Source organism: Methylomonas methanica, assembly GCF_001644035.1.
Lineage (GTDB): Bacteria > Pseudomonadota > Gammaproteobacteria > Methylococcales > Methylomonadaceae > Methylomonas > Methylomonas methanica_A.
Genome location: NZ_LUUG01000053.1, coordinates 57,672 through 103,095 on the forward strand (window position 1 = coordinate 57,672; position 45,424 = coordinate 103,095).

The 45,424-nt window shown below is 51.0% G+C and carries 35 protein-coding genes (1 of these 35 running past the window's edge); 26 read left to right on the forward strand and 9 right to left on the reverse strand.

The features are described 5' to 3' along the window. Positions 1-777, reverse strand: partial view of a TonB-dependent receptor gene (locus A1332_RS06775; RefSeq protein ID WP_064007826.1) — the 5' portion only. The gene continues 1,551 nt to the left of window position 1, outside the view; the window shows 777 of its 2,328 coding nt (coding positions 1-777); the start codon lies at positions 775-777; the stop codon falls past the left edge of the window. A gap of 409 nt (positions 778-1,186) precedes the next feature. On the opposite strand from A1332_RS06775, the gene rnd reads away from it, so the two are divergent. Continuing rightward, positions 1,187-2,335: a ribonuclease D gene (gene rnd / locus A1332_RS06780; protein WP_064007827.1), complete on the forward strand. Its 1,149-nt coding sequence runs from the start codon at positions 1,187-1,189 to the stop codon at positions 2,333-2,335. A 193-nt stretch (positions 2,336-2,528) separates the two neighbouring features. Here rnd and A1332_RS06785 read toward each other — a convergent pair whose 3' ends face one another. From A1332_RS06785 to A1332_RS06795, 3 genes are all read right to left on the reverse strand, one after another. Continuing rightward, the gene (locus A1332_RS06785) at positions 2,529-6,626 is read right to left on the reverse strand and encodes an EAL domain-containing protein (RefSeq protein WP_064007793.1); all 4,098 of its coding nucleotides are present in this window, start codon (positions 6,624-6,626) and stop codon (positions 2,529-2,531) included. A gap of 24 nt (positions 6,627-6,650) precedes the next feature. Continuing rightward, entirely contained in the window at positions 6,651-7,307 is a 657-nt protein-coding gene (locus A1332_RS06790) for a TMEM165/GDT1 family protein (protein WP_064007794.1), read from the reverse strand. 81 nt (positions 7,308-7,388) lie between these two features. Next, positions 7,389-8,318, reverse strand: coding sequence for a ZIP family metal transporter (locus A1332_RS06795; RefSeq protein ID WP_064007795.1), 930 nt, complete (start codon positions 8,316-8,318; stop codon positions 7,389-7,391). A gap of 277 nt (positions 8,319-8,595) precedes the next feature. Here A1332_RS06795 and A1332_RS06800 point away from each other — a divergent pair, with 277 nt between their 5' ends. From A1332_RS06800 to A1332_RS06815, 4 genes are all read left to right on the forward strand, one after another. Continuing rightward, positions 8,596-9,150, forward strand: coding sequence for a DUF2780 domain-containing protein (locus A1332_RS06800; protein ID WP_064007796.1), 555 nt, complete (start codon positions 8,596-8,598; stop codon positions 9,148-9,150). A gap of 47 nt (positions 9,151-9,197) precedes the next feature. Then, positions 9,198-9,587 carry a hypothetical protein gene (locus A1332_RS06805; protein ID WP_064007797.1) on the forward strand — a complete coding sequence of 130 codons (390 nt, stop codon included), beginning with the start codon at positions 9,198-9,200 and terminating at the stop codon, positions 9,585-9,587. A gap of 78 nt (positions 9,588-9,665) precedes the next feature. Then, positions 9,666-10,760: a quinolinate synthase NadA gene (gene nadA / locus A1332_RS06810; protein WP_064007798.1), complete on the forward strand. Its 1,095-nt coding sequence runs from the start codon at positions 9,666-9,668 to the stop codon at positions 10,758-10,760. Between the two features lie 79 nt (positions 10,761-10,839). Continuing rightward, positions 10,840-11,691, forward strand: coding sequence for a transglycosylase SLT domain-containing protein (locus A1332_RS06815; RefSeq protein WP_197491411.1), 852 nt, complete (start codon positions 10,840-10,842; stop codon positions 11,689-11,691). A gap of 102 nt (positions 11,692-11,793) precedes the next feature. Here the strand turns inward: A1332_RS06815 and A1332_RS06820 are convergent, their stop codons facing one another. Next, positions 11,794-13,107 carry a YbaY family lipoprotein gene (locus A1332_RS06820; RefSeq protein WP_064007799.1) on the reverse strand — a complete coding sequence of 438 codons (1,314 nt, stop codon included), beginning with the start codon at positions 13,105-13,107 and terminating at the stop codon, positions 11,794-11,796. Between the two features lie 442 nt (positions 13,108-13,549). Here A1332_RS06820 and A1332_RS06825 point away from each other — a divergent pair, with 442 nt between their 5' ends. From A1332_RS06825 to A1332_RS06840, 4 genes are all read left to right on the forward strand, one after another. After that, positions 13,550-15,250: an autotransporter assembly complex protein TamA gene (locus tag A1332_RS06825; protein ID WP_231890231.1), complete on the forward strand. Its 1,701-nt coding sequence runs from the start codon at positions 13,550-13,552 to the stop codon at positions 15,248-15,250. Beyond that, complete coding sequence (locus tag A1332_RS06830) at positions 15,247-19,224, forward strand: translocation/assembly module TamB domain-containing protein (RefSeq protein ID WP_064007801.1); 3,978 nt, start codon at positions 15,247-15,249, stop codon at positions 19,222-19,224. Before A1332_RS06825 ends, A1332_RS06830 begins: the two co-directional genes overlap by 4 nt. 385 nt (positions 19,225-19,609) lie before the next feature. Continuing rightward, on the forward strand, positions 19,610-21,148 hold the full coding sequence (locus tag A1332_RS06835) for an EAL domain-containing protein (RefSeq protein WP_197491412.1): 1,539 nt from the start codon (positions 19,610-19,612) through the stop codon (positions 21,146-21,148). Then, entirely contained in the window at positions 21,141-21,581 is a 441-nt protein-coding gene (locus A1332_RS06840; RefSeq protein WP_064007803.1) for a BLUF domain-containing protein, read from the forward strand. Before A1332_RS06835 ends, A1332_RS06840 begins: the two co-directional genes overlap by 8 nt. A 270-nt stretch (positions 21,582-21,851) precedes the next feature. Here the strand turns inward: A1332_RS06840 and A1332_RS06845 are convergent, their stop codons facing one another. Next, a complete protein-coding gene (locus A1332_RS06845) occupies positions 21,852-23,285 on the reverse strand; it encodes a B12-binding domain-containing radical SAM protein (protein WP_064007804.1) in 1,434 nt (477 codons plus the stop codon). A gap of 584 nt (positions 23,286-23,869) precedes the next feature. On the opposite strand from A1332_RS06845, the gene A1332_RS06850 reads away from it, so the two are divergent. Further along, positions 23,870-25,174: an InlB B-repeat-containing protein gene (locus A1332_RS06850; RefSeq protein WP_064007805.1), complete on the forward strand. Its 1,305-nt coding sequence runs from the start codon at positions 23,870-23,872 to the stop codon at positions 25,172-25,174. A gap of 527 nt (positions 25,175-25,701) precedes the next feature. Here A1332_RS06850 and ylqF read toward each other — a convergent pair. Further along, entirely contained in the window at positions 25,702-26,619 is a 918-nt protein-coding gene (gene ylqF, locus A1332_RS06860; protein WP_064007807.1) for a ribosome biogenesis GTPase YlqF, read from the reverse strand. A gap of 285 nt (positions 26,620-26,904) precedes the next feature. Here ylqF and gap point away from each other — a divergent pair, with 285 nt between their 5' ends. Together gap and pyk are read left to right on the forward strand one after the other, a co-directional pair. Then, positions 26,905-27,918 carry a type I glyceraldehyde-3-phosphate dehydrogenase gene (gene gap, locus A1332_RS06865; RefSeq protein WP_020482577.1) on the forward strand — a complete coding sequence of 338 codons (1,014 nt, stop codon included), beginning with the start codon at positions 26,905-26,907 and terminating at the stop codon, positions 27,916-27,918. Between the two features lie 9 nt (positions 27,919-27,927). After that, complete coding sequence (gene pyk, locus A1332_RS06870) at positions 27,928-29,361, forward strand: pyruvate kinase (RefSeq protein WP_064007808.1); 1,434 nt, start codon at positions 27,928-27,930, stop codon at positions 29,359-29,361. 70 nt (positions 29,362-29,431) lie between these two features. Here pyk and uvrD read toward each other — a convergent pair whose 3' ends face one another. Beyond that, complete coding sequence (gene uvrD / locus A1332_RS06875) at positions 29,432-31,597, reverse strand: DNA helicase II (RefSeq protein WP_064007809.1); 2,166 nt, start codon at positions 31,595-31,597, stop codon at positions 29,432-29,434. A 101-nt stretch (positions 31,598-31,698) separates the two neighbouring features. On the opposite strand from uvrD, the gene A1332_RS06880 reads away from it, so the two are divergent. Continuing rightward, positions 31,699-31,935: a YgaP family membrane protein gene (locus A1332_RS06880; RefSeq protein WP_064007810.1), complete on the forward strand. Its 237-nt coding sequence runs from the start codon at positions 31,699-31,701 to the stop codon at positions 31,933-31,935. A gap of 60 nt (positions 31,936-31,995) precedes the next feature. On the opposite strand, the gene A1332_RS06885 is transcribed toward A1332_RS06880, so the two are convergent. Then, positions 31,996-32,436, reverse strand: coding sequence for an FxsA family protein (locus tag A1332_RS06885; protein ID WP_064007811.1), 441 nt, complete (start codon positions 32,434-32,436; stop codon positions 31,996-31,998). Between the two features lie 72 nt (positions 32,437-32,508). Between A1332_RS06885 and cutA the strand changes: the two genes are divergently transcribed. From cutA to fcl, 13 genes are all read left to right on the forward strand, one after another. Continuing rightward, positions 32,509-32,826, forward strand: a complete 318-nt coding sequence (gene cutA / locus A1332_RS06890; RefSeq protein WP_064007812.1) for a divalent-cation tolerance protein CutA — start codon at positions 32,509-32,511, stop codon at positions 32,824-32,826. Then, complete coding sequence (locus A1332_RS06895; protein ID WP_064007813.1) at positions 32,808-35,024, forward strand: protein-disulfide reductase DsbD; 2,217 nt, start codon at positions 32,808-32,810, stop codon at positions 35,022-35,024. Before cutA ends, A1332_RS06895 begins: the two co-directional genes overlap by 19 nt. Further along, the gene (locus tag A1332_RS06900; RefSeq protein WP_064007814.1) at positions 35,021-35,548 is read left to right on the forward strand and encodes a TlpA family protein disulfide reductase; all 528 of its coding nucleotides are present in this window, start codon (positions 35,021-35,023) and stop codon (positions 35,546-35,548) included. The genes A1332_RS06895 and A1332_RS06900 overlap by 4 nt, the downstream gene beginning before the upstream one ends. A 112-nt stretch (positions 35,549-35,660) precedes the next feature. Next, the gene (aroQ, locus tag A1332_RS06905; RefSeq protein ID WP_064007815.1) at positions 35,661-36,122 is read left to right on the forward strand and encodes a type II 3-dehydroquinate dehydratase; all 462 of its coding nucleotides are present in this window, start codon (positions 35,661-35,663) and stop codon (positions 36,120-36,122) included. Beyond that, positions 36,112-36,546 carry an acetyl-CoA carboxylase biotin carboxyl carrier protein gene (accB, locus tag A1332_RS06910; protein ID WP_020482568.1) on the forward strand — a complete coding sequence of 145 codons (435 nt, stop codon included), beginning with the start codon at positions 36,112-36,114 and terminating at the stop codon, positions 36,544-36,546. The genes aroQ and accB overlap by 11 nt, the downstream gene beginning before the upstream one ends. Before the next feature lie 20 nt (positions 36,547-36,566). Continuing rightward, positions 36,567-37,910, forward strand: a complete 1,344-nt coding sequence (gene accC / locus A1332_RS06915; RefSeq protein WP_020482567.1) for an acetyl-CoA carboxylase biotin carboxylase subunit — start codon at positions 36,567-36,569, stop codon at positions 37,908-37,910. A gap of 65 nt (positions 37,911-37,975) precedes the next feature. Continuing rightward, positions 37,976-38,860, forward strand: coding sequence for a 50S ribosomal protein L11 methyltransferase (prmA, locus tag A1332_RS06920; RefSeq protein WP_064007816.1), 885 nt, complete (start codon positions 37,976-37,978; stop codon positions 38,858-38,860). Positions 38,861-38,864: 4 nt separating this feature from the next. After that, a complete protein-coding gene (locus tag A1332_RS06925) occupies positions 38,865-39,509 on the forward strand; it encodes a zinc-ribbon and DUF3426 domain-containing protein (RefSeq protein WP_064007817.1) in 645 nt (214 codons plus the stop codon). Positions 39,510-39,515: 6 nt separating this feature from the next. Continuing rightward, positions 39,516-40,712, forward strand: coding sequence for a class I SAM-dependent rRNA methyltransferase (locus A1332_RS06930; RefSeq protein WP_064007818.1), 1,197 nt, complete (start codon positions 39,516-39,518; stop codon positions 40,710-40,712). Positions 40,713-40,891: 179 nt separating this feature from the next. After that, entirely contained in the window at positions 40,892-41,419 is a 528-nt protein-coding gene (locus A1332_RS06940) for a hypothetical protein (RefSeq protein ID WP_064007820.1), read from the forward strand. 185 nt (positions 41,420-41,604) lie between these two features. Further along, a complete protein-coding gene (gene xrtD / locus A1332_RS06945) occupies positions 41,605-43,206 on the forward strand; it encodes a VPLPA-CTERM-specific exosortase XrtD (protein ID WP_064007821.1) in 1,602 nt (533 codons plus the stop codon). Positions 43,207-43,288: 82 nt separating this feature from the next. Continuing rightward, positions 43,289-44,410 carry a GDP-mannose 4,6-dehydratase gene (gmd, locus tag A1332_RS06950; RefSeq protein WP_064007822.1) on the forward strand — a complete coding sequence of 374 codons (1,122 nt, stop codon included), beginning with the start codon at positions 43,289-43,291 and terminating at the stop codon, positions 44,408-44,410. 4 nt (positions 44,411-44,414) lie between these two features. Next, the gene (gene fcl, locus A1332_RS06955) at positions 44,415-45,389 is read left to right on the forward strand and encodes a GDP-L-fucose synthase (protein ID WP_064007823.1); all 975 of its coding nucleotides are present in this window, start codon (positions 44,415-44,417) and stop codon (positions 45,387-45,389) included. Positions 45,390-45,424 lie beyond the last annotated feature (35 nt).

Below are 45,424 nucleotides of genomic sequence, written 5' to 3' on the forward strand. Positions count from 1 at the left end.
CAGCATTTCCTGGGGCAGGGCGCCATTGCCGCGCAAAGTGTTGTCGCTGCCGGCGATGCTTAAATCCAGGCCGGATTTAACGCCGCGCCAGCTCAAGGTGCCGAAGCCTTGCTTGGCTTCGCTAGGCGAATGTGCTCGCCAGCCTTTTTCGTTAAAATACTTGGCGTCCAGGAAATAGCCCCAGGTCCCGTTGTTCCAGCCGCTGGTGAGTTCTTCGGAATGGCGGTCCCAAGAGCCGCCTTGGGCTTCGAAACTATGGCCGGGCGCCGAGAAGCCGGTCTTGGTATTGATGTTGATCGAGCCGCCCAAGGCGTTCAAACCAAATGCCGGGTTCGATGCCGGCTGTAAACTCATATTGTCGATGGCGCCGCTGGGGATTAAATCCCAATTGATCATGTCGCCGAAAGGCTCATTGAAACGAATACCGTTAACATACGTAGCCAGGCCTTGCGGTAAACCCATTAACGGTGAAGCACTGAAACCGCGGTATTGCAGATCCGGTTGCAAGGGGTTGTTTTGCGCATCGTTGATATTAACGCTGCCTAGGTAGCGGTTCATGTAGTCCGCCAAAGACAGGGCTTGGGCTTCTTGCAATTTTTCGGCTGACACGGTTTGTACATTCGCCGGAATTTTATTGATATCGACGCCGCCGAATTGTAAAGGCGTTACCGCCACGACCTCCACTTCCTCCAGATTAGTCGCGACTTCCGCGGCTATGGCTTCGGCTAAGGGCAGCATGCTGAACAATGGCAGCACACCTAGCGCAACTTTTTTCATAACTTTACCTGAGTAATACAAAACAAAAGCGGCATGGTAAACAAGCTGGGCCGGGGGTTCCATTCCTGGAAATAAAAAGGAAAAATTCCTGTTTCGCATCGGGTCGGCAAATTTTGGAATATTTCCAATTACAAGCTGCTTCAGTGGCATGCCTCGGACATCCTCAAAACCGTCATTTCGGCATATCGTCTGTGGGGCACAAGGGGAATGCTGAAATCCAGCGTGCATGGGTAGCTCGATGCTTACTATCCATGGCACTGGATGCCCGCTTCCCGGCGGTTATGATGGAATATTTGATTTAGCTGAAGCAGCTCACTAGTCGGGAATATTTAAGTCAATAACGGCCCGACGGGGTAAAATGCGCAGTCACGCCGTTTTTCGGCAAGCCCTGTTAATTGCCATAGCGACTATGACTATTCAATATATCAACCGCCCGGATCAACTCGATAGCCTTTGCCAACTGATTAGCCAGGAGCCATGGATAGCCCTGGATACCGAATTCCTTCGCGAAAAAACCTATTACCCCAAGTTTTGTTTACTGCAAATAGCCGCGCCGGGCTGGGTGGCTTGTGTCGATCCCTTGGCAATTGCCGATTTAACCCCGTTGTTAGACGCGATTTACAATCCTGATATTGTCAAAGTATTGCATTCCTGCCGGCAGGATCTGGAAATTTTTTACCAGATTACCGGCAAAATTCCTGGCCCGATTTTCGATACCCAAATTGCCGCGCCGCTGCTGGGTTTTCAGGAAAATCCCGGCTACGCGATGCTGGTATCCAGCTTTCTGAACGTCAATCTCAGCAAGGCGCATACCCGCACCGACTGGTCGGAACGGCCCTTGAGCGAGGATCAAATTCAGTATGCCGCCGACGATGTAATTTACCTGTGCAAGATTTACAAAATCATGTGCGAGCAACTTGAAAAATTGGGGCGCTCGAACTGGCTGGAGAGCGATTTTGCCTTGTTGAACGATCCGGAGTTGTATCAACTGTCGCCGGAAAATGCCTGGTTGAAGATTCGCGGCAAAAACAAGCTGACCGGCAAGCAATTGTCCATCATGCAAAGTCTGACCGAATGGCGCGAACGTACTGCGCAGCAAGAAAACAAACCGCGCAGTTGGCTGTTGCAGGACGATTTGTTGCTGGAGCTGGGCAAATTGCAACCCGTGACCTTGGCCGATCTAGCCAAGATTCGCAACATCAACGACCGTACCGTCAATCGTTATGGCAAAACGATTTGCGAATTGATCGATAGCGCCAAACAACGTCCGCCCAAACCCCTGGCTGAAAAAGATCAAGCCGGCAAGAAAACCCAGCAGCATGAAGCGATACTGGATGTACTCAGCGCGGTGGTCAGAATTCGTGCCGAGGAAAATTCCCTGAATCCCATCATCTTGGCTACCCGCAAGGATTTGGAACTATTACTGTCCGGCGATGAGGACTGCCTGTTATTACATGGCTGGCGTTACAACATGGCCGGACGGGAGTTGCAGGGCTTATTGCGCGGCGATTTTACCTTGAGCTTGAAGCCGGATGGCGTGGTGATTAGTCCGGTTTAGGATGCAGCGAATCGGACGGTAAAATCGCACTGATACTGCTGATGTATCAACCCGTCAATAGGATCTCTGTGGCGCATATGCCGGAGACTCGATTGACAACCGTTGTGGCTACCAGGCTCCCGCCTGAGTGGGAGCGAGTGCGATAACAAAGTGTCAGGTCAATACTGCATTGACGGCGAGCGATGAGAGTCCGCTATCTTGATTTACCAAATTGCTGTTCAAACAATGCCGCCGGCAGCGGTTTGGCAAACAAATAGCCCTGGCCGTAATCGCAACCGATTGCACTCAGTAAATCGCGTTGCTGCTCGGTTTCCACGCCTTCCGCGATGACTTTTAAACCCAATTTATGCGCCATCACGATGATGGCTTCGCAGAGGACATAGTCGTTCGAGTTCGCTGATAAATTGCGGACGAACGACTGGTCAATCTTCAGATAATCGATGTCGAATTTTTTCAGATAGGACAGTGCCGAATAGCCGGTGCCGAAGTCGTCTATTGCTACTTGCATACCCGCGTCGCGGAACGCCATCAAATGATTGTGTACAGAAAGATTGGCGTCCAGCAGCAAGCCTTCAGTAATTTCTACCACAATACTTTGGCCCGACAATCCCAGTCGATGCAAATAATTGAACCAGTCTTCAGGGGCATGCTCGGCGCTTTGAAATTGCACCGGAGATTTGTTGACGCTGATTTGAAATTCGGGATGGATAGTGGCTCGCCAGTTTTGTACTTGTCGCGCCGCGGTTTCGAATACCCAATCGCCGATTTCTCTGATTAGTCCGGTTTCTTCCGCCAGCGGTATAAATTCCGCCGGGTTAATCAAGCCACGTTTTGGGTGATGCCAGCGCAGCAAGGCTTCCGCTTTACGCACTTCGCCGCTCAGCAAGTCGATGATAGGTTGATAGCACAGCAAAAATTGCGCGTTAGCCAGCGCGGTACGTAAGTCGCCTAGCATCGCGGCGCGGGCTTCCAGCGCGTCCTGTAAGGCTTGGGTAAAGAAGCGGTAGTTGTTTCGGCCTTGGTTTTTGGCGGCGTACATGGCCTGATCGGCATTTTTTTGTAATTGGCTTAAATCGGTGCTGTCGTTTGGATAAAACGTGATGCCGATACTCGCGGAGACATAAGCCAGTTCGCCATCCAAGCTGAACGGCGCACTGAGTTTTTTCAGCAGGTTTTTGGCAATCGATTCGGACACTTCGATGCAGTCCAGTTCGCTCAAGATAATCGTGAATTCAGCGCCACCCAAGCGGGCCACGGTATCTGATTCGCGCACACAGCTCTGTAAACGCCGCGCGGTCTCCTTGAGCAAGTTGTCGCCCATGTCGTGGCCTAGCGTATCGTTGATTTCCTTGAAGCGGTCCAGATCGACAAACAACAACGCAAACAATTGTCCCATGCGGTGGGCTTTTTTGATTTCCAGTTCCAGCCGGTCGCGGAACATGCGCCGATTAGGCAGGCCGGTGAGCGGATCGAAGTTGGCTTGCCGCCAGATTTGTTCCTCGGATTGCTTGCGTTGAGTAATGTCGGAAAACAGTGCAACCCTGCGTTGCGGCTTGCCTTCCGCATTATAGATGGTGTTGATTGCCAGTTCTTCGACGAACAGGCGGCCGTCCTTACAGCGATTTTTTATTTCTCCACGCCAAGCGCCGGTAGTATCCAACGCGGCCCATAGTTCTCGGTAAAACGTCGCATCATGTTCGCCGGAACTGAGGATATGCGGGTTTTTACCGATAACCTCTTCCTCCGTATAGCCGGTCATCGTGGTAAACGCGGGGTTGACGCTGAGGATGGTGTTATCGCTGTCCACCACTATCATCGCTTCGCTGCTGTTATGGTAAACCAGAGCCGCCAATCTCAGGTTTTCCTCGGTTTTGCGCAGCTCGCTGATGTCGCGGGCAAAACCCACTGTACCCAGCAACTGGCCTTGCTCATCCATTACCGGCGCTTTATAGGTCTCGAACCATTTGCGTACGCCGCGATCAATAATTTCTTCTTCGACTATCAACTTATCCCTTAAAGCCAGCACGCGGCGGTCATCGGCGAGATAACTTTCGGCCAGTGCCGGTGGGGCGATGTCGAAATCGTTTTTGCCGACCAGGGCTTCCGGATTTTCGGCGGCAAATACGTTGGCGAACTCCTGGTTGACCGCCAGCAATCTACTTTCGGTATCTTTCAGCCAAATCGCATGCGGAATGTTATCCAGCAATGCGCGCTGATAATATTCTTTCTGTTGTAATGCTTGCTCCGCACGATATTGATTACTGACATCGCGAAAACTCCATACACGGCCAACAATGTTGTCGGCGATACTTTGCGGCTTGGAATAGCGTTCAAAAATCCGGCCGTCGCTGAATTCGATCAGGTCGTAACTTTCTGTATCCGGGTGGTTGTAGAGCGTCTGGACTTTATCGAAAAACTCATCCGGATTTTTCAGCTGTTTAACGGCTAAATGAAAAAGTGTTGTGTCATCTTTATCTGCTCCAACCGCTGTGTCGGGTAATTTCCAAAGCTCAAAAAAGCGCCGATTGTAAGTAACGATTTGGCGTTGGAGGCTGACGACCAGAATGCCGTCAGCCGTGGCTTCCAAGGTAGCCCTTAGCAAAGAAATCGATTGGGCCAATGCGTCTTCTCGGGCTTTATTCTCGCTAATGTCTTCGTAGATGCCCAAAACCCCGATAATTTCATGATCGGAATTTCGTAAGGGTATTTTCGATGTACGTAGCCAAATGGTATTGCCGTCAGGGGTGGTTTGCGGCTCTTCATAAGCCAGTTTGCCCGTACCCGATATGATTACCTGGCGATCATCCGCTTGATAAATTGGCGCTTGTTGAGCCCAATTGAGCTGATGGTCGTTCTTCCCGATTAAATCCTTTGAGCTATGTTGTCCGGCGTCGCCGGCAAACAGCGCGTTGCAGCCCAAATAGCGAGAATCCAGGTCTTTCCAGAACACTCGGATCGGCAAGGTTTCCAGGACGGTCTGCAACAATAAATTGGATTCAGTCAGCGCTTTTTCAGATTTTAGTTGCTCGGTAATATCGAACAAAATGGCCAGATTATCTCCGACATACGATTCGCCTAAGGATACCGAGCCCGCGAGCACAGTACGCCGCTCGCCGTGTTTACAATTAATTTCCGCTTGGATGGTTTCGAAACTTTGTGTGCGACGGGATTTATCAGTCAACGCCAGCCAGGTTTCCATAATTGTCCGGCGGTAGATAGGGTCCGGATATGCTTTAGGCCACCATTCGTCAAGCGTTTTAATATCGTCCAGCGTGTAACCGAAAGCTTTGTTAAAAGCCGGATTTAGCAATGTGAAATTGCCTTTGGCGTCGTAAATGGCTTGGGGTACTGGGGAGTAATCGATTATCGCCTTCAAACGCCGTTCGCTATCTGCCAGTCCTGCGGTAATCAGTTGCTGTTTGTGTAGGGTTAGCGCCAAAGTCGTGCCGGTCCAGGACAGTACCAATATATAAAACCACAGGTTCAGCAACTCGCTTTTCTCAAAGTCGTCGCCGAAAAAGCCCAGATGATGTGCGGCTCCGAATAGCGCTTGGATGGTAATCAAGCTGGCAATCAGTGTCACGCCATGACGATTGAAACGGAGGGCGGCCCAAATGGCAAACAGAAACATCCAGTAACCGCGGGCGATTTTTCCAAAGACAGGCTGGAAAGCATCGAGAAATACTACTTGACCGGCGAACAAGGTCAGAATGATCAGCAGCAATGCTTCCAGGCCGCGTTTTTCAGCAAACCATTGCTTTGGCCATTTCCGCCAAACCAATAATATGGGTGTGGCCGTGACAATGCCGAAAGCATCCGCCATCCACCAATGTAAAAGCGATCGCGGCACCGCCGCTAATGGTATGAAACCGGCCAGATGTAAAGCCAAAGGGCCAATACCCGCACTGATTAACGAGCAAGCGGCGCCGGTCAGGGTTAACCAGATAAAGTGGCCTGGTTCGGTTAAATCTAAAGAAAAACGCCGGTGGCGTTTTAGTAGGTAGGCGGCTGTTACCGATTCCAGCGTGTTGCCACTTGCAATTGCAAAAGACAGTGGGAACGAGTCGTCTACCATCAAGCCGGCGGCAAAAGCGCCCAGAAATATGCCTGGCCAATAGCGAAGGCCTTTCAGCAATAAAGCGGCCAATCCCAATCCGCTGGAAAACCACACCAAGGTGACATTGCCGGTTTCCGAGAAATAGGTGAGTACAATTTTAGCCAATAGGCAATAAAGCCCAGCCAAGCCGAGTATCGCCGGAAAGTCTAGCCAGCGGTAATTAGGAAATGCCATGAATCGCTTCACGTCTGGATTTGGCTAAAGTTGAGGCAGTAAACCGGCGGCAAGCAAGCTTTCGTAGGCTTTAAAAGCCGCTATTGCCGATAAAATCAGGAAAAACACTCCGCTGGCTTTATGCAGCAAGGATAAGGGTATTTTTTGCAACACGGTGCGCCCGGCCAAAACACCTAATGCGGAGGTAAACGCCAACGCCAGCGTCGAGCCCAGCCAAACCGCAAGCGGTTGCGCGGTACTGCTGAACGCCACGACGGCCAGTTGAGTTTTATCACCAAACTCGGCGAAGGTAATTAGCACAAAGGTCGTAAAGAAAATACCGTGGCCGCTTTTTTCCGCAACGTCCTCGTCATCATCTTCGTCCTCGTGGTTGAGTAAGGCATGCAAGCCGAATACGGCGAATAGCAATGCCACTGTGGCCGCGACTATATACTCAGGAAGCCATTTAGCGATCGCTGCCCCAAAAACCACGGCCAAGGTATTCAGTAGAATAAATGCGGCGATTGCGCCCCAAAGTACGGGAGCCGCGCGGTGCCTTGATGCCAGCGTCATGCATACCAACTGGCTTTTGTCGCCGATTTCAGCGGCCGCGATCAGCGCAAAGCTGGTGCCGCCGGTCGCCAGCAGTTCCGTAAAGTTTAATGAGCTTATTTGAGTGATTAGTGGCGCGAGGTATTCCATTCTGCATCGAAGTGTTTGATCAGAAGATAAAAGCCCAAAAGGCTTTTGCCTTTTGGGTGGCCTGCTTTGTGTGAGCGGTGTTTATGTCAGTATTTTGTCCAGGATCATCATGATGATGAAACCGGCCATCAAGGAAAACGTCGCGACGCGCGAGCGGCCCTTGGAGTGAGTTTCCGGGATGATTTCTTCGCTGATGACGAACAACATCGCCCCGGCGGCAAAACCCATCGCAATCGGCAATATCGACGAAAATACCGTGACCATGGTAATGCCTAACAGGCCGCCGACCGGTTCCACCAATCCCGTCAACGTGGCGATGGCAACGGCTTTCCATTTGTTATAACCCAAGCCAACCAAGGGCAAGGCCACCGCCAGACCTTCCGGTAAGTTTTGCAAGGCAATCGCAATCGACAATACCAAGCCGTTCTTCATGTCCCCGGAGCCAAAGCTGACGCCCACCGACATGCCTTCCGGGAAGTTGTGGATGGTGATTGCGATAATGAATAAAGAGATTTTTTGCAGCGAATCCAAGGAATGATCGCTGACCGAATCAAAATGTAGATGCGGCAAATGACTGTCGGCAAAATGTAGGAACAGCGCACCGATCAGCATGCCGGCCGACACGATCCATAAGCCTTTACCGGGCCAGATTTGCTCGCCGTAATCCAGACCTGGCACCAACAAAGAAAACGCGGTGGCCGCCAGCATCACGCCGGCCGCGGCACCCAGTAAGCCATTGAACAGCCGGTCGGAAATGTTTTTAAAGAACAGGGCCGGCAAGGCGCCGATGCCGGTAGCCAATCCCGCCAGAACGCTGGCCAGAAAGCCGATCACTACCACTTTGTCGAAAATGACGTATAGGCTGCCGAATACCAAGATTTGCGAGAGCAAAAATAAGCCGATAAACACGCCCCAACGCTGCATCAGCGGCAAGGTCATTACATGCAGGTATTGGGGATGGGCTTGCAAGCGAAGATAGTAGTCTTCGAGCGTTTTTTGAATATTCAGCATATTTTTACCTTTATTGTTCTTGTGGCTAAAGCTGGGATTATACTGAATTCATCCGAATTACCGATTTTTACCCACAATGTTTGCGGGGAGTTTCTCTGTCAACGTTAGTGCACACTCAGTCTTGGGATGGAAAACGCGCTGCCGTTCATATCCGGCGCATTGACCAGATAAAAGGGCGCAGGTTGTGTCCTAGGCCGGTTTCGATTTACAGTGCCGGTTTTGGCGGCCATGATGTGGCTTGAACCGGTGTTTCGGTGTTTTTCAGGAGTTCGACAGAATGAAGGTTTTGCAAGGTTTTACAGCAGTTAGCGTTCTCGCGGTCATCAATGCGTGCGCACCCGTTCAACAGCAGGTTTCGGATCAGACTTTCGCCTTGGGCGGGCCGCAAACCGGCTATGGAGCGGGTGCTGCGGGTTCTATCGCCGGTGCGGTGGGGCAGGCTAACCAGTTAGGGTTAATCGATATATTGGTCGGGCAATTGGGAATCAGTCCGCAGCAGGCGCTGGGCGGTGTAGGTTCAATTTTTTCCGTAGCGCAGCAGCGCATGAATCCTGGCGACTTCTCGCAATTGAGCAATGCCGTGCCGGGGATGGACCGTTATTTGTCCTCGGTGCCGCAACAGGTTTCCGCATCAGGCTCGCAATCTTTGCTGGGCGCTGCGGGTGGATTAATGGGCGGGCAATTCGGCAGTCTGGCGAATTTAGCCGGATCGTTTCAATCCTTGGGGATGAATCCGTCCATGGTCAGCCAGTTTGTGCCGGTGGTTTTGCAGTATGTGCAAAACCAAAGCGGTGCCGGCGCCATGAGTTTGCTTCAGCACGCTTTATATTGATTCGCTTGGACTTCAATCTAATTTTTACAACGACAGACTAAAAAATCATGGAAATATTATTGATCGGCGCAGTGCTGATGATCTTCGCCATTTTGCTTTCCGCATGGCTGATGACTTTTGCCAAATGGTTTCCGATAAAAGGTATAGACGGCGAATTTTTGAAAGACTACAAAACCCTGATCAGGGCCCACGTGGACTTCGCCTTGATGGCGCTATTTTGCCTGGGCTTTTACGGCACCAAAGTGCCGCTGCCGGTGACGGCTTGTTGGTTGGTCGTGATCGGCGGTCTGACCAATCCCGGCGTGTTTGTGGTCGCGGCATTCGATCCGGATTTTTGGTCCAAGCCGATCTGGCGGGTTTACTCGGCTTTGAGTTTTGTGGTGACCACGCTGGGCTTTGGCTGGATCGGCATTACCTTGCTGCAATATGCTTGGTAAATCGGCTGGCGATGGAACCGACTGTTAAAAAACCTGCCCAACGCTTTACAATTCTTTGTTTTATTTTCAGGTTAAAAAATGACTGCTGCCTTACCCATACATGATTACGCCTTGCTTGATGACGCGGAATGCGATGCCCGCATCGTTGCTGCCAAAGCCAAACTCGGCAAACGTTGTATCGTGCTTGGTCATCATTACCAACGCGATGAGGTGTTCAAACACGCCGATATTTATGGCGATTCTTTAAAGTTATCTCGGGAAGCAGCACAATCCGAAGCCGAATACATCGTGTTTTGCGGCGTGCATTTCATGGCGGAAGTGGCGGACATTTTGTCGCGGCCCGAGCAGATAGCCATATTGCCCGATTTGGCGGCCGGTTGTTCGATGGCCGACATGGCCAATAAAGTCAAAGTCCAACAATGCTGGGATGAACTGGCACAAATCATCGACGTGGAAAACGCCGTGACGCCGGTGACTTACATTAACTCCGCCGCAGATTTAAAAGCCTTTTGCGGCCAACACGACGGCATCGTTTGTACTTCGTCCAATGCCGAAAAAATCCTGAACTGGAGTTTTGCCAAACGCGAGAAAGTATTGTTTTTCCCGGACCAGCATTTAGGGCGCAATACCGGCTATCGGATGGGGATACCGTTAGAGCAAATGGTAACCTGGGATTTCAACAAACCGCAGGGTGGCTTGAGCGAACAGCAAATTCGGGATGCCAAGATCATCCTCTGGAAAGGCTATTGTTCCGTGCATCAAGCCTTTCAACCGGAGCAGATCGATGCCTTCAAGGAAAAACATCCGGAAACCATCGTTATATCCCACCCGGAAGCCTGCTTTGAAGTGTGCGAAAAATCCGACTATATCGGTTCCACCGAGATGATTTTAAAAATCGTCCGCGAAGCCGAAGCCAATACCCGCTGGCTGGTGGCGACTGAATTGAATCTGGTAAACCGCCTGAATCAAGAGTGCAAAGCCCAAGGCAAAAGCGTGCACTTTATGGCGCCGACCTTGAGCATGTGCTCGACGATGTTCCGCACCGATCCACAGCATTTATGCTGGGTGCTGGAAAACCTGGCGGCGGGCCATGTGGTCAACCAAGTCTCCGTGCCGGCCGAGCAAGCAGCCTTGGCGAAAAAGACTTTGGATAATATGTTGTTGGCGTCTTAGTCTCGAAGACCCAAGATTTTGTCTTAAGGCTAAATTTGTTGAACACGGCTATCGCTGCCATCGCCTGTCGCATCGAATTTTGAAACCGTTTCCCCGCCTGCTTTTGCTTGCGACCGCATTTTTCGGCGTGTCGGTCCATGCCGCTCAATTTTTGGAGGCGCCACGGGTTCAGGCGGCGCTGGAGCAGGGGCTTGCGGCAGAGAGGGGCAAAGGCGTTGGCCGCAATCCGTGGCTGGCGATCCGTCTCTACTGTGATGCCGCAACCATGGGTAGTCCGGAAGGCTTCATGCGGATTGGCCGGGTATTGGCGATCTCGCCGGGCCTTCCGCGCAAGCCTGAGTTAGCCAATGCTTACCTGGCAATGGCTGCCAGTTTGGGCAGCGAGGATGCTCTGCGGTATTACGATGCCCGTCATGGTAATGCAGAACTTCAGGGAGATTGTGACGCACTGACCGGAACCGGCTATACCGAATCGGGTGAGGCGGCTTTCAATATGGCCGCCTATCTGAGCAAGCAGCCAATCGAGCAGCAGCGGATAGCGCGGCTAATCCACAAGTTGGCGCCGAAATACCAGGTTGATGCCAGCTTCGTGCTGGCCATCGCGTTGGCCGAGTCAAACCTGAATCCGGTCGCCGTCTCGCCAAAAAATGCGCAGGGGGTGATGCAGTTGATCCCCGCTACGCAGGAACGCTTTGGGGTGCGGCAACCCTTCGATCCGGAGCGGAACATTATGGGGGCAATGGCCTACATCCGCTGGCTGGAACGGCGGTTTGCCGGCGACTGGCGACTAGTGGCCGCAGCCTATAATGCCGGTGAAGGCGCGGTTGATCGTCACGCCGGTATCCCGCCTTATGCCGAAACTCAGCAATACGTCCGCCGCGTCATGCGTTTTGCCGGCATGGCGGCAAAGGAAACGATGCGTTTCAACTAGGGCTTACCGTTTCTGCGGGGTAAACCGGTCAAGCGTCGCGGGTGGGGGCTATGTTTAGGGCGTTATCAAGGCATATAAACCTGATTCAAGTAAGATACGCAATCAGCGCAAATACAGCGACTCAAAACGCGCTATCACCTTATTGCCTGTAAGCAGCAGTAAATGTTCACCTTCGATACGGTAATGGGTAGTGGCATTGAGTGCCTCAAGTACTTTGGTTTCTAGTTCCATTGCAGGCGACGAGCAGGCCATCATGGTGCGGGCCATCTGCGAAAAGCGCAATTCCTGGCTTGAGTGTTTAAATGAGCCGGTAAATTGATTGCAGCCACTGAATCCGCTCACCCGCGAACCTTCGTTGGCCATGATCATATGAATTTGGTTTGTCGCTGACGGCGATATGGGTATCTGTTGGTCGCCAATATTCAGCAGTTTCCAATAGGTGTTTTTTAGTTCGGCAATTGCCAACCCAGCGTTGGAGGCTGCTGGTTTACAGGCTTTTTCGGGTTGCGACGCGTTGAATTTTTCGATCACCATCTGCTCGATGACCGGCCCTTCCATGCCCGGACGTTGCTCAAGTCGTCCTTTAAACGTCACCCACAGCGGCGAACCGGGCGCAACAGCCGATTTGCTGTAGTTGCGCTCTGCGGTCAGATAGTCGCCCGTCATCACAACCGGCCAGCTTAGGCCGCTGGCGCATTCTGTGAACGTCGCAGCATCAGCCATGTATTGGAACTCACCGTACCATTGCACCGAATCGTTTAGCGGATCGACTTGAATGTTGCGGCGAAGATCGAGATCGGCGGGCGATTTTATGGGCTGGCCTGCGGTATCAAGCTGACGCAATGTGTCGTTATCAAGGATGGCAAACAGTGAGGTTTCAGTGCCATTGTTCAGGCGCAATAAATTATCTGTAATTTTCCAGCCGCCGGCTTCGGCAAACAAGCCGTTGGGTTTCTCTTGGTAAACCCGGCGCAAACGGTACAGGCCATCACCACGCAAAGTCAGGGTTTGCATAATGCCAGGGCAATCGGCACACGGCAGCGCTCCTGCAAAGCTGGCTGGTAGACTAAGGGGTGTCGGTAAGGCGTTTGCTGTAACGGCATCAAGCAGTAGGTCGACCCGATTGAGCCGGTCGTCGGTCAACACCGGATAAAGGCGCGTGGTGGTAAAACGCAGGGCGCCACCGACAGTAATGCTCGCCCTCAGGTTATAACGGTGGTTGGCATGGATAGCCGTCTTGGGAACTGGCAGCGTAAACGCTATGGGAACCTGGCGGTCGCCAAACCGCTCGCTAAATTCGGCCAACACCGGGCTTGGTGCGTCGGCTAGTGTCACGTCTTCAAGCTGCACCGACAACACCGCATCCGGCGGCATGGCGATGCGTTGGCGATACGCAGCCGTGCCACTGACAGTCATAAACTCTTCAAGAGCTTTGTCAGTCCTTGCGCATCCGAAATTAAAAACCGTGACCAACCATGCCGTGCATATGAATATTTTGTGAAAAAGCGAGTTCATTGGTCTGCTCTGTAATGGGTTGTCGAAATTATGCACAGAAAGCCCTAACGCCGGCTATAAGAGTGGGTGCTGTGACTGGATTGGTAACAGACGCCCGGTAGACCCTGGTGAACGTCAGCGAGGTCGCCTAAGCTGATGCAGTAAGGTAAGCTGACGGCTTAAATTCATGGCGATCAAGGCACTATGGCGGCCAATTCAGCAAAAGTTTAGACCATAACAAACCTTGATGGGCTGATCCGGTCAAGCTCAACTAAGGCCGGATCTTTCTCGGCTACCGGTCCAATCGGCATAAAGCACACTAATGCAGTATTTAATGTTTTTGCTTAGGTTAACCTTGAGAACAATGCTGGCGCTGCCGTTCTTAGGCTTATGTGCCCCGGCGGGGTTTGCCACGGTTCTTATTACCGGGCTTGAAGGCAAAACCGCATCCAACACCCGGCTGATGCTGTCTTTGGAAAAAGAAAAATGTGACACGCCCGAGTGGAAAATACGCAGCCTTTACGCCAAAGCAGAGCAGGAAATTGACCAAGCACTGCGCGCGCTGGGTTATTACCATGCCAGCGTTAAAAAGTCGCTGGTCTTTAAAAACGACTGCTGGACTGCCGATTTTGATATTGCCGCAGGTCCGCAAGTGTTTGTCGACCAAGTCAGCGTCACCATTAATGGGTCAGCAAAAACCAACCTAGAGTTTCAAAAGTTACGGGACAACTTGTTAAAAATTGCCGGTAGTCCACTGGATCACAGCCAATACGAAAAGATGAAAACCCGTATTGAAGCATTAGCCATGGAAACCGGCTATTTGCGGGGCAGCTTTACCGAAAAAAAATTGTTGATAGACAAGCAGCGCAATAAAGCCCAAATCAAGTTGGTGTTTGATAGCGGGCCGCGCAAGGTGTTTGATGAAATCGTTGTGCATCAGGATGCCTTAAATCCTGCGTTCGTCGCCAAATATATCTCGATCAACAGCGGCGATTTTTATAACGGCACCCAGTTGGCCAAGACTCATGCCAATCTTTTAAAAAGCGGTTATTTCGCCACAGTTGATATTGTTCCCGATACCTTGAGCGCTGAGCAAGGTGTGCCCGTCACGATTAAACTGCAAGCCAAAAAACAGCATCATTACAGTTTTGGTGTTGGTTTTGATACCGATATCGGCCCGCTGCTAAGCGCGGCTTACACTAACCGCCGCCTGAATCAACAGGGACATTATTTAAGCTCGGAACTCAATCTATCGCCGGTATTGTCGACGGCTGACGTGACCTACAACGTCCCGTTGGCTAACCCACTCAACGATGCGTTCAGCTTGGGGGGTGGCTTCAAACGCGAAAAAACCGACACCTTCGACACGGTCTCGTCAATCTTGTCAGCCCGTTTAAAACAGACCTTAGCCAACAATTGGAAGCAGACGCTGTATACCGATCTTGACTACGAAGACTTTACCATCGGCCCAACTCGCACCAAGACACTGTTACTGGTACCGGGCGGCAACTGGCTTAAATCGGTCTCCAATAACCCTTTACGGCCCAGTAAAGGCTACCGGGCAAACATTGCGCTCAGCGGCAGCTATGAAAATCCTTTATCCGATGTCAGTTTTCTGCAAACCGACCTGTCTCTGGTCTGGATGCAGCCGTTTTTTTGGGATAGTAAATTCATACTGCACACAGAAATGGCTGCCACGCTGGTAGATCAGTTTGACAAATTACCGCCGTCTTACCGATTTTACGCCGGCGGCATTAACAGTATCCGGGGCTATGGCTACAAAGAACTGGGCCCGAAAGACCACTTGGGTAATGTCATAGGCGGCAAGTTTTTGAGCGTAGTAAGCATCGAATACGAAAAAACGGTTTTCGATGATTGGGGCATTGCGGCCTTTGTAGACAGCGGTAACGCCTTTAATCCGGATAGCATGTTATTTAAAACCGGCGCGGGCTTGGGAGTGCGCTGGTATTCGCCTTTGGGACCGGTTCGCGTCGACTTCGCGGTGCCGTTGAATGAATCCGACTCGTCGTTTCAAATCCATTTTGCCGCAGGCGCGCGCATATGAATAAACGCAGAGCGCTATTGATACTGCTGTTGCTTATCCCGGCTGGCATATTGGGTTTAATCAGTAATCAAGCCGCCAGCCAATGGCTATTGAAGCAGATTTTGTCGGTTTCCTCCGTTCAGGTTGCCGATGCAAACATTGAAGGCCGCTTGCTCGACCACTTTTCGTTAACGGATGTGCAGTACAAAAGCGCCACTGAAACTATCAGCATCGATAAGCTGGCGGTTAGCTGGCGACCCGAACAGTTACTTAGGGGAAGCTTACACCTGGTTGACATAACAATCGACGGTTTGCATGTAAGCCTTACCGATACCCCAACCACCCAAAAAACCGACACGTTGGAGCTAACTCTACCGCTGCAAATCACGATAGAAAACGCCTCACTAAATCGTGTGACCTATCAATCAGGCGCTTTTGTCCAAAGTCTTGAAAAACTACGGTTCGCCATCGACACAGACGGCGATCATCTCAAAATCGGCTCGCTGACCATAGACGACCCGGTCGTCAACGCCATCGCGCAAGGGCAAATAGCCTTAAACAAGGATTTTGATTTTAATGCTACAGTCGCCTGGCAACTCAATTCCGAACAAAATGGTGAATTGCGAGGCGCCACGGCACTTAGCGGTAATCTGAAGGCCTTGTCATTCAGTCATCAAGTGTCTTCGCCTTTTCAATTGAATTTACAAGGCAAGCTGGATGATTTGGAAAATGCGCCGCACATTGCGGCGCATGCCGACTGGCATAATCTGGTCTGGCCTATCAATGGCAGCACCGCGCAGATAAAAAGCAACCAAGGCAGCGTCGAGGTTAGCGGTCTGTTTAGCGATTATCACATCAGCTTGAATGGGCAGTTATCCCAGCAATATCTGTCGGACGCGACTCTTAGCTTTACTGGCAAGGGTAGCCAAACGGCCATGACTATCGAAAAACTGGCGTTGGCATCAACCACCGGATCGTTTTTACTCAGCGGTAATGTGGATTGGCATGACGACCCGAGTTTTGCCATAGCCGCCACCGCACACGACTTTAACCCTGCCATTTTGCTGCCTGAAATGTCCGGCAATCTCACGTTTAACAGCCAGATCAAAGGCAAGCTTGGCGACAGCTTGCAGTTGGACGTCGAACTTGCCAATTTGACGGGCCAATTGCGCGGTACCCCGGTTACGGCACATGGCAAACTGTTTGTAGATAACGATCAATTTCAGGTGGATAACCTGGAAGTCCGTTCTGGGGTGAATAGCCTCTCTGCCAACGGCAACATCGGTCAATCCCAATCCACACTTAAACTGCAAATCGATTCGCCCGCGCTACAGACCCTACACCCGGCGCTTGCGGGCAGCGTGAAAGGCGCAGCGGTCATACAAGGAACCCGGCAAAATCCAAACATAAACTTGCAGCTACAGGCTAAACGCCTGCGTTTTGCCGAGCACCGTGCCGAGCAGCTAGCGATCGACCTTGATTATGCTCCCGATGCTGCCAAAACCTCAAAACTACTGTTCTCGGCTAAGGCTGTGAAAACGGCCGACCTGCAAATAGACAGTGCGCAATTGGAGGGCAGGGGTTCGCTTGCCCAGCACTATTTCAAAATGGATGTAAATTCCCGTAACAGCAATATCTCAGCTGCCTTGACGGGCAGCTTTCTTGCCGGAAATTGGCAAGCGAATCTCGCAAAACTGGAATTATTCAGCCAAGAGAACGGGCTGTGGCAACTCAAACGCCCGCCCACCATTACCGTGACGAGTCTGCCGCAAGGCCTAGATACCGTATGGTCTGAAATCTGCCTGGCGCAAAACAATGCGGCGTTGTGTACGCAAGGACGTTATCAAGCTAGCGGCGACTTTAACGCTACACTGTTGGCATCGGCGCTACCTACTCAACTGCTAAAGCCGTTTTTGCCGGCCAACGTTGCGCTCACTGCTACGCTAAACGCTGACACAGAACTAAGTCAACAACAGGGCTTGCTGAACGGGCGCTTTCAGGTGGGTATTTCCCCGGCAAAATTGTCTTTAGACGACAAGACCCTGGCGCTGGGCGCATCGTCTGTATCGGGCGCTATCAAGGCGAATATGCTGACCACAACATTCGATTTGGCGCTAGCCCAGCAAGATTATCTCCGCGGCCAGTTGCAATGGCAGATGGGGAAAAGTCAGGCCATCAGCGGCCAACTAAGCGCATCGATGCGTGAACTGGCCGTGGTAGAAACCTTTGTGCCGCAGCTATCAGCCACCCAGGGCTTGCTGACGACAGATCTAAGTATCAAAGGCACAATCCAAAACCCCATCGTCATGGGGCAGCTAAACCTCAGCCAAGGTTCGGTAAACCTGCTTGAACAAGGCCTTGGACTGCGCAATATGACGCTGACTGCGGTGGCGTCCGGCGATCAGCGCAATAGTATTGAAATGACTGGAACATTACTACCCGAGCTTTTGAATACCACAAACCTCAGTCAATCCATAGAATTTAACGGCTTGATAAACATGCATGCGGATTTGCAGCAGCACAAAGGCGTAATGGCCGGACGCTATCGTATCGACAGTCCGCCGCTGTTGATTTCTTTGCAAAACCGCGAGGCGACCACCAAAATCCCCGTGGCGGCATCGTCACTAGCGGGTAGCATTGACGGTGACGCTATTTCAGCGGATATCGACCTAAAACTGGCTGGCCAAGATTATCTGCGCAGTCAATTAAACCTGGATAGCAAAAAACAAACGCTATTAGGCACGGTAACCGCATCAGTGGAGACCTTATCATTACTCAATCCATTGGTTCCCCAACTATCAAACATCAAGGGGTATCTAACTGCCGATCTGGCTGTGCAAGGTACGCTGACAAATCCGCTCGCCAAAGGTGAAATACAGTTTATCGGCGATTCTATTGAGGTGAATGATCTGGGTATCACCCTGCGTGAGATCAAACTCAAGGCGCTGGCTTTAGCCGATATTGACCAGCGTATGCAAATTAGCGGCTCGGCAAAATCAGGTGACGGCGGGATTAATATCGATGGCTTTGCCAGTTTAGTGGCTGAGACTGGTTGGCCGCTTGAGTTAACTCTGCTGGGCGAAAATTTTGAAGTTGCCAAAATGCCCGATACACAAATATCGCTCTCGCCGAACCTGAAACTGGCGTATGCCCATAAACAAGGCATGGTTACCGGTAGCTTAAAAGTTCCCAAGGCGATAATTGCACTTCAGGAGTTTTCCGAGAATGCGGTAAAAGTCAGTGCAGATGAAGTCATTATCGGTGAGGAGCATCAAGCGGCACACATGCCGGTTGCGCTTGGGATTGATTTGAACATAGAGCTTGAATTGGGCAAACAGGTCAGCTTTTCCGGGCGCGGCCTTAACACCGATCTGGCTGGTAAGCTGCACCTGACCAAAGCCGGCGAGAAAACCAGCGTATTCGGTAAAATCGACATGTTAAAAGCCCGTTACAAAAGCTATGGACAAGACTTGACCGTGCGCCAAGGGCACTTGGTATTCAACGGCCCGCTGGATGATCCGTGGATGGATGTTGAAGCTATCCGCGTGTCAAAAAATAGAAAAGTCACCGCAATACTGGGCTTGAGCGGCTCATTACAGAAACCGCAAACACGGATATATTCAGACCCGGCACTGCCTGAATCGGAAGCATTGGCCTATCTGGTTACCGGGCGCTCATTGAGCCAGGTCAGCAAAGCGGAAGGCAATATGCTGGCCAGCGCTGCAATGTCGTATGCGGGCGGTCATGCTGCCTGGATTACCGACAAGTTGGGAATAGATGAGTTTGACGTGCAGGAAGGCGAAACCCTACAGGACACGCTCGTCACTATGGGCGAATATCTAACCCCGGATTTTTATTTGGGTACCAAAGTAGGTTTGTTCAACAAGCAGGCCGTCATGGTTTTGAAACATAACATTACCGATGCGATAAACCTTGAAACCCAAGCCGGCACTTCACAGAGAATAAAACTGAATTACGAGATTGATAAAGATTAAGCAGGCACTACATTCATTTAGACGCTTCGCCGTTCCTCGGATTAGAGCACCCTGCCATGTTGGGTTAAGGTTGGCATCAAAGTTATACATGATTAGCAAGAAGCGTCAGCTAAGCGTCATACCTGCGCAGAAGCTGATATCCAGTGTCATGGCTGGTGTAAGCGTACCCTGTTTACCAAGCAGACCAGTAGTAAGGCAATATCATTGTTAAAATGAACTTAAACGTGTTAGAAGTGTAAGCCTTTGTAGACAAGAGCTTGAGACTAAATTTATGCCCAATGAATCGGTTTCATCGCTAGTTAACAGTATAAAATCATCCTCAATCGGTATTGTTGCGCTCGATGCAGATGGCCGTATCGCCTTTAGCAACCCTGCGTTCTGTGAAATGATAGCCTTTGCGGATCCCGAATCCGCAGGCGGACGCTCTCTGTTGGATCATCTCGGTTCACGATTCAATTGCTCCGTTACAGACCTGCAACAAGCGCTAAAGTTGCAGGTCCCAGCCAGTTTGGAATTGCGCCTCGAACGCGACTCACAGCCGTTAAAACTGCAAATTGCCGCAGCTGGTAGCGGACTGCGGATCGTAGTTGCCGAGCGACAATCCGCATCGACGCCCCAATACGCTTTGGAGCATGACCCGCTAACCGGACTCGGCAACCGCTTGCTGTTGGACCAGGTTATTACGGGCTGGAAACCGAGCGCGCCGGATGCATTATCGCTGGCAGTAATCATGATTGACCTGGATCGCTTCAAGCAGGTCAACGACACCCTAGGTCATGGCGCTGGCGATACCTTGTTGAAATTGGTTGCCAAACGCATCAAATCGGCCACCCGACTCAGTGATACAGTGGTTCGAATGGGGGGAGACGAGTTCGTGGTCCTGCATACTATAGGCTTGCAACCGATAGGCGCGGAATCGGTAGCCGCGCGCATTGTTGAATTGATGAGTCGTCCGTTTCTGATCGATGGTCAGCAAGTCAACATAGGCGCAAGCGTAGGCATAGCGGCGATCAACCATGGTACGGATAGCATTGCCGATCTACTCAAGCACGCCGACCTTGCGCTCTATGAAGCCAAGGCGGCCGGACGCGGCAACGTCAAATTTTTTGAACCCTTACTCGCCCAACGGGCGATGGAAAGGCGCAATCTGGAAGTAGACCTGCGCCGCGCCTTAGGCCTGAAAGAATTTACTTTGATGTATCAGCCGCAAGTCAATATGTCTACCGGTGCGCTACAGGGTTTCGAAGCGTTAATACGTTGGCATAACAAGACCCGAGGCCTGGTCTCCCCGGTCGATTTCATTCCACTGGCCGAAGAATTGGGCGAAATACACGCCATCGGCGAGTGGACTTTGCGCGCGGCTTGCAAAGAAGCCATGAGTTGGGACGGTGATTTCACCGTGGCGGTCAATGTCTCGCCCATTCAGTTTGAGAACCAGCGCATCGTTGAAATCGTTCGCGATACATTGTCCAGCACGGGCCTGGCACCGGAACGTCTTGAACTGGAGATTACCGAAGGCGTGATGATGAAGGACTATGACACAGCGCAGAAACATCTTTGGGCCATAAAAGACATGGGCGTAGGCATTGCCATGGATGACTTCGGCACTGGCTATTCATCGCTTAGCTATCTGAACAGCTTTCCGTTTTCCAAAATTAAAATCGATCAATCCTTCGTGCGCGGCGAAAATTCACCGAAATCGCGGGCGCTGGTTCAGGCCATCATTAGCTTGGGCGCCAGCCTTAAAATGACCACGATTGCCGAAGGCGTTGAAACCAAAGAACAGTTTGACGAACTGGCGGCGGGAGGTTGCATGTCGGCGCAGGGCTATCTGATCAGCCGTCCCATCGCCGCCAATACCATAGCCGACTTTATTACCGAGCTAAAAAACCCAGCGCAATCACGAGGGAATCAACATGACTGAACCACTCTACAGACTGGTTTATATCAGTCGTAATGAAATTACCGGTGACGACGCTAGCGTTCGTCGCGAAATTGAACAGATTCTGGAAAAAGCCCGAGAAAAGAACCCCAGTGCCAACCTCACCGGCGCATTGATGTTCAATGCCGGTTGCTTCGCACAGGTTTTAGAAGGCCCGCATGACAATATTCAAGACACCTTCGAGCGCATCCAGTGTGACCCAAGACACTCTCGAGTGTCCGTCATTGCCTTTGAACCGACCGCAAGCCGCCAATTTTCAAACTGGTCGATGGCCTATCGAAGCGCTAATTCGGAAGCATCAGCCAAATTTTCCGACATTATGCAGGTATCAGGATTCGACCCTGCCCAGTTAAAGGGCGATCATATCCTCGACTTGCTGAATCAACACTTGCTTGAATCAGAGCAATCTTCCTAAGAACGCTGCGATTAAGCCCTACTGCGTGCTCAGTACCCACAGGGCGTAGAGGCGACGGTATGCTATTGATTCCGCTCGTGGTCGACCTGCAAGGATGCAGGAGTTAGAGCAACGCGGTAGCGGTTGCACAGCGCGTGGCGAACCACTTGCGCCATTGGGGGTATGCGAGGAATCGATTTGTCCAGAATTTTCTCAAGATTTTAAAAAGTTAACTGACACAGAGGCCGCGCTGATACAGGAATACCGGGGCCATGCAGCGTGGTTGCAGATTTATTCAGAAGCCGCCGCGAGCGCAGCCCCAGTTGTTCCCAATACTAACTCTCGCCATTCGGCTTTTTGTGGCATCAACGGCGGCATAGCCGCAAACTCAGGTTCCGGCGTCGGTTTTGCGACCAACTGGTCAAACTCGCGGGTGACGACACCTCCCTTGCGAAAGAAAGCATTATAAATAGCCCAATTCGCCCGATTGCGCGAGCCGTCCCAGGGAAAGCGGCTCAACATCGATGGCAGCGTATAAAATCCGTCATAGGTGTCTAAATAGCCGCGATAAAGCTGCTCTGCCGATAAGCCTGCCGGTTTGAACACGATATGGGACTGATCGTATTTATTCCAATCGAAAGAAACAATTTGCTTGCGCCGCATCATCTCAAACCAGTTGATGGTGCCCGGATAGGGTGTTAATAACGAATAACCGCACATATCGAATTCGGCGTCGATGTTGAACTTTAAGGTTTCCTCGAACACCGACCGTTCGTCGCCTTCAAAGCCGAAGATAAACAAACCCAGCGCCATGATGCCGTAACGGTGCAGTTTCTCAACAAGTTCAAGATAAGAGTCGGGATTGTTCTGGCACTTATGCACGTTACGTAGAGTTTGTTTGGAGATGGACTCGAAGCCGATGGACAGCATAAAGCAGCCGCTTTCCGCCGCCAATTCCAGCAAGCGTTCGTCATGGGCATCGCGACTATTGACCGCCGCCTGCCATTTTAGCCCGCGCCCTTTAAAGGCTTTCATCACTTCCATGGCCCGTTTCGGCGTACCGAAAAAATCGGCGTCGTTAAGTAAAATCACCCGTTCATCCATGCGCTCAATCTCGGCGATAAGATCGGTGACGGGGCGATAGCGAAAACGCAAGCCATACATCGTCGGTTCAGCGCAAAAGGTGCAACCGTGGTGGCAGCCTCGGGAAGTCTGCACAAACCCTTTATTGATGTAGCGGTTGCTCTTCAGCAATCCTTGCCGTGGCATTGGCATATTAGACATCGAATGCAGGTTTTCGGCCTTATAGATGCCGTTCATTTGGTTATGGCGCAAATCGTCTAGGACTTTATCGATCACCAACTCGGCTTCCCCAACCACCACGGCGTCAGCGTGTTTTAGTGCTTCCTGGGGTAAATAGCTGACATGCACGCCGCCCATGATCACGGGTATGCCGCGCGCCCGGAAGCTGTCGGCAATCTCGTAACCACGATTCACATAGGAGGTCATGGCTGAGATGCCGACCAGATCGACCTGCAAGTCAAAATCGATGGGTTCGATATTCTCGTCGGTCAGAATGATTTCGTAGTCATCTTCCGGAATCAGTGCTGCCACGGCTAATAATCCTGCAACCGGCGAATACAGGGCTTTACCGAAGAATAAGGGGCGAGTGGCAAAAGTATCGGCCTTCGGATTGATTAAATGGATACGTCGGGTTCTAGCCACGGAGATACCTCTTGGTTTATGGAATATCCAAACACCCGATAGCGTTTCACTATCGCTTGATTTTTATTCTCGAGGCAAAGCCTAATCCCGGTATTAGTCGTCGTCTGTACGCTACAGTACATAGAATTGCGGTTGGCCTGACAATCTTAAAGCATGGCGAAATCCTTTGATAAACGGGCCTAAATCAGAGCCAATCGATCTAAAACGTTTCATTCCGATAACCAAACCAACAATTGCTAAAACGAATAGCAGATGCGAAATGCTAAAACCCGTTTTTGTCACCCTAAAGTCTGTGATTTTCCGAGAATGAGCCCCCCATTGCGTCCGAGAAAAGGCTATTCGGCAGAAAAAAGCTCATGAGCTTAGCGAGATTGTCGTCGTGGGTCGGCAGACTTGGGGTAGAGAAAACATCCATCAACTGGCGCTTGGATAGGTTTTCTATGAATTTCGACTATCGCCTCTTCCTATCCTAAGCGGGTTATCGGGAAACATTTGTAATAGCCCCGATTGAACCTTTGCCCTTCGTCAGGCGATATACGGGTGTATTCATAATAATTAAGTTAACTGAGTGGAGAGGAGCAAACATGTCTCGTAGATCTAGAATATCCGTCGTGGCCACGCTTACGGCAGGCATTATCGCCCCCCTGGCCTTGACCACTGCTTCGGCGCTGGCGGCGATTGCGCCTAACGGCCAGATCGCCTACGTCGCGCGGGGGGCGAGCACGATTCCGTTCGGACCGACCGAGCAGCAGGACATCTGGGTAATGAACCCGGACGGCACGGGTGCCGTAAACCTCACGGACACGACTGACATCGACGAGTTTAGCCCGGTGTGGTCGCCCGACGGTTCCCGAATCGCCTTCATCTCGGATTCATTCACCCGCACCTTATCGGTAATGAACGCCGATGGCTCGGGGAAGACGGCGATTGTCAGCGGTGCACTCGATCCGTCGTGGGGACCTGACGGCTCGCAAATCGCCGTGATGAAGGAGCGGGAGGGTCTTGCCGCAGCAGTCGTCATCGTCGATCTCGACACCCTCGCTGAGACGGTCGTGACCGAGCATGCGGCGATGGAGCCGGTATGGTCTCCGGACGGATCGAAGATCGCGTTCGTCGACGTGCGCCCCGAGACCTATCCGGATCCGAGTACCGGTGAACCGGTCCAGGGATCCCAGCATGAGATTGTGGTTGCCAACGTCGATGGCAGCGGCGAAGTAGTGGTGTCGGCGGGTGAGCCTGGAAGCGATCGAGCCTTGTACCTTGAGGAGGATCGAGCTCCGGCCTGGTCACCGGATGGTAGCAAAATCGTGTTCATGAGCCAGGCCCAGGTCCCAGCGTGTTGCGGACCTTGGCAGCTCTGGGCCGTGAACCCTGACGGCAGCGCGGCCACGAATCTCACCGCCGACGACACCGTCAATGACCTGTTCCCCGCATGGTCGCCCGACGGCACGCAGATTCTATTTCAGCGGGCAGCGGGTGCTGGATACGACCTGTTCGCCATGCCTGCTCCTGCCACGCTCCCGATTACTCCGATCACAATCGCACGGCAAGCGGTAACGCCGTTGGCGATTACCGGAGCAGCGGTTTCTCTGACAACATCAGGCAATGCATTCGACGCCAACTGGGGGGCCGAATCGACGGTTGCGCCTGCGCCGAAGCTTTCGGTGATGGTGAGCGGGCGCGGTCATGTGACTAGCCGGCCCGCCGGGATCAACTGTGGCTCTGATTGCGAAGAAACATTTGATAACGGCACTCGGGTCACTCTCCGTGCCACCGCCAACTGGTGGGCGAAATTCGTCGGCTGGGGCGGCGCCTGTACCGGTCGTCGTGCAATCTGCACGATCACGATGGACGATGCCAAAACCGTCACGGCCACCTTCAGACGATAGGGAACTCAATGGTCTCTTTCGCCCATTTCGGGCGGAGGATGGCCGGCGGGTTTGGCGCGGGCAAGCAGTGTGCAGGAAAAATGGGGGGACGGCTTTAGGCGACATCTCGGGGTCGTCAATGCACATAAAGAGCCTGTCTTATGACCCTCGCACATTTTCCTTAAAGAAGAGTGCTGCCGACTCGAAGCGACGAAGCAACAAACGGGTGAAAAGCCTCGCAAGAATGAGCGGAGTTAGCAAAGCACTTTCAGGTGTAATTCGAACTCCAGCGCGGTGTTATCCCGTTTCGGATCATTACCGAATAGTGTGTGGATATCTGGCAGGGTCACAATATGTCCCATAAAAAATTCCTGATTGGCAAGAATATTCAGCTGAGCGTCATACCCGCACGGAAGCGGGTATCCAGTGCCATGGATGGTAAGCTTCGAATCATCCATAAAATTTTATAGGTACTTTGACCGACGGGTTATGGCCGGCAGTGCTTAAAGTACCTAATAGTCAACTGAATCGCCCGGCCAAGTCCAGCCTTAATCCTGCCTGTTCCCGCGCCGCTTTGCAGCTTTCTTGGCCTCTTTTTCTGCCCGTATAGCCGTCAATTCCACCATCTCCGCTTCTATCATCTCCGGCGTTTCCAAAGTGATCTGGCCCAGCGTACCGGCGCGCAGTTCGTTTAGCAAAAGTTTCGCGGCCTTGTCCAGTTCGACCACACCGCCGCTACGCAAGCAGCCGCGTTTGCTGCCAATGGCTTGCAGTAATGTCATTGCCTCGCCGGGTAGTTCAGTCAGTCGGTAGCGGGCTTTCAGATTCTCGGCATAGGCTTTGCTCAGGTATTCCAACGCATACAGTGCGATGTCGTCGTGTTGAAACGCGGTGTCTTTGATCGCGCCGGTCACTGCCAGCCGATAACCGCTGTGGCGGTTTTCCACATTGGGCCAGAGCACGCCGGGGGTGTCGGATAATACGATGTTATTGCCCAAGTTGATGCGTTGCTGTTGTTTGGTGACGGCCGGTTCGTTGCCGGTTTTGGCAATGGTTCGGCCGGCCAGCACATTAATAATGGTGGATTTGCCGACGTTGGGGATGCCCATGATCATGGTACGGATCACTTTGTTGGCAGCGGTTTTCTCGGGCAGCATCTTCGCGCACAAGTCGATAATCTGTTTGATCTTCTCCGGCTGTTGGGTGGTGACAGCCAGGGTTTTGACTGCCTGTTCCCGTTCCAGATAGGATTGCCAGGCTTTAGTCAATTCCGGATCAGCCAGATCGGTTTTGCTGAGCACGCGGATAGTGGGTTTATCGCCGCGCAGGCCGGCCAGCATCGGGTTTTGGCTGCTGTAAGGAATGCGGGCGTCGAGAATTTCGATCAGCAAATCGATGTCGGGCAAGGCGTACTTGATCTCCTTGCTGGCCTTGTGCATGTGGCCGGGATACCATTGAATTTGCATGTGTTGTGCTGCTGTTAGTGGAAAATAAATAGGATTGTACCTTTTATTAACCCGATGCTATTTATTACTGGTGTTCCGTTCGGGTTGCCGAAGCCGGATGTTCAGAGCCCTTCAACAGGCATACGACCTACGCGAGCTTAAAGACGATGAGAGTGGATTTCTGCCAGCCGCAACGCGCCGCAGCGGTAGACGTAGAGCGCTGGTTATTGCTACAATCCAGTCTATTTTTGGTGCTTTTGGCACATCTCGACGCAAGTCTTTCACACTCATCCCGGAGAAAACTCTATGGCAATTAAAGTTGCAATTAACGGTTATGGTCGTATCGGTCGCAATGTCATGCGCGCTTTGTACGAATCAGGTCGCACCAACGAGATCCAAGTTGTCGCTATTAACGACTTGGGCGATTCCAAAACCAACGCACACTTGACCAAATACGATACCGTACATGGTAAATTTCCATTCGATGTGTCTGTCGACGGTGATTACATCGTGATCAATGGCGACAAAATTCGCGTATTTGCTGAAAGAGATCCCGCTAAACTGCCTTGGGCTGAGTTGGGCATTGATGTTGTGCACGAGTGCACCGGTTTCTTCACCAGCAAAGCCAAAGCGTCTGCGCATATTACTGCCGGCGCGAAAAAAGTCATTATCTCCGCGCCTGGCGGCAATGATGTCGATGCCACCATCGTTTATGGTGTTAACCACCAAACCTTGAAAGCATCCGACACCGTTATCTCGAACGCGTCTTGCACCACCAACTGCTTGGCGCCATTAGTCAAGCCTTTGATGGATACCATCGGTGTCGATCACGGTTTGATGACTACCATCCACTCGTACACTAACGACCAAGTCTTGACCGACGTGTATCACAGCGACTTGCACCGCGCGCGTTCCGCTACTCAATCCATGATCCCCACCAAAACCGGTGCGGCTGCGGCAGTAGGTTTGGTGTTGCCGGAAATGAAAGGCAAGCTGGACGGTTTCGCGATGCGTGTACCCACCATCAATGTCTCTGTTGTGGATTTGTGCTTCCAAGCGTCACGCAACACCACTAAAGAAGAAATCGACGGCATTTTACGCGAAGCGGCTGCTGGTCCATTGAAAGGCATTTTGGCGATCAACGATGAGCCATTGGTGTCTATGGACTTCAACCACAATCCACATTCTTCCATCTACGAAGCCGGTCTGACTAAAGTTACCGGCGGCAACTTCGTGAAAGTCCTGTCCTGGTACGACAATGAATGGGGATTCTCAAACCGTATGCTCGACACCACGGTTGCTTTGTTCAACGCCAAATAAAGGGTTTACATGCTGTTACGAAGAACGAAAATCCTGGCTACGCTGGGACCTGCTACGGACAAGCCCGGCGTACTCGAAGAGTTGTTCGAGGCTGGAATCGACGTTGTAAGGCTTAATTTCTCGCACGGTTCGGCGCAGGATCATATTGATCGCGCCAACCGGGTCAGAGCTATCAGTAAACAAACCGGTCGCCGCGTTGGGATTCTGGCTGACTTGCAAGGCCCGAAAATCCGGATCGAGCGTTTCAAAGAGAATAAGGTCTGGCTGGAAGAGGGTCAGGATTTTGCTTTGGATATTAATCTGGGCAAACTTGACGGCGACAATACTCAAGTCGGTATCAGCTACGAGCCTTTGGCGCGTGAAGTAAAACCCGGTACCCGTTTGTTGCTGGACGATGGCCGGGTAGTACTGGATGTGGTCGACGTGATCGACAATACTCGCGTCAACACGAAAGTGGTGGTGGGTGGCGATTTGTCCAACAACAAAGGTATCAACTTGTTGGGAGGCGGCTTATCCGCGGCGGCCTTGACCGATAAGGACAAGGAAGACATCAAAACCATCGCGGTGATTCAAGCCGATTACGTGGCGATTTCCTTTCCGCGCACGGCAGCTGATATGAACGAAGCCCGTGAGCTGTTGCAAGCAGCCGGTTCTTACGCCGGTTTGGTTGCCAAGGTAGAGCGCGCCGAAGCGATGGATGTTATCGACGAAATCATCCTGGCATCCGATGCCATCATGGTGGCGCGTGGCGACTTGGGTGTGGAAATTGGCGATGCCAATCTGCCGGCGGCGCAAAAACTGCTGATCCAACGTGCGCGCGAGTTGAACCGGGCAGTGATTACTGCAACGCAGATGATGGAATCGATGATCGAGAATCCTATCCCGACCCGTGCGGAAGTATTCGACGTTGCCAACGCTATTGTTGACGGTACCGATGCCATCATGTTGTCCGCGGAAACCGCCTCCGGCAAGCATCCGGTGAAAACCGTGCAAGCCATGGTGCGTATCTGTCTCGAGACCGAAAAGCAGCCGAGTGTGACCAAATCCATGCATAGGATGACCGACAAGTTCGAGCGTATCGACGAAGCGATTGCAATGTCCGCGATGTACATGGCCAACCATACCAAAATCGCCGGTATCGCCTCCTTGACTGAGTCGGGTTCGACACCGCTGTGGATGTCCAGAATCAGCTCCGATATTCCTATATTCGCATTCAGCAGTTGCGAGCGTACTTTGGGTCAAGTGACCCTGTACAAAGGGGTATTCCCAATTCCGTTTGCCAAGGAAAAGATGGAATCGGCCAGCGTGACTCAAAGCCTGATTAAGGCCTTGAAAGCGCGTGGTGTTGTGAAACCGGGCGATGCGCTGATTCGCACCAAAGGCGACTTGACCGGCGCCAGCGGCGGCACTAACTCCCTGAAAGTCATCACTGTCACCGACTAATTTTTAGTCGGCTTGCCTTGTTTCGCGGCGTTCGGTTTATCCGAACGCCGCGTTTTCAACACGCTTTAAACTACGCCGCATCCAGCTTGGCGTAAGCCAGCATCAGCCATTTGATCCCCGCATTGCGGAAATTGATCTGTACCCGCTCTTGTTCGCCTTCGCCTTCCATTTGCAGTACCACGCCTTCGCCAAATTTTTCGTGCCTGACAGGCTGGCCCAGTTTGTAAGTACCCTTGCTGCCCAGACTTTTGGTTTGCGGTGCGCTATTGGCCGCCGGCCTGCTGACATTGGCGCGTAACCTGATTTCCTGAATCGACTCCTGCGGCAGTTCGCGCAAAAACCGCGAGGCGCGCGGATAACTGTCTTTGCCGTAAAGCCGTCTTGACTCCGCGTGGGTCAAGTACAGCTGTTGCATGGCGCGGGTGATGCCGACATAGCAAAGTCGGCGTTCTTCCTGTAAGCGGCCGGCGTCGTCCAAGGCTTGTTGAGAGGGGAATAGGCCTTCTTCCAATCCCACCAGAAACACTAGCTTGAATTCCAGACCTTTGGCGGAATGCAGCGTCATCAACTGTACGCAATCTTCATCGACTTCGCCTTGCATTTCGCCGGCTTCCAGCGCCGCGTGCGCTAAAAACATGTCAAGTTCGCCCATGTTTTCGGCATTTTCGCTGTCGTAATCGAACAAGCGGGCAGCGTTGACCAGCTCTTCCAGGTTTTCCACTCGCGCTTCGCCTTTGTCTTGCTTTTCTTTTTTATATAGTTCGATCAGGCCGCTGGTCTCGACGACTTGTTTAACCGTTTCATGTAAGCTTAGCTCTTTAGTGGTTTCGCCTAGCGCAACAATCAGGTTTAAAAAGCCGCGCAAAGCGTTGGCGGCGCGCGCTGATAATTGATTGCTTTCCAGCATCGCCAAGGCTGCTTGCCATAGCGACAGCTGCTGTTCGCGCGCTAGAATGCGCATGTCGTCCAGGGTTTTGGCGCCGATGCCCCGGGTTGGTGTATTCACTACCCGTTCGAAGGACGGATCGTCGTGGGGATTAGTCGACAAGCGTAGATAGGCGAGGGCGTTTTTGATTTCCATGCGCTCAAAAAATCGCAAGCCGCCGTAAACCCGATAAGGCGTGGCGGTGGTCATCAAACGTTCCTCGAATTGCCGCGATTGGGCGTTGGAGCGATACAGAATCGCCGTGTCGCTGCGCAAACCGCCGTCCTTAACCCATTGCCGAATTTTCTCGACCACGAAATAGGCTTCGTCTTGCTCGTTAAATGCCGAATACAGCGAAATAGCCTGGCCTTCGCCGGCATCGGTCCATAATTCCTTGCCCATCCGGTTATCGTTATTGGCGATCAAGGTGTTGGCGGCCTTTAAAATATGGCCGCTGGAACGATAATTTTGCTCCAGGCGAACGATACCGTGCTCGGGATAGTGTTTTTGGAAATTGAAGATGTTTTCGATTTTGGCGCCGCGCCAGCCGTAGATGGATTGATCGTCGTCGCCGACTACGAACAGGTTGTTGTTGCCTTCGGTGAGCAAGCGCAGCCAGGCATATTGAATGGTGTTGGTATCCTGAAATTCATCAACATGCACTTGCTGAAAGCGTTGCTTGTAAAACGCCAGCAAATCTTCGTTATCGCGCAGCAGTTCGTGGGCTCGCAGTAGCAATTCGGCAAAATCCACCAGGCCGGAACGTTGGCACACGTCTTCATATGCCAGATAAACGTCCTTCATCTGCCGGTTGTAAAAGTCCCCGCTATCCTGCATATGCTTGGCACGGATGCCTTCGTCTTTTTGCGCATTGATAAACCACTGCGCTTGTTTGGGTGGCCATTTGCTGTCATCCAAATTCAGGTTTTTCATCAGCCGTTTGATGATGCGCAATTGGTCGTCGCTATCCATCACCTGGAAGGTTTCCGGCAGTTTGGCTTGCTTGGCGTGTTGCCGCAGTAAACGGTGGGCCAGGCCGTGAAAAGTGCCTATCCACATGGCGCGGGCCGGGGTTTCGAGTAAATCTTCAATGCGGTGCCGCATTTCATTAGCGGCTTTATTGGTAAAGGTCACCGCCAGAATGTTGTAAGGCGAAATCTGGTTGACCTGGATGTGCCAGGCGATACGATGGACCAACACCCTGGTTTTGCCGCTGCCGGCACCGGCCAACACCAACATGGCTTGCATGGGGGCAGAAACGGCCAGACGTTGGTCGTCGTTTAGAGAGGTGATGATAGAAGAGGCGTCCATTTTTTATAACTTGCAGATTTTGAAGAGCTGTGTATATTTGCTTGCCTTTAAGGGAAAGCCGTGCGTCGGGACTAATAACTACAACACAGAGAGGATTGGAAATGAGCTTCGATTATAAACGTTTGATCAAATTTGAGCACAACATCGGCGAGAAAGATAAGAAAGTCCGCATGGTTTCGGGCGTGGTGTTGCTGGCCGTTTCATTGTTTACCGCCAGCATTCTGATGTTGTTGGTTGGGTTGGCTTTGGTTGCCACCAGTTATTCAGGCTGGTGCCCCGCATATTCCAGTATGGACAAAAATACCTTGGGTACCAATACGGCAGCCGATGGTCAATAAGCCTTAGCGGCTAGTTCCGAATCCGCGCCTTTGGCGCGGTTCGGATTCAAAAACATCTTGTTAATCCTGTTTGTTGTATTCGCCTTCAATAATGGTTTGCGAGTTTCGCGTTTGCTGAAATACCGAGCCTACTTGGGATTGCAGCAAATGATGCTCGATGATGTACTGGGCAATCTTTCTGCGTAAAGTCGGGATTAGGCAAGCAAAACCGAGCATGTCGGTGAAAAATCCCGGTGTTAGTAATAGCGCTCCTCCCACCAGTAATATCGGTCCTTCGATCATTTCATAAGCCGGAATTTCGCCTTGCGCCAGCCCTGATTGGAAGCGTTGCCAGGTAGCGAAGCCCTGCCGACGCAGTAGCCAAGCGCCCAATACAGCGGTAAACACCACTAATAAAATAGTGGGGAAGGCGCCGATCAAGCCGCCGACTTGCAGTAGCACGTATATTTCCACAAACGGCACGATCAAAAAAGCGATAAACAGAATTTGCATGGTTTTCATGGTGAGCTCGGTTGCGGTAAAAAGCCGTTAATACTAAGAGCATCTTGGTGCAATTTCCAGGATAATATCGCGATGTATCAATTGATTCTTTGTACCTGCCCGGATGTAGAGGTTGCCGACAAACTTGCCGGCACACTGATAACCCAAAAATTAGCCGCCTGCGTAAATATACTGCCCGGTGTGCGTTCGGTTTACGAATGGCAGGGCGAAATCGAAACCGCTCAGGAACATTTACTGCTCATCAAAAGTCATCAAGACCGCTATGCGGCCATTGAAGCGACACTGAAAAGCCTGCATCCTTACCAACTCCCGGAAATTATTGCGGTCGCGATAGAAAGCGGCTCGCTGGACTATTTGAAATGGATAGACTCATGCCTTGGCATCGACTGATTTTATTATGTTTGTTAGCTGTTTTTGTACGCACTGCGGCGGCGCTGGATAGTCAGGATTTTTTACCGCCGGAGCAAGCATTCAAGTTAACTGCCACCGCCGAAACCGCCGATAAAGTCGAACTGCACTGGCAGATAGTTGAGGGTTATCACCTTTATCGCGATAAAACCAAGTTCCAGTCGCAAACCGAAGCGATTCAGCTGGGCCAGGCAAGTATGCCGGAAGGCGTTACCGAGCATGACCCGAGCCTAGGCGAAGTGGTGGTGTATCGGAACGCTCTTGATGTGGTGTTGCCGCTGATTAATCAAAACCGTGAAACCCAATTAAAGCTGCTGGTCAAGTACCAAGGTTGTGCGGATGTCGGCGTTTGTTATCCGCCGCAAAAAGTGCTGCTGGATGTGGCGTTGCCTGCGGCTCAGCCCGCTGCAAACAGTGGGGCGCTTAACCAGTTTGTCAAAGGTCTAAAGGGCTTGACGCCTGGTTTGTTTTCCGAAGAATTATTGCCGCCGGAACAAGCGTTTCAGTTTTTTGCCAGTCTGAAAGACCCGTATACCGTGCAAGCGAGCTGGCAAATTGCTGAAGGTTATTATCTGTACAAGGATAAGTTGTCTGTTAAATTGCAGGGCGCCACGCAGACGCAATTAACACCTTTACAGCTTCCTGAAGGGGCTGCGTACCACGACGCTGAGTTTGGCCAGGTGCAAATCTACCGTAACCAGGTCAGCGTCGATATACCGCTATTGCGGGGCAGTTCGGCAGCTGAAACGATCAAGTTGCTGGCAAAGTTTCAAGGTTGTGCCGACCGTGGGGTCTGCTATCCGCCGATGCAAGCCGAAGCGAGTTTGGACTTGCCGGCTGCGGACGCCTTGGCCCCAGTCAAGCCGGCTGCGGTAGCCGAGTTGTCGGAGCAGGACAAAATCGTCAATGCTTTGCGGCATGATAGTTTAGGGCTGACTTTATTCAGTTTTTTTGGATTCGGTTTGTTGCTGGCCTTTACGCCGTGCGTGTTTCCGATGATTCCCATTTTGTCCGGGATTATCGTCGGTCACGGTGACCGAATTGGCACCCGTAAGGCCTTTTTGTTGTCCTTGAGTTATGTGTTTGCCTCGGCCTTGATGTACACCGTATTTGGTGTACTGGCAGCGTTGTTCGGCAGTAATCTGCAAGCAACATTTCAAGAGCCTTGGGTGATCGCAGTGTTTTCCGGCTTGTTTGTGCTTTTATCGCTATCAATGTTTGGTTTTTACCATTTGGAGTTGCCCAAGTCCTTGCAATCAGCCTTGCATCACTCCAGCGATAAACATCGCGACGGCTCTTATCTGGGCGCGGGGATCATGGGGGCGCTATCGTCGCTGATCGTCGGGCCTTGCGTGGCTGCTCCGCTGGCGGCGGCACTGATTTATATCGGTCAGACCGGCGATGTGGTGTTGGGCGGTTCGGCATTGTTCTTGATGGGGCTGGGCATGGGCGCACCGTTGTTATTGCTGGGCGCATCAGCCGGAAAACTGCTGCCCAAGGCCGGTGATTGGCTTAATGCCACCAAAGCGGTATTCGGCGTGGCGATGTTGGCCGTGGCTGTGTGGATGCTGTCGCGGATTTTGCCGGCAGCGGTGACGATGTTTTTGTGGTCTTTATTGTTGGTTATTCCCGCTATATTTCTTGGTGCCATCGATCCGCTGCCGGAATCGGCCACGGGTTGGCGTAAGCTTTGGAAAGGGCTGGGTATCGTCATGCTGGTGTTCGGCATATTGCAGCTGATCGGCTTGAGCGCCGGAAACAGCAATCCGCTAAAACCGCTACAGGGTATGGGTTTGAATGCTCAAGCGCAGCCGGTTGAAGGTCTTAGCTTTCAGCGAGTGGCGTCGGTTGCGGAATTGGAGCAACGCATCCAGCAAGCATCGGCGAGTGGCAAACCGGTGATGCTGGATTTCTATGCCGACTGGTGTATTTCCTGTAAGGAGATGGAGGCCTATACCTTCACCGATGCACAGGTTAAGCAACAATTGGCTAATTTTGTGGTATTGCAAGCCGACGTTACCGCTAACAATGAGGCAGATAAAGCCTTGTTAAAACGCTTCGAGCTGGTGGGGCCGCCGGGCATTATATTTTTCGGTACCGATGGCCGGGAACGGGCCGCGCAGCGCGTGATTGGCTATCAGGATGCCGCTACTTTTCTAAAAACTTTGCAACAACTATGAATAAAAAAATCATACTGATAGTCGTCGCCATTGCCTTTATCGCGTTAGCGGCCGGTCTGTTTGCCAGACAATATTTGGTAGTCGCCGAAACCAGTAAGCCGGCCCCGCAATTGAACTTTAGCTTACCGGACCTGGCGGATAAGCCGCAGTCTGTCACGCAATGGCAAGGGAAGATATTGATTATCAACTTCTGGGCAACCTGGTGTCCGCCATGTTTGAAGGAAATTCCCGAGTTTATAAAGCTTCAGGATGAATATAAAGACAAAGGTGTGCAGTTTGTCGGCATAGCCATTGAGGATAAACAGCCGGTAGAAGATTACCTGAAGCGTATCAAGATCAATTATCCGGTGTTGATTGGCGGCGAAGGTGCAACGATGTTGGCTCAACAGCTGGGTAATGTAATCAATACCGTGCCGTTCACGGTAATCATTAATCAACAAGGGCAAATCATGCATCATCAGTTAGGCGAACTGACGCGAGAGAAAGTGTTGGAAGTGATTGGGCCGTTGTTGACGACAAAATGACTGAAAAGTCGCTAAAACGCGGTCTAATGAAGTGAAAAGCGGTTTATCTGGACAAAAACCTACAAATTAGGCAGAATTCCTATTTATTTAGTATTTTTGTTCAGCATCGGCAATGGCAAACCTCACTGTTCTCAATGGACCCAATTTAAATCTGTTAGGCGTTCGAGAACCAGGGCTATACGGTGATAGAACATTGCAGAGCATTCAGCAGGCTATGGAGCAATTGGCCCAAACACTTGGGCATCAATTAAGCTTTCTGCAAAGCAATGCCGAGCACGAAATTGTTGAACAAATACATCAAGCGTATCGGCAGGGTGTCGATTTCATCATTATCAATCCTGCTGCATTTACCCATACCAGCGTGGCCATTCGCGATGCCTTGCTGGCAACCAAGATTGCATTCATAGAAGTACATTTATCGAACGTGCATGCCCGTGAGCCTTTCAGGAAGCATTCGTATTTTTCGGATATCGCCCTCGGCGTTATCTGCGGATTGGGGGCGAACGGTTACGAATTGGCTTTGCAAGCCGCTCATCAGATATTACTAGAGAGAACTCAGAACAATGGATATTAGAAAAATAAAAAAACTGATTGATCTTATCGAGGAATCGGATATTGCTGAAATAGAGATTCGCGAAGGCGAAGAATCAGTGAAAATCAGCCGTTATTCGGCGGCGGCGCCCGTGCAGTACGCAGCGCCTGTTGCAGCGCCCGTGGCGGCTGCGCCTGTTGCGGCGGCGGCTCCAGTTGAAGAAAAAGTCAGCGGTCATGTGGTTAAGTCGCCCATGGTCGGTACTTTTTACCGTTCGGCGTCACCCGGTTCTGCATCGTTTGTCGAGATTGGTCAGTCGGTCAGCAATGGTCAAACCTTGTGCATTATCGAAGCCATGAAAATTTTGAATCAGATCGAAGCGGATAAAAGCGGCAAAATCAAACAAATTCTGGTTGAAAACGGCCATCCGGTCGAATACGGCCAACCTTTGTTCATCATCGAATAACCGACAAAGGGGCTGGACTAATGTTTGAGAAAATTGTTATCGCCAATCGCGGCGAGATTGCTTTGCGCATTTTGCGGGCCTGTCGCGAATTGGGCATTAAAACCGTGGCTGTGTATTCCGAAGCGGACCGCGATTTAAAACACGTGAGACTGGCCGATGAAGCGGTCTGTATCGGACCGGCGGCGTCCGCCGGCAGCTATTTGAATATTCCGGCGATTATCAGTGCCGCCGAAGTGACGGATGCCGAAGCCATTCATCCCGGCTACGGCTTCTTATCTGAAAATGCCGATTTTTCCGAGAAAGTCAGTCAAAGCGGCTTTGTATTTATTGGTCCTAGACCTGAAACCATTCGCATGATGGGCGACAAAATCGCCGCAAAAAAAGCCATGCAGGCTGCGGGCATTCCTTGTGTGCCGGGTAACGGCGATCCTTTGGGCGAAGATGAGGAAACCAATCTGAAAATGGCGCGGGAAATTGGTTATCCGGTCATTATCAAAGCGGCCGGTGGTGGTGGTGGTCGCGGCATGCGTACCGTGCATACCGAAAGCGCGCTGCTGAATGCGATTGCGATGACCAAAGCCGAAGCCGGTACTGCGTTCGGCAATAGTACCGTCTACATGGAAAAGTTTCTGGAAGATCCGCGCCATATCGAGTTTCAGGTGTTGGCCGACTCGCACGGCAATGCGATACATTTGGGCGAGCGCGATTGCTCAATGCAGCGCCGCCATCAAAAAGTCGTGGAAGAAGCCCCAGCTCCAGGGATTACCGAAGAACAACGCAAACAGATGGGTGAGCGTTGTGCGCTGGCTTGTCAGGAGATCGGCTATCTGGGTGCTGGTACTTTCGAGTTTCTTTACGAGAAAGGTCAATTTTATTTCATCGAAATGAATACGCGGGTGCAGGTCGAGCATCCGGTCACCGAGATGATTACCGGTTTCGATATAGTGAAGGAACAGCTGCGGATTGCTGCCGGCGAGCCTTTGTCGATAACGCAAGAGCAGGTGAAGTTTACCGGTCATGCGATCGAGTGCCGTTTGAATGCGGAAGACCCGAAAACCTTTATGCCCAGCCCCGGCGTGATCGATCAGTTCCATATGCCGGGCGGGCCCGGTATCCGTTGCGAAACGCACATTTATAATGGCTATAAAGTGCCGCCGTATTACGATTCCATGATTGGTAAACTGATTGCGCATGGCGACGATAGGGCGAGTGCGATTGCCCGGATGAAGACCGCGCTGAGTGAAATGGTAATAGACGGCATCAAAACCAATATTCCTTTGCAACAAAGCATTATGGCTGACGCCGCGTTCGCCCAGGGTGGGCAAAATATCCATTATCTGGAAAAGAAATTGGGTATCCATTAATTCGGCTTGGGCGAGGAGATTAGGAAAATGGCGTCTCCTTTCCCAGCTAAAAGCTTTATATAACTATGGCCTGGCATCAGCTTTCCGTTATCACCGACGAAACCACCGCTCCTGATATATCGGAGTTTTTCAGCGAATTGGGCGCGGTTTCGGTGACTTACAGCGATGCCGATGATGAGCCGGTGTACGAGCCGGCCATCGATCAAACCAAAATCTGGACCCGTACTCGGGTCACTGCCTTGTTTGAGCTCGATACCGATCCGGATATTGTACGCAACTTGCTGTTTAATCAATTTATCGGTCAGCCCTTGCAGGAATGGTTAGCCGAGGTTTTGCAGGATCAGGCTTGGGAACGGGCGTGGATGGAGCATTTCCAGGCAATGAAGTTTGCCAATCGTTTGTGGATTTGTCCCAGTGGCCAGGAACAGCACGAGCCGGGCACGGTTTGCATGACTTTGGATCCCGGCTTGGCGTTCGGCACGGGAACCCATCCCACTACTGCATTATGTTTGGAGTGGCTGGCGGGTAACGATATTAAAGACAAAGTATTAATCGACTACGGTTGTGGATCCGGGATTCTTGCCGTGGCAGCGCTGTTACTCGGTGCCAAGCAGGCGCATGCGGTGGATATCGATCCGCAGGCGTTGACCGCCAGTCAATACAACGCCGAAAAAAACCAGGTTCAACAGCGAATCGATTATTATCTTCCCGAACAGTTTTCCGCGTTTGCAGCTGATCTGGTACTTGCCAATATTCTCGCTAAACCGCTGATTGAGCTGGCCTCAACTATCGGCGCATTGGTCAGGCCGGGCGGGCAATTGGTTTTGTCGGGAATTTTGAGCGAACAAGCCGAATCTGTAGCGCTAGCATATCGAGAGCAGGGTTTCGTTGTTGCGCCCCCTGTCAGTCAGGAAGACTGGTGTCGATTGGACGCCTATAAACCTGACTGAATAGATGTATAGCCGATGTCCGCATTGCGCTAAGCAACACGAAGTTACCGTCGAGCATTTGCGGCAATCGCGTGGGTTTTTGGATTGTTCGGCATGCGGCAAATCTTTCGATGCGTTGCGATTCCTTAGTGAAGGTGAAGATGAGGTATTGGCGGATGAGTCGCCGTATCCGGGCGATCAAGTTTCAGAAAAGCGGCCGCAGACTCCGGCGGTTTGGTTTGGCGCAACCGGTTTGGTGTTACTGTTATTGCTGGCGCAAATTCTGTATTTCGAGGGCTATCGTTTAACTATGCAGCCGCAGCTCAGAGCACGTTTGGATAAAGTCTGTGCGATCTTAGCTTGCCGGGTGCCGACGTATAAAAATCTTGAGGAATTGAGCGTTTCGCATAGCAATTTGCAGGTTCGGAGCGATAGCAGCTATTTGTTTAGCGCCGTGCTCAGTAATCAAGCGCCATTTGCTCAAGCTGCGCCGGATTTAAGACTGAGCATGTTGAATTTTAATGGACAGGCAATTGCGGAACGGGTGTTTAGTTCTGCTGAGTACCTGCCGAGACCAATAAGTCTAGCCCCAGAGCAAACGGTCGAAATCCGTTTGGCTATTGTGGCGCCTGCCGCGCCAATTGGCGGTTACACCTTTACCTTACTTTAGGGCTATATGAGCTATCCGGAACTGTTTCTGAAAAAAAACGAAGACAAACGCCTGCGGCAAGGGCATTTGTGGGTGTTCAGTAACGAGGTCGATAGTCAGCGCAGCCCATTGGAGCAGTTTACGGCCGGCGACCTAGTCCTTGTCCACGATTCCGGCGGTAAGGCTTTGGGCATAGCCTATCTGAATCCTCATGCACTGATTTGCGCGCGCTTGTTGACGCGTAAAACCAATATCAAAATCAGTGAAAGTTTTTTTAAAGCGCGCTTGACCCAAGCTTTGGGTTTGCGTGAACGTTTGTTCGATAAACCTTATTATCGCTTGGTGTTCGGCGAAAGCGATGGCCTGCCGGGTTTGGTGGTGGATCGATTTGGTAGTGTACTTTCCGTGCAAGTTACCACTGCGGGAATGGAGCAGTATAAGGATGTGCTGGTCAAGGTCCTACTTGAGCTGCTGACACCAACGGCGATATTGCTGAAAAACGATAATAGTCAGCGCCAGTTGGAAAATCTGTCCTTGGAACCAGAGCTGGTTTACGGCGAGTTGCCTGAGCAATTGCTGATTGAAGAAAATAACGTGCGTTTTATCGTTAATGTGGCCGAGGGCCAGAAAACCGGTTGGTTTTACGATCATCGCAACAGCAGGGCGCAGTTTGCGCGAGCTTGTCATGGTTTAAAGGTGTTGGATTTATTCAGTTATGCCGGGGCCTGGGGCATTCCTGCCGCAATGGCCGGCGCTTCGGAGGTGTGCTGTGTGGATAGTTCTGAGAGCGCGTTGGCATTAGCCTCGGCTAGTGCCGAATTGAATCAGGTACGGGATAAAATGCAATTCGTGCGTAGTGATGTGTTTGAGTTTTTGAAGCAAGCACGCGAGCAACAACAGCATTACGACGCGATCATATTGGATCCGCCAGCACTGATTAAACGCAAAAAAGATTTCAAAGCCGGGTATGAAGCCTATCGACGCTTGAATCATTTGGCGTTACAAGTTTTGTCGAATAATGGTATTTTGGTCTCGGCATCATGCTCGCATCATTTGAGTAGAGATAATCTGCATGAAATTCTGCGCTCTTCGGCACGGCACATTGATCGGCATCTCGTGTTTTTCGGTAGCGGTAGTCAAGGTCCGGATCATCCGATTCATCCTGCCTTACCTGAGACCGATTATTTGAAAACCTTTTTTTGTGCAGTATCCAGCCGGCTATAGTCAATCATGGCGGATTCTAAGCCCAAATGCGGTCTTTGCGGTCAGCGGGTGTTGATTCCCGGATTCGAGCTCAATACTTTGCTGGGCCAAAAAAAATTTTGTTGCGAAGGTTGTCGCAGCATTTTTCAACTGCTCAATAGCGAGCAAATAATAATAACGACTCCAGAGGAGAAATAAACATGAAAGCCTGCGAATCTTGTGCAGACCGCGTCAATATCGGTTGCCATCATAAACAGATGCCGGTTATATCCAGAGCAATCGGTTTGCTGTTTATCTATTTGCCGATTTTGACCTTGCCGTTTGTGATTACCAGCGCTTATTTGACGTATTTCAGTCTGAAATTGGTCGGTGCGGAAAATGTTAAAAAATGGGGCGATTTTTTACCGGCCAGGGCGAGTCACCGTTATGATTTAAAAAACCAGATTACGATGGACGGGTCATTCAAATTCAGCATGGCGCAATCGAAATTATTCTGGATTTTGAATTGCACTTGGTATTGTCCGGTGAGTGTGGGCTTATTCGAATGGCATGCTTACTTGGTGAAAGTGGTGGAGAACTGGTGGTGCCCATTTACCCATGACCGTAAAAACAGCTACACCGACGGCGCTATCGATCAATCTTTTTGGCATATTTATCCGGAAGAAAAAGCTAAATTGAATGAAGAAGATAAAAGAAACCCGATTTTCACAGTCGATCCCGAAGCCTAACAGTGTTATTTGCCTGTGATGATGTGTCACCTGGCTTTAATAAAGCCGGGGGATAATAGTTGGATTTACCGGCCAGCGCTATTGCGATTGGCCGGGTTAGTAAGCTGGGCAAAATTTCCATTCCGCCTAACAAATAGTGCCGGGATGGGGCAAATTTAAACATCAATTCTTATTTTCGACACGGAATGAATACAGAGAATACGAAACCGGCCATTGTCTGGTCATTATGGGCTGCGGCTTTATTGCTGCTATGCGTGGTGTTCAGAGATAGCCTTATCGAAATGGCGACGACATGGACGAACGTCGAGGAATACAGTCACGGCTTTTTTATCCCTATCATCACCATTTACCTGCTGTGGGCGCGGCGCGGCGAGCTGGTTCTGGTTCAAGGGTTTAAAGCGTCGCTGCCCGGGCTCATTATTATCGGCTTAGGATTGATTCTGTTTATTCTGGGCGGATTGGCAACCATAAAAACCATGGAGCAATATGCGTTTCTGGTGGTTTTGACTGGGATGTTTGGCAGTGCTTTCGGGCTACGCGGGCTGCGTGTTGGTGCTATCCCCTTGTTGTTTTTAATCTTCATGGTGCCGTTTCCATCCTTCATCCTGAATAATTTGTCTTCAAAGCTGCAATTGATTTCATCCTGGTTGGGTGTCGAATTCATTCGTGCTTGCGACATCATGGTTTACCTGGAGGGGAATGTTATCGATTTAGGCAGTTACAAGTTACAAGTGGTCGATGCCTGTAGTGGCTTACGCTATTTGTTTCCGTTGGCCAGTCTGGCTTTCCTGTGCGCGTATTTGTTTAAAGGCCCGTTCTGGCAGAAATTGCTGATTTTTCTATCGTCAATGCCGTTGACTATTTTTATGAACAGTTTTCGGATAGGTGTAATCGGTGTCCTGGTCGATAATTGGGGTACGGAGATGGCCGAAGGCTTCCTGCATGATTTTGAAGGCTGGGCAGTATTTTTACTGTGTATGCTGCTGCTATTCATCGAGATGTGGATTTTTAGCCGAATTAGCGGTCGAAAGCTGGCAATGGGCGAATTGGTGCAGATTCCGGAAGAATGGAGTCACTCGGCGCGTCGAGATATTGCCGCGATTTTGAACAAGTCGGTTTTTGCCGTGTTGCTATTGCTTTGTATGGGCGCGGGTGCTTCAGAGGTCTTCAAAGGACGTGAAGACATTATTCCCGAGCGCAAAGCATTTCTAACCTTTCCTACGACGTTGGGAAATTGGCAAGGTCGCAATGACTATTTAACCCAGTTTTATCTAAACGAGTTGAAATTGACCGATTATGTTATTGTCAATTTTGTTCAGCCTGAAACCCGTAATAGCGTTAATTTTTATAGCGCCTACTACCAGTCGCAACGTAAAGGTGCCGTAGTGCATTCCCCACGCAGTTGTATTCCCGGAGACGGTTGGCAAATCAGCAGTTTCGAGCAGCGCGATTTCCCTGAATTGCAATTGGATGGGCAGGCATTGCAGGTAAACCGGGCCATTATCCAAAAAGGCGAAAGCAGGCAATTAGTGTATTTTTGGTTTCAGCAGCGTGGTCGGATGATAACTAACGAATATATGGTCAAATGGTATTTATTTTATGATGCCATCACTATGAATCGCACCGACGGAGCGCTGATTCGCTTGGTTACTCCCGTTGATAAGGTCGAAGATATTGCTGTCGCCGATAAACGGCTACATCTATTTTTAAAAGATTTGTTACCGGAATTACCTGCCTATTTGCCCGGTAAGGTAATTGAGCCAGTTTATTCGGCTTTACCGGGCTAAGCATTTATGATGTCGGCTTAATTGCTTGACGACTTTAAGACGGTTTTACGTCGAATTTGACTCAAAAGAAAAGGAGCTGTGAATGAGTAGAAAAAAAGCGTTGATCACTGGCATAACCGGGCAAGATGGATCCTACCTTGCCGAATTTTTGTTGGAGAAAGGCTATGAAGTGCATGGCATCAAACGGCGTTCGTCTTTATTTAATACCGAGCGCGTCGATCATATCTATCAAGACCCGCATATCAAGGATCCGCAGTTTTTTCTACATTATGGCGATCTGACCGATAGTTCTAATCTCACTCGTATTCTTAGCGAAATCCGTCCCGATGAAGTCTACAACTTGGGTGCGATGAGTCATGTCGCTGTATCATTCGAATCTCCCGAATATACCGCAGACGTCGATGGCATGGGGACATTACGGCTTTTGGAGGCCATTCGTTTTCTTGGCATGGAGAAAAACACGCGTTTTTACCAGGCATCAACTTCTGAACTGTACGGCTTGGTCCAGGAAATTCCACAGAAAGAGACTACGCCGTTTTATCCCCGCTCGCCTTATGCGGTTGCCAAACTCTACGCCTATTGGATCACGGTTAATTATCGTGAAGCGTATGGCATGTATGCGTGTAACGGTATTTTGTTTAATCATGAATCGCCGCGTCGAGGCGAAACTTTCGTGACGCGTAAAATCACTCGTGGACTCAGTAATATCGCTATCGGTCTGGATAAATGTCTGTATATGGGCAATATGGATTCGCTAAGGGATTGGGGACATGCCAAGGACTATGTGCGGATGCAATGGATGATGTTGCAGCAAGACCAGCCCGAGGATTTCGTGATTGCCACTGGGGTGCAGTATTCGGTAAGACAATTTATCGAAATGTCTGCTAAAGAATTGGGTGTGAGTATTCGTTGGGAAGGTGTTGGAGTTGACGAAAAAGGTTATATCGACGCTATTGTCGGTGACAAAGCGCCTGGTATGGTTGTCGGTCAAAACATCGTCGCTATCGATCCGCGCTATTTTAGACCTGCCGAAGTGGAGACGCTGCTGGGTGATCCTAGTAATGCCAAAAACAAACTAGGGTGGGTGCCGCAGATTACCTTACAGGAAATGGTGGCCGAAATGGTTGCTTATGATCTTGAGCAAGCGCAAAAGCATGCTTTGCTGAAAAAACAGGGTTATAACGTGGCGGTCAGCAGGGAGTAACAGTATGGTCGATAAGCAAGAAAAAATTTATCTGGCGGGCCACCGAGGTATGGTTGGCTCGGCAATTTATCGGCAATTGACTGAGGCGGGTTATCAAAACATCGTGGTACGGACTCATGCCGAATTGGATTTGACTGATCAAGCGGCGGTGCGGGAATTCATGGAGCAAGAGCGTCCGGATCGGGTGATTTTTGCGGCTGCCAAAGTAGGCGGTATCCACGCTAATAACGAGTATCCTGCGGAGTTTATCTATCAAAATTTAATGATGGAAGCGAATGTGGTTCATCAAGCTTGGCAAGTAGGCTGCAAAAGCCTCTTGTTTTTGGGGAGTTCTTGTATATATCCGAAATTCGCCGAGCAGCCTATGCAAGAAAGCGCTTTGTTAACGGGGGTTTTGGAGTCGACCAATGAACCTTATGCAATTGCCAAGATTGCCGGAATCAAGTTGTGCGAGTCTTACAATCGTCAATATGGCGCGGATTATCGTTCGGTAATGCCGACTAATTTGTATGGTGAAAACGATAACTTTCATTTAGAAAATAGTCATGTAATTCCAGCTTTGATCAGGAAGTTTCATGACGCGAAAGTTAGCAATTCGCCAACCGTCAGTGTGTGGGGTAGCGGAAAGGCTATGCGCGAGTTTTTGCATGTTGAGGACATGGCGGCGGCTTGTCTGCATGTGATGGCCTTAGACAAAGAGAAATATCAATCTTGTACGGAACCAATGTTGTCGCATTTAAATGTCGGGACCGGTGAAGACGTAACTGTTCGCGAATTAGCCGAAACTATCCAGGATGTCGTTGGTTATCAGGGGCAAATTAGCTGGGATATTACCAAACCGGATGGTACTCCACGAAAATTGATGGATATATCAAAGCTCAAGTCTCTGGGTTGGCAGCCGAAAATTGCACTGAAAGAGGGGCTTGATCGCACTTACCGATGGTTTGTCGAACATCAAGGCCAGTTTAAAGCGCAATAGCATTTATTGGGCTCGCATCCACGCTCGCGGAAGGT

Excerpts from the sequence above, each read along its gene's own strand:
- A1332_RS06835 (WP_197491412.1), top strand. The coding sequence starts at position 19,610 with ATGATAGCCTTTGCGGATCCCGAATCCGCAGGCGGACGCTCTCTGTTG.
- A1332_RS06840 (WP_064007803.1), top strand. The coding sequence starts at position 21,141 with ATGACTGAACCACTCTACAGACTGGTTTATATCAGTCGTAATGAAATT.
- cutA (WP_064007812.1), top strand. The coding sequence starts at position 32,509 with ATGTATCAATTGATTCTTTGTACCTGCCCGGATGTAGAGGTTGCCGAC.
- A1332_RS06795 (WP_064007795.1), bottom strand. The coding sequence starts at position 8,318 with ATGCTGAATATTCAAAAAACGCTCGAAGACTACTATCTTCGCTTGCAA.
- A1332_RS06850 (WP_064007805.1), top strand. The coding sequence starts at position 23,870 with ATGTCTCGTAGATCTAGAATATCCGTCGTGGCCACGCTTACGGCAGGC.
- rnd (WP_064007827.1), top strand. The coding sequence starts at position 1,187 with ATGACTATTCAATATATCAACCGCCCGGATCAACTCGATAGCCTTTGC.
- fcl (WP_064007823.1), top strand. The coding sequence starts at position 44,415 with ATGGTCGATAAGCAAGAAAAAATTTATCTGGCGGGCCACCGAGGTATG.
- A1332_RS06885 (WP_064007811.1), bottom strand. The coding sequence starts at position 32,436 with ATGAAAACCATGCAAATTCTGTTTATCGCTTTTTTGATCGTGCCGTTT.
- A1332_RS06880 (WP_064007810.1), top strand. The coding sequence starts at position 31,699 with ATGAGCTTCGATTATAAACGTTTGATCAAATTTGAGCACAACATCGGC.
- ylqF (WP_064007807.1), bottom strand. The coding sequence starts at position 26,619 with ATGCAAATTCAATGGTATCCCGGCCACATGCACAAGGCCAGCAAGGAG.
- A1332_RS06825 (WP_231890231.1), top strand. The coding sequence starts at position 13,550 with ATGCTGGCGCTGCCGTTCTTAGGCTTATGTGCCCCGGCGGGGTTTGCC.
- A1332_RS06895 (WP_064007813.1), top strand. The coding sequence starts at position 32,808 with ATGCCTTGGCATCGACTGATTTTATTATGTTTGTTAGCTGTTTTTGTA.
- A1332_RS06830 (WP_064007801.1), top strand. The coding sequence starts at position 15,247 with ATGAATAAACGCAGAGCGCTATTGATACTGCTGTTGCTTATCCCGGCT.
- gmd (WP_064007822.1), top strand. The coding sequence starts at position 43,289 with ATGAGTAGAAAAAAAGCGTTGATCACTGGCATAACCGGGCAAGATGGA.
- pyk (WP_064007808.1), top strand. The coding sequence starts at position 27,928 with ATGCTGTTACGAAGAACGAAAATCCTGGCTACGCTGGGACCTGCTACG.
- A1332_RS06800 (WP_064007796.1), top strand. The coding sequence starts at position 8,596 with ATGAAGGTTTTGCAAGGTTTTACAGCAGTTAGCGTTCTCGCGGTCATC.
- A1332_RS06900 (WP_064007814.1), top strand. The coding sequence starts at position 35,021 with ATGAATAAAAAAATCATACTGATAGTCGTCGCCATTGCCTTTATCGCG.
- prmA (WP_064007816.1), top strand. The coding sequence starts at position 37,976 with ATGGCCTGGCATCAGCTTTCCGTTATCACCGACGAAACCACCGCTCCT.
- A1332_RS06940 (WP_064007820.1), top strand. The coding sequence starts at position 40,892 with ATGAAAGCCTGCGAATCTTGTGCAGACCGCGTCAATATCGGTTGCCAT.
- aroQ (WP_064007815.1), top strand. The coding sequence starts at position 35,661 with ATGGCAAACCTCACTGTTCTCAATGGACCCAATTTAAATCTGTTAGGC.
- A1332_RS06790 (WP_064007794.1), bottom strand. The coding sequence starts at position 7,307 with ATGGAATACCTCGCGCCACTAATCACTCAAATAAGCTCATTAAACTTT.
- A1332_RS06805 (WP_064007797.1), top strand. The coding sequence starts at position 9,198 with ATGGAAATATTATTGATCGGCGCAGTGCTGATGATCTTCGCCATTTTG.
- A1332_RS06820 (WP_064007799.1), bottom strand. The coding sequence starts at position 13,107 with ATGACTGTCAGTGGCACGGCTGCGTATCGCCAACGCATCGCCATGCCG.
- xrtD (WP_064007821.1), top strand. The coding sequence starts at position 41,605 with ATGAATACAGAGAATACGAAACCGGCCATTGTCTGGTCATTATGGGCT.
- nadA (WP_064007798.1), top strand. The coding sequence starts at position 9,666 with ATGACTGCTGCCTTACCCATACATGATTACGCCTTGCTTGATGACGCG.
- gap (WP_020482577.1), top strand. The coding sequence starts at position 26,905 with ATGGCAATTAAAGTTGCAATTAACGGTTATGGTCGTATCGGTCGCAAT.
- accB (WP_020482568.1), top strand. The coding sequence starts at position 36,112 with ATGGATATTAGAAAAATAAAAAAACTGATTGATCTTATCGAGGAATCG.
- accC (WP_020482567.1), top strand. The coding sequence starts at position 36,567 with ATGTTTGAGAAAATTGTTATCGCCAATCGCGGCGAGATTGCTTTGCGC.
- A1332_RS06925 (WP_064007817.1), top strand. The coding sequence starts at position 38,865 with ATGTATAGCCGATGTCCGCATTGCGCTAAGCAACACGAAGTTACCGTC.
- uvrD (WP_064007809.1), bottom strand. The coding sequence starts at position 31,597 with ATGGACGCCTCTTCTATCATCACCTCTCTAAACGACGACCAACGTCTG.
- A1332_RS06785 (WP_064007793.1), bottom strand. The coding sequence starts at position 6,626 with ATGGCATTTCCTAATTACCGCTGGCTAGACTTTCCGGCGATACTCGGC.
- A1332_RS06930 (WP_064007818.1), top strand. The coding sequence starts at position 39,516 with ATGAGCTATCCGGAACTGTTTCTGAAAAAAAACGAAGACAAACGCCTG.